General features: G+C 48.4%; 39 protein-coding genes (1 of these 39 running past the window's edge). 11 read left to right on the plus strand and 28 right to left on the minus strand.

What is annotated here, in order from left to right:
* Window positions 1-198 precede the first annotated feature (198 nt).
* From AC4IFB_RS08910 to smc, 4 genes are all read right to left on the minus strand, one after another.
* A complete protein-coding gene (locus AC4IFB_RS08910; RefSeq protein WP_490776081.1) occupies window positions 199-492 on the minus strand; it encodes a segregation and condensation protein A in 294 nt (97 codons plus the stop codon).
* A 65-nt stretch (window positions 493-557) separates the two neighbouring features.
* The gene (gene ligA / locus AC4IFB_RS08915) at window positions 558-2,588 is read right to left on the minus strand and encodes an NAD-dependent DNA ligase LigA (RefSeq protein ID WP_490779976.1); all 2,031 of its coding nucleotides are present in this window, start codon (window positions 2,586-2,588) and stop codon (window positions 558-560) included.
* Window positions 2,585-3,436: a cell division protein ZipA gene (locus AC4IFB_RS08920; RefSeq protein ID WP_490779977.1), complete on the minus strand. Its 852-nt coding sequence runs from the start codon at window positions 3,434-3,436 to the stop codon at window positions 2,585-2,587. The genes ligA and AC4IFB_RS08920 overlap by 4 nt, the downstream gene beginning before the upstream one ends.
* Window positions 3,437-3,440: 4 nt before the next feature.
* Window positions 3,441-6,944, minus strand: coding sequence for a chromosome segregation protein SMC (gene smc / locus AC4IFB_RS08925; protein ID WP_490779978.1), 3,504 nt, complete (start codon window positions 6,942-6,944; stop codon window positions 3,441-3,443).
* Window positions 6,945-7,721: 777 nt separating this feature from the next.
* Here smc and AC4IFB_RS08930 point away from each other — a divergent pair.
* The 4 genes from AC4IFB_RS08930 (at window position 7,722) to AC4IFB_RS08945 (ending at window position 11,710) form a co-directional block, all read left to right on the plus strand.
* Entirely contained in the window at window positions 7,722-8,741 is a 1,020-nt protein-coding gene (locus AC4IFB_RS08930; protein ID WP_490776077.1) for a hypothetical protein, read from the plus strand.
* A gap of 44 nt (window positions 8,742-8,785) precedes the next feature.
* Window positions 8,786-9,667: a hypothetical protein gene (locus AC4IFB_RS08935; protein WP_490779979.1), complete on the plus strand. Its 882-nt coding sequence runs from the start codon at window positions 8,786-8,788 to the stop codon at window positions 9,665-9,667.
* Window positions 9,668-10,008: 341 nt separating this feature from the next.
* Window positions 10,009-10,398: a preQ(1) synthase gene (queF, locus tag AC4IFB_RS08940; RefSeq protein WP_490776075.1), complete on the plus strand. Its 390-nt coding sequence runs from the start codon at window positions 10,009-10,011 to the stop codon at window positions 10,396-10,398.
* Window positions 10,399-10,429: 31 nt separating this feature from the next.
* Complete coding sequence (locus AC4IFB_RS08945; protein WP_490779980.1) at window positions 10,430-11,710, plus strand: FGGY-family carbohydrate kinase; 1,281 nt, start codon at window positions 10,430-10,432, stop codon at window positions 11,708-11,710.
* A gap of 219 nt (window positions 11,711-11,929) precedes the next feature.
* Here the strand turns inward: AC4IFB_RS08945 and AC4IFB_RS08950 are convergent, their stop codons facing one another.
* From AC4IFB_RS08950 to hypF, 7 genes are all read right to left on the minus strand, one after another.
* The gene (locus tag AC4IFB_RS08950) at window positions 11,930-13,717 is read right to left on the minus strand and encodes a hypothetical protein (protein WP_490779981.1); all 1,788 of its coding nucleotides are present in this window, start codon (window positions 13,715-13,717) and stop codon (window positions 11,930-11,932) included.
* A gap of 13 nt (window positions 13,718-13,730) precedes the next feature.
* Window positions 13,731-14,423, minus strand: a complete 693-nt coding sequence (locus AC4IFB_RS08955) for a DNA-primase RepB domain-containing protein (protein ID WP_490779982.1) — start codon at window positions 14,421-14,423, stop codon at window positions 13,731-13,733.
* A gap of 48 nt (window positions 14,424-14,471) precedes the next feature.
* Window positions 14,472-16,937, minus strand: coding sequence for an immunoglobulin-like domain-containing protein (locus AC4IFB_RS08960; protein ID WP_490779983.1), 2,466 nt, complete (start codon window positions 16,935-16,937; stop codon window positions 14,472-14,474).
* Window positions 16,938-16,968: 31 nt separating this feature from the next.
* The gene (locus AC4IFB_RS08965; RefSeq protein WP_490779984.1) at window positions 16,969-18,552 is read right to left on the minus strand and encodes a hypothetical protein; all 1,584 of its coding nucleotides are present in this window, start codon (window positions 18,550-18,552) and stop codon (window positions 16,969-16,971) included.
* Window positions 18,553-18,952: 400 nt separating this feature from the next.
* Window positions 18,953-19,744 (minus strand): AmmeMemoRadiSam system protein B, encoded by a 792-nt coding sequence (gene amrB, locus AC4IFB_RS08970; protein ID WP_490779985.1) that lies wholly within the window; start codon window positions 19,742-19,744, stop codon window positions 18,953-18,955.
* Between the two features lie 141 nt (window positions 19,745-19,885).
* A complete protein-coding gene (gene amrS, locus AC4IFB_RS08975; protein WP_490776070.1) occupies window positions 19,886-20,968 on the minus strand; it encodes an AmmeMemoRadiSam system radical SAM enzyme in 1,083 nt (360 codons plus the stop codon).
* 167 nt (window positions 20,969-21,135) lie between these two features.
* Window positions 21,136-23,487: a carbamoyltransferase HypF gene (gene hypF / locus AC4IFB_RS08980; protein ID WP_490779986.1), complete on the minus strand. Its 2,352-nt coding sequence runs from the start codon at window positions 23,485-23,487 to the stop codon at window positions 21,136-21,138.
* A gap of 205 nt (window positions 23,488-23,692) precedes the next feature.
* Between hypF and AC4IFB_RS08985 the strand changes: the two genes are divergently transcribed.
* The gene (locus AC4IFB_RS08985; RefSeq protein WP_490780065.1) at window positions 23,693-25,861 is read left to right on the plus strand and encodes a tRNA(Met) cytidine acetyltransferase TmcA; all 2,169 of its coding nucleotides are present in this window, start codon (window positions 23,693-23,695) and stop codon (window positions 25,859-25,861) included.
* A 52-nt stretch (window positions 25,862-25,913) separates the two neighbouring features.
* Here AC4IFB_RS08985 and AC4IFB_RS08990 read toward each other — a convergent pair whose 3' ends face one another.
* Window positions 25,914-27,374, minus strand: coding sequence for a B12-binding domain-containing radical SAM protein (locus AC4IFB_RS08990; protein WP_490776068.1), 1,461 nt, complete (start codon window positions 27,372-27,374; stop codon window positions 25,914-25,916).
* Between the two features lie 205 nt (window positions 27,375-27,579).
* Between AC4IFB_RS08990 and AC4IFB_RS08995 the strand changes: the two genes are divergently transcribed.
* Window positions 27,580-27,708, plus strand: a complete 129-nt coding sequence (locus AC4IFB_RS08995; protein ID WP_490779987.1) for a hypothetical protein — start codon at window positions 27,580-27,582, stop codon at window positions 27,706-27,708.
* A gap of 100 nt (window positions 27,709-27,808) precedes the next feature.
* Here the strand turns inward: AC4IFB_RS08995 and AC4IFB_RS09000 are convergent, their stop codons facing one another.
* Window positions 27,809-27,925, minus strand: a complete 117-nt coding sequence (locus tag AC4IFB_RS09000; RefSeq protein ID WP_490776066.1) for a hypothetical protein — start codon at window positions 27,923-27,925, stop codon at window positions 27,809-27,811.
* Between the two features lie 54 nt (window positions 27,926-27,979).
* Here AC4IFB_RS09000 and AC4IFB_RS09005 point away from each other — a divergent pair, with 54 nt between their 5' ends.
* Together AC4IFB_RS09005 and AC4IFB_RS09010 are read left to right on the plus strand one after the other, a co-directional pair.
* Window positions 27,980-28,177 carry a type II toxin-antitoxin system VapB family antitoxin gene (locus AC4IFB_RS09005; protein ID WP_490776065.1) on the plus strand — a complete coding sequence of 66 codons (198 nt, stop codon included), beginning with the start codon at window positions 27,980-27,982 and terminating at the stop codon, window positions 28,175-28,177.
* Complete coding sequence (locus AC4IFB_RS09010; protein WP_490779988.1) at window positions 28,174-28,542, plus strand: type II toxin-antitoxin system VapC family toxin; 369 nt, start codon at window positions 28,174-28,176, stop codon at window positions 28,540-28,542. Before AC4IFB_RS09005 ends, AC4IFB_RS09010 begins: the two co-directional genes overlap by 4 nt.
* Before the next feature lie 182 nt (window positions 28,543-28,724).
* On the opposite strand, the gene sat is transcribed toward AC4IFB_RS09010, so the two are convergent.
* The 5 genes from sat to AC4IFB_RS09035 all read right to left on the minus strand — a co-directional run bounded on the left by sat (window position 28,725) and on the right by AC4IFB_RS09035 (window position 39,899).
* Window positions 28,725-29,912 carry a sulfate adenylyltransferase gene (sat, locus tag AC4IFB_RS09015; protein WP_490776063.1) on the minus strand — a complete coding sequence of 396 codons (1,188 nt, stop codon included), beginning with the start codon at window positions 29,910-29,912 and terminating at the stop codon, window positions 28,725-28,727.
* Window positions 29,913-30,280: 368 nt separating this feature from the next.
* Window positions 30,281-32,149 (minus strand): exodeoxyribonuclease V subunit alpha, encoded by a 1,869-nt coding sequence (gene recD / locus AC4IFB_RS09020; RefSeq protein ID WP_490779989.1) that lies wholly within the window; start codon window positions 32,147-32,149, stop codon window positions 30,281-30,283.
* Window positions 32,146-35,697 carry an exodeoxyribonuclease V subunit beta gene (gene recB / locus AC4IFB_RS09025; protein WP_490779990.1) on the minus strand — a complete coding sequence of 1,184 codons (3,552 nt, stop codon included), beginning with the start codon at window positions 35,695-35,697 and terminating at the stop codon, window positions 32,146-32,148. Before recB ends, recD begins: the two co-directional genes overlap by 4 nt.
* A gap of 1 nt (window position 35,698) precedes the next feature.
* Window positions 35,699-38,869 (minus strand): exodeoxyribonuclease V subunit gamma, encoded by a 3,171-nt coding sequence (gene recC, locus AC4IFB_RS09030; RefSeq protein WP_490779991.1) that lies wholly within the window; start codon window positions 38,867-38,869, stop codon window positions 35,699-35,701.
* 145 nt (window positions 38,870-39,014) lie between these two features.
* Window positions 39,015-39,899 (minus strand): HDOD domain-containing protein, encoded by an 885-nt coding sequence (locus tag AC4IFB_RS09035; protein ID WP_490776059.1) that lies wholly within the window; start codon window positions 39,897-39,899, stop codon window positions 39,015-39,017.
* A gap of 189 nt (window positions 39,900-40,088) precedes the next feature.
* On the opposite strand from AC4IFB_RS09035, the gene AC4IFB_RS09040 reads away from it, so the two are divergent.
* The 3 genes from AC4IFB_RS09040 (at window position 40,089) to AC4IFB_RS09050 (ending at window position 43,287) form a co-directional block, all read left to right on the plus strand.
* Window positions 40,089-40,313, plus strand: a complete 225-nt coding sequence (locus tag AC4IFB_RS09040; RefSeq protein ID WP_490776058.1) for a decarboxylase — start codon at window positions 40,089-40,091, stop codon at window positions 40,311-40,313.
* 257 nt (window positions 40,314-40,570) lie between these two features.
* Window positions 40,571-42,937, plus strand: coding sequence for a DUF1631 domain-containing protein (locus tag AC4IFB_RS09045; protein WP_490779992.1), 2,367 nt, complete (start codon window positions 40,571-40,573; stop codon window positions 42,935-42,937).
* 14 nt (window positions 42,938-42,951) lie between these two features.
* Window positions 42,952-43,287, plus strand: a complete 336-nt coding sequence (locus AC4IFB_RS09050) for a PilZ domain-containing protein (RefSeq protein WP_490776056.1) — start codon at window positions 42,952-42,954, stop codon at window positions 43,285-43,287.
* An 80-nt stretch (window positions 43,288-43,367) separates the two neighbouring features.
* Here the strand turns inward: AC4IFB_RS09050 and AC4IFB_RS09055 are convergent, their stop codons facing one another.
* The 10 genes from AC4IFB_RS09055 to prsR all read right to left on the minus strand — a co-directional run.
* The gene (locus AC4IFB_RS09055; protein ID WP_490776055.1) at window positions 43,368-44,003 is read right to left on the minus strand and encodes a transglycosylase SLT domain-containing protein; all 636 of its coding nucleotides are present in this window, start codon (window positions 44,001-44,003) and stop codon (window positions 43,368-43,370) included.
* Window positions 44,004-44,099: 96 nt separating this feature from the next.
* Window positions 44,100-44,588 (minus strand): YchJ family protein, encoded by a 489-nt coding sequence (locus AC4IFB_RS09060; RefSeq protein ID WP_490776054.1) that lies wholly within the window; start codon window positions 44,586-44,588, stop codon window positions 44,100-44,102.
* 381 nt (window positions 44,589-44,969) lie between these two features.
* On the minus strand, window positions 44,970-48,908 hold the full coding sequence (gene hrpA, locus AC4IFB_RS09065; RefSeq protein WP_490779993.1) for an ATP-dependent RNA helicase HrpA: 3,939 nt from the start codon (window positions 48,906-48,908) through the stop codon (window positions 44,970-44,972).
* Between the two features lie 100 nt (window positions 48,909-49,008).
* On the minus strand, window positions 49,009-50,409 hold the full coding sequence (locus tag AC4IFB_RS09070) for an NAD(P)(+) transhydrogenase (Re/Si-specific) subunit beta (RefSeq protein WP_490776052.1): 1,401 nt from the start codon (window positions 50,407-50,409) through the stop codon (window positions 49,009-49,011).
* Window positions 50,410-50,420: 11 nt separating this feature from the next.
* Window positions 50,421-50,708, minus strand: a complete 288-nt coding sequence (locus tag AC4IFB_RS09075; RefSeq protein ID WP_490776051.1) for a proton-translocating transhydrogenase family protein — start codon at window positions 50,706-50,708, stop codon at window positions 50,421-50,423.
* 62 nt (window positions 50,709-50,770) lie between these two features.
* Complete coding sequence (locus AC4IFB_RS09080) at window positions 50,771-51,865, minus strand: Re/Si-specific NAD(P)(+) transhydrogenase subunit alpha (RefSeq protein WP_490779994.1); 1,095 nt, start codon at window positions 51,863-51,865, stop codon at window positions 50,771-50,773.
* Between the two features lie 520 nt (window positions 51,866-52,385).
* Entirely contained in the window at window positions 52,386-53,363 is a 978-nt protein-coding gene (locus AC4IFB_RS09085; RefSeq protein WP_490779995.1) for an XrtA-associated tyrosine autokinase, read from the minus strand.
* A gap of 54 nt (window positions 53,364-53,417) precedes the next feature.
* Complete coding sequence (locus AC4IFB_RS09090; protein ID WP_490776048.1) at window positions 53,418-54,065, minus strand: XrtA/PEP-CTERM system exopolysaccharide export protein; 648 nt, start codon at window positions 54,063-54,065, stop codon at window positions 53,418-53,420.
* A gap of 183 nt (window positions 54,066-54,248) precedes the next feature.
* Complete coding sequence (gene prsT / locus AC4IFB_RS09095) at window positions 54,249-57,026, minus strand: XrtA/PEP-CTERM system TPR-repeat protein PrsT (protein WP_490779996.1); 2,778 nt, start codon at window positions 57,024-57,026, stop codon at window positions 54,249-54,251.
* A 62-nt stretch (window positions 57,027-57,088) separates the two neighbouring features.
* On the minus strand, window positions 57,089-57,671 hold the 3' end of the coding sequence (gene prsR / locus AC4IFB_RS09100) for a PEP-CTERM-box response regulator transcription factor (RefSeq protein ID WP_490776046.1). The gene runs 779 nt beyond the window's last position; the window shows 583 of its 1,362 coding nt (coding positions 780-1,362); its start codon lies off the right edge, out of view — the gene reads right to left on this strand; the stop codon is at window positions 57,089-57,091.

Genomic DNA, 57,671 nt, shown 5'->3' on the forward strand with positions numbered 1-57,671 from the left:
TAGGTTTTGAGTGCATTACTGTAGCCTGGATGAAGCGCAGCGGAATCCGGGGAAAGGTGCAGGTTATCCTGGGTTTGCTGCAGTCCGGTTTAGTGGTTTGGATGACTCTGTATGGGTTTTGGTGGGGCATGGCCCCACCCTACCAGAGGGTTAGGTTTGCTTAGGGCAAAGCTGAATTCATTTGCGATTGAATCTGCCCTACTCCTCGGATTCTTTTTTTGTTTTACCGATGCTTGAAATAGGCACGACCTTTGTTTGCGGTGGCTCATCCACAAAGTAGGGACGCTCCTGAGCGGTTCTTCCCCCCTCATCTGCCAACTCTTTTTCCCGTGCTGTAATCAAACCAAGACAGTGGCGAATATCCTGGATGGTATTATCAGACAGTGGGTGCCTCAGACTCTTGGACTCTGGGGTGACTTCGCGAACGATGGTGGTGAGCAGCTTACGCATCACCATCATAATCTCCCGCTCATTACTCGATACTTCATTCATTGGCTTTTTCCATTAAGACAGATCAATAACACAAAGCTAACATGAGACAGATGCCAATAAAACGCTTATTGGGAGACGTTATTCAGCAAAACTTTCAGCGCCTCTTCATCGAGGATCTCTACACCCAGTTTTTCTGCTTTCGCCAGCTTTGAACCCGCTGCCTCCCCTGCCACTAGGAAATCAGTCTTACTGGAGACACTACCGGTAACCTTCGCACCCTGGGCAATTAAAATCTCTTTTATCTCATCACGAGGTTGACTCAATGTGCCAGTGAGAACGAAAGTCTTGCCTGCCAGATGGGTCTGTTCAGCTTCAACTCTTACGATCTCTGGCCACTCAATACCCGCTTCCAGCAGCTCATCTATTACTTCACGATTGTGTGGTTGGCGGAAGAAAGAGACGATATGTGCTGCCACGACAGGCCCAACATCCTGTGTCTCTTGTAGTGATGCTTCATCGGCTTGTTCAATTGCAGTCAGGGTTAAAAAGTGTTGAGCCAACGCCTGGGCGGTCGCCTCACCTACTTCACGTATCCCCAACCCGTAGAGAAAACGATTCAGGGTAGTCTGCTTACTCTTTAGCAGCGCATCGAGCAGATTCTGTGCAGACTTCTCTGCCATTCGCTCAAGACCACTAAGCTGTTCCAGAGTGAGGGTATAAAGATCGGCAGGGGTATTCACCAACTTCTGTTCAACCAACTGCTCGACCAGTTTGTCCCCCAATCCTTCGATATCCATCGCCTTGCGTGAAGCAAAATGTTTGATCGCCTCTTTCCTCTGTGCCGGGCAATAGAGGCCACCGGAACAGCGTGCAACCGCCTCCCCTTCCGCAGTAACTATCTCAGAGTCACAAACTGGACAATGGTCTGGCAGCACCACTGGGAGACTCGAATCCGGTCGTTTTTGCAGAATCACACTGACCACTTCAGGGATTACATCGCCAGCACGACGAACCACTACAGTATCGCCAGCTCGAACATCCTTGCGCTTCACCTCATCCATATTATGCAGCGTGGCATTACTCACAGTGACGCCTCCAACAAACACGGGGTGCAGTCTCGCTACAGGCGTGACTGCTCCGGTTCTGCCCACCTGAAATTCGATTGTTTCGACTTTGGTCAACTCTTCCTGAGCCGGAAACTTGTAGGCCACAGCCCAACGTGGCGCTCTGGATACAAATCCAAGCCTCTCCTGAAAATTCAAATCATCCACTTTGAAAACCACGCCGTCGATGTCATAGGGCAGAGCATCCCGCTGTTTTGCCAGACGCTGGAAGTAGTCGATGCACCCTTCAGCCCCTGCGACTACCTCCATTAGGGGTGAAGTTGGAATACCAAACTCTCTGAGCGCGATTATAGTATCGCTGAGATTGATCCCGGATTGGGAGGGGATCACCTCACCAAACCCATAGGCGAGGAAGGCTAATGGCCGCTTAGCAGTGATACGAGGATCGAGCTGACGCAGTGATCCTGCCGCCCCATTGCGTGGATTTACAAGGCTCTTTTCACCCGCTTTTCGGGCGCGTTCATTAAATTTTTCGAATCCGGCTCTGGGCATGAATACTTCGCCCCTGACCTCGAGGATTTCAGGCCACTCATCACCCTGCAGATTCAGAGGAATGGCTTTGATGGTTCGAACATTACTCGTGACATCTTCACCACGGCTGCCATCACCCCGCGTTGCCGCTAATACCAGACGCCCTTTCTCATAACGCAGATTGATCGCCAGACCATCGAGTTTGGGTTCAGCCAGGTAGTGGATCGGTTGCTCAGTATCAATTTTCAAACGGTCTCGAATACGCCGTTCAAAATCCCTCATCTCTGCCTCATCGAAGGCGTTGTCGAGGGATAGCATCGGAACCTGATGAGCAACCTCATTAAAGTGAGACAGGGGTTTGTCACCCACCCGTTGGGTCGGTGAGTCTGGATTGATCAGAGAGGGGTATTGCTGTTCCAGCCCCTGCAACTCCCGCATCAGGCGGTCATATTCGACATCTGGAATCTGAGGCTCATCATAAACATAGTAGCGTCGATTGTGGTAATCGATCTCCCTACGCAACTCATCAACCCTTGCGACGGTCTCAGGGGTTGGTTTCAACCCTTACTCCTGGCCAGCTGTACCTGCCGACGGTGCTCAGTAATCTGCCCCCTCAGATGCTCTATCGTCTGCTTGGTCAGGGCACTATGGGTCTCATCCTGCAGTTCGCCATTGAGCGTTGCTGCAAGCCGTTCTGCGGTGAACAACATATCCGAAAAAACGGCCATGCCATCACCTCCAGGGACAGGTAGCTGGGTAAACAGGGTCAATCCCGGTGTTTCGAATTGCTCCAAATCCTTATCCGGAAAGGTTCCAGGCTCCACCATACTGGCAATGTTGAATTGTGGAATTAGTCTGCTGTCACTGCTGAGTCGTTGATAGATAGGCAATTTACCCAGCACAAGCCCGACATCATTCATCGCTTTCTGAATATTAACACCGTTGAATGGTGCGCTTTTAGCTTTGAGATTGATCTGTAAGATCAGCTTCGGTACATCAACCGGGGACTCCTCTTGAGCACTGAAACCGAATAACTCCTGCTGTTCAGGTGTAGCAGCTGGTTCCCCTGCATTCAACTCCAGGTCAGACTCTGGATCATCTTCAGCATGCATGCCTTTGATCCCATCTATCCCAGGGTAGAGTTGTTCGGTATCTTCATCATCCCATTCAGCCCAGGTATCTTCCTCATCCGTAGAGAGCTTATCCTGGTCATCATGCGTTACAGGATCACTATCGGGCTCGTCCGCTAACAACGACTCGCTGATCTGCGGCTCGTTGAATTCAGGGGCCACTCGACGCCGCGCCTGAGCGATTTCACGTTTGCGTCTGCGGGTTTCGTAGAGATATATCGCACCCAGAAAGACAACCCCGAGTACAAGAAGAACGATGCGCAGTGTTGTGGCATCCATGACGTTACAGTGCGGCCAGTTGAGCCGCCTCCTCCACGTCGACGGTTACCAAGCGCGATACACCTGGTTCATGCATGGTGACACCAGAGAGTTGATGAGCGATTTCCATGGTAATTTTATTGTGGGTAATAAATATAAATTGTACCTGATCTGACATAGATTTCACCATCTCGCAAAAGCGGCCAACGTTGGCATCATCCAAGGGGGCGTCAACCTCATCAAGCATACAAAAGGGTGCCGGATTGAGCTGAAAAATTGCGAACACCATGGCCACTGCAGTCAATGCTTTTTCTCCACCCGACAACAGGTGGATGCTGGCATTGCGCTTGCCGGGTGGACGCGCCATTACGGTCACCCCGGTGTCGAGCAGGTCCTCTCCTGTAAGTTCCAGGTAAGCATGTCCACCACCAAAAAGGCGGGGGAAAAGCTCCTTGATACCAGAGTTCACCTTATCGAAGGTCTCTTTGAAACGAGTGCGGGTCTCCCGGTCAATTTTGCGTATGGCATTCTCCAGGGTCTCAAGAGAGCTGGTGATATCTGTATGCTGCTCTTCGAGATATTTCAGCCGCTCTGATTGCTCCTGATACTCGTCGATAGCGGCCAGATTGATCGGCCCCAAACGCTGGATTCGGCTGGCCAGTGACTCAGCTTTCTGCTGCCATGTCTGTTCATTGGCATCTTCAGGCATGGTTTTAAAGAGATCTTCGGTATCCAGTCCTTCCTCGTTCAGCTGCTCCTTGAGGGTGCTGCAACGTACTGTCACTTCCTGGCTCTGCAGGCGTGCTTGATTGAGTTTTTCCCGACGCTCCTGCACCAGCTGCTCAGCCTGATGCCGTTGTTGCTCACTCTTTCGCAGATGTCCATCGACATCCTCTAAGCCCTGCCTGACCTGGTTCAGCTCCCGCTCGACGCCAGTCCGCTCTTCGAGTTTGATATTGAGATCCTGCAACTGCTGCTGGATTGGAACATCAGCACTGTCCAGACTATGTTTCAACTCATCACGACGCTGGGATAAGTGGCTGAGCTGACTGCGGGCACGTTCCAGGTTCTGTTTCAGAGAGGCGTGTACCGTGCGCATCGACTCAACTTGCAGCTCACGCTGATGGGTTGCTGTCCGTTGCTGATTAAGTTTCTCTCTTGCTTCGGTTACCTGGTTTCGAAGATCATCACGATTTTTTACCAGTGACTCGCGACGACTGCCCAGGGTCTCGATCGACTCCAGGGCCGCATGCAGTCGCTGCCTGGTCTCTTCCATCAGCATTTGGTCAGTTTCGATCTGCTCTGCAATCTCTTTCTGTTCCTGCTGCAGCTGTTCACGACGTTGGCGCAAATGGTCTGCCCGGGTACGCTTGCCACTCAGATTTGAGCGGACTTCAGACAGCGCTCTATTCAGTTGATTGAAGCGTGTTTGCGACTGCTCCCTCTCCTGCTCCAGCTGTTTGAGTCTCTCTCTCCCCTGCTCCAGGTGGTCTGCCAATGTGGACACCTGATGCTGCTGCTGTTGCAGAGTCTCTTTAAGGCTTCTCAGCTCTTCCTCACGACCAAGCACACCGGCGTTCTCATCCGACTCACGGGTGATTCGCAACCAGTTACGACCAACCCAAATCCCATCAGGTGTAATTAAAGATTCACCGGAATTGAGACTGTGACGGCGATGCAGAGCAGTGTCGAGATCATCCACCATGCGAACGCCTGCCAATAACCCATGTAGATCCCAGGGCGCTTCGATCTGGCTTGATAGCGCATCAGGGTGAAGCGGCTCTGAGTCAGTAGTCCGCTCTTCCCACAATGTCACAACACCTTTCTCGAGCTGTGGCAGATGGGTTTGCAGTTGCTCCAGGTTGTCGACACAAACTGCCTGCAGATAAAAACCCAATACAACTTCAACAGCCTGCTGCCATTGTGGTGCGACTTTGATCTGCTGTGCCAGGCGTTGCGCGGTTTTCAGTTGTGCCTGGTCGAGCCACAGGGCCATATCAGTTCCCGATTCACCCAGCGCTGCCTGCTGTAGTGCATCCAAAGAGGCTTGTCGCCCCTTGTTCGATTGCAGCTCGGCTCGGGCCTGATCGAGTTGGTTCATCTCCTGACTATTCAGATCCCGTTGCTGGTTGATCTGCTCAACCATTTCGCTCAACTGATTATGTAATATTTCGACCTCTTCCTTCTGTCCCGACTCTTCAGTTTCAAGCTCAGCGATCTCACCCAGCAGACGGCTGTCATCAAGTCTTGCCAACTCTTCATCAAAACGCTGCAAACGTCGCTCTAAATTGCTACCTTGCTGCTCCAGATGGTTGATGCGCGTACGCTCCACCTGGGCAGATTGAGCCGGTTCAGCTGCCTGTTGATTGAACTGTTCCCACTCAGCCTGCCAACTCTGCATCGCCTGCTCAGCCTTGTTCAAGACTTCTGATAAGCGCAACTCATCTTCGCGGGCCTCCATCAGCAGAGGTTCTTCAGTCTGCAGATTATTGTCCAGCTCAGTCAGTCTCTCTTCATCCTGGGCGCGATGTGCCTCTGACTCCAGAAAAGCCTGTTCAACCTGCTCCAGATCTTGCTGTTGCTGGCGCATCGTATCCCGTGCAAATTGTATTGCCTGCTCCAATCCACTGATATCGGCGCCAAGGCTGTAAAAGCGACCTTGAACCTCGTTGAACAGATCATTGGCTTCGGTGTGCTTCTCACGGTCCGTTTCAATCACAGATTCGAGTTTGCGCTGTTCAGCAAGCGCTGCTTCCAGATGGTTCTGCAGCTCAGCGATCTTACGCTCCCGCTGTTGCAGGTCGTTATCGAGAGTTCGCCAGCGCAGCGCCAATAATTCTGCCTTGGTCTGACGCTCCTCCTTCTTCAGAAGTTGGTACTTCTCAGCGGTAGCCGCCTGACGCTGTAGATGTTGCAGCTGCTTTGCCACTTCATCCCGCAGATCGGTAAGACGTTCGAGATTCTCACGGGTATGGCGGATGCGGTTCTCTGTCTCTCGTCGGCGCTCTTTATATTTGGAGATACCCGCAGCCTCTTCCAGGAAGGTGCGAAGATCCTCAGGTCGAGCCTCAATCAGGCGGGAGATCATGCCCTGCTCGATTATGGAATAGCTACGTGGTCCCAGACCTGTCCCTAAAAACAGATCGGTTATATCGCGACGGCGACAACGCACGTTATTCAGATAGTAGAGGGACTGCCCATCCCGTGAGACCTGGCGTTTGACCGATATTTGGCTGTATTGGGCATACTGACCACCGGCCCGACCCTCGGCATTATCGAACATCAGTTCAATAGTCGCGGCACCAACCGGCTTACGGGCAGTGGAACCGTTAAATATGACATCCGCCATCGATTCGCCACGCAGCATCTTGGCTGAGCTTTCACCCATCACCCAGCGAACCGCATCGATAACATTGGATTTGCCGCAACCATTAGGCCCAACGATGCCAACCAGATTACTGGGTATAGGTACAGTAGTTGGATCGACGAATGATTTAAATCCGGCGAGCTTGATTTTCTCCAAACGCATGGGCGGCTAAAATACACCAAAGAGGGGCATTGTTACAGAGGACAGTGCAAAAATTTGCACTTCACGAGGTAATCAGGCCGGATTCGGCATTGTTATTGATGATACGGGACTCAATGGACCGTCACTAGCTCTCTCTACAGACAATGACTTTATCGTCTCTCAAACAACGAATCTAAATGGGTTGAGGATCTCGGGATACTCACCGGATATTGTCTTATTAGCCAGACAGAACAGATACTCTCGCTGAGAGTCAAACAAGCTCGACTCCAGCTAAACCTCTTACTTCGGCACCAGCCAAACCATCCGTTGCAGTCCCGAACCACACCAACGACATCAATCCACGACTGATACCCAATTAGATTATGTCTAGCTCGCTAGTCGACACAGACAACCTCTAGCTCCGCAACTGTCCTCTTTGCTATAACTCATCAGCATGACATTAAAAGTAAATACTTTAACTCCCAATCCAATCAACTTTTCAACTAGAAAATTAACTTTTCTACTGTATACTTATAAAAAATTTTATGGTTAGTATCTATATGGAGTACGTGAATAGGGAGTCCATCAAAAATGGAATTATTTGGCCACACGCGCCACCTCTAATATTTTCATTTTCTGCAGTCTATTCCTTCATTTGATGGCAAAGCCTAAATTTCCAGCATCTGTTTAGCTTTTCATGCTGAATATGTAAACCAGCATTCAGCAATATTGTCATGACTCTACTTGCATGCATTATTTATTCAACTAGATTTTTTGTTACGAGACAAAGGATTGAAAGTGTATATTTTAAGAAAAACAGCTTTTCTATTTGTAGTTTTATATCTGATTAATGGTTGTGCGACCACGCAGCAGAAGATTATTGAGAATAATTACTCTGATTCAGTATTTGACGCCAATATTTTAGTGATCATTCCTCAGGATCATCTTATTGGAACAGTACACGCAACAAGATCCAGTCAGACGACTATAAACACTCAAATACAGTATGGCGGCGCATTTGGTGGATTGGTTGGTGGTGTTCTAGATGCAATCCACACTTCTGCTAGCATTAAGAAAATGCATAATCTAGTCGCCCCCTTAAATAATAGGGTTGGCGATCTGGACTTTAAAAGCGACTTCATACATAAACTAAAGGATAAATTTATATTCACCACACCAGAACGAATTAAATTGGTAGAAGAGACACCCGAATATGAGGCAGATCTAATTGCATTGGTAAAAAAAACAGAGCAACCAACCATTGTCATCAAGATAAGTTATAGCCTAGACCCCAACTATCGGACCCTCATGATGGATAGCGTCGTTAGTCTTTGGCTGGAAAAATCGGGTACGCCGTCTTACATAACTACAGTTTCATACTACTCACCACCAATCACACAATTCCTTTCCTACTATTCAACAAGCCTGAGCGATGCACTATTGTTGCGCGCAATCGATAATCAAGAGACACATGTCTATGCTAAAAATATAGAGCTTTGGGCAGAAAATCGTGCATCCGTCTTCCGTAAATACTATGCAGAAGGAATTGAGGAAAGCTTAAACATTATAAATGAGGCTCTATTAAATAAGTATGACTCACAGAATCTAGAAAAGAAAAAAGTTTCTAATTTTGTAGATTACCATGGTAAGCCATATATTAGTTTTGGCCGTGCCTTTGACCACGTAACGGTAGGAAGAGTCATAAAAGAGCAGAACAATCGTTTGTGGCTTCTCTCTAGTGACGGATCATTTTCCTCATACTACAACGGACCAGTCAAAAGAACAGCCAAAAATAAATCAACCAGACGTTATCGTTAAATACACAATACTCTCTTTAATAAATATTAAAGGATTTCACGGTCGTGCAAAAAATACATTTAAAATCAATTAGCCTACTACTAGGCATATTAATCTATACATCCAATTACGCCTTTGCATCGGCTAATTTTAATTTTTATCAGGATAAGACACCAACGGACACACCGAAACATGCCATCGTAAACGTAACTGCGCAGGATCGTATAGCAGATCCATATAAAGAAGATTTGTTACTATCAGTTCAAAACGAATTCTTGTTAAGCGGCCTTGATATAGTCATAGGAAAAGAAAACATAGTTGATAATAATACCCTTTCTCTAGATATTAGTTTCTCAATTGAGAACGGTTTAAGATCACATATACTAACTAAGAATAATCACAATTACTTTGTAGAGAACATAAGTCGCGCTAAATTTAAAATAAAAATATCTTCTTTATCTCAGAACAGCCCTTTCATAGACTTGGATATTGCTCTGGATTCCCAAATTATAGGACTGACAGATAATGGTTACGACTCTATTGAAACAATGAATAGCATTTTCACCAGAGCAGCCGGCCTGATGGCAAACCTGGTATTTGCAAATTTTTCAGATAACAGCGATATCACCGGCACCTGGCGAGATACTCTTGGCACAACCGTTATTATTATCAAAAATAAACAGGGTGAAGATGAGTATATTGGTCATGTACACACAAAAAATAAGCACAAGATTATTGGGTTCTCTGTCGGCGAAACCATTTACCAATTCCAAAGTAATGTAACAAACAAACAGAAAATCGAAGGTAAGTACAAAGTAAGCTATTCTGATGGCAAAGAACCCGCATGGTTTCCTGCTGAATTCATAATATATGGAAACATGTTGATTATGAAACCCATCTCACTGAATGCACCTGTAGTAATGTCGTTTTATATCAAACAAAGATAAGTTCACGTAGATTAGTTGACAAATCTCTAATTTCGTCTCAGAAATCCGGCGGAACTGGATTGATCCATCGGTATGGTCGGTTTACACGCCTACAGGAATCTTAATTGAATATACCCTGCTTGATTATGGAATAGCTGCGTGGATCCAGACCTGTCCCAAAAATAGTTCGGTTATATCGCGACAGCGTCAACACACGTTATTAAGATACTAGAAGGACTGTCCATCCCGTGGGACTGTTTTTTATAAGTTATTGTTTTCAATTGAATATAAATGAAATACTTTAGACTGGGCAGCGGCTCACGTATAATCCAACGCGATTTTAATGATGAGAATGTAAAACCATGCCCAGCCAACCAAGCAAAGATCTGGAAACCTTCGACAATCCTCAGCAGGAGAGAGACTATACGATTCGTATCAATATTCCCGAATTTACCTGTCTCTGCCCAAAGACAGGTCAGCCAGATTTTGCTGAAATGACTCTGGAGTATGTACCTGAGAAACTCTGCGTTGAGCTTAAAGCACTGAAGATGTACATTTGGTCCTTCAGGGATCAAGGGGCATTCCACGAAGCAGTGACCAATGAGATTCTCGCTGATCTGGTGAGTGCCACCCAACCCCGCTATATGCGTCTCACAGCAGAGTTCAATGTTCGTGGCGGGATCTATACCACAGTTGTAGCGGACCATAGAGCCGAAGGTTGGCAACCACCTGTAGCGGTTACCCTCCCTTAGACAGGAGGGGTAAAAAGCTGGAGGCATGCCCATGAGCCTTTTTATCGGAATCGATCTGGGCACCTCCGGCTGTCGCGCCATTGCCATCGACGAAAATGGAGTGGTCAAATCGATGGTCAGTTCTCCCTTACCGGAGTCAACATCTCCCGCCGAAGGATATCAGCAACAAAATCCCCTCGAGTGGTGGCAGGCGGTGATCAAATTGCTCCAGGCAATTGGAGAAGAGACTGCTGATCAGAGTGTGGACGGTATTGCGGTGGATGGCACCTCATCAACCCTACTGATCACAGACCGGCAAGGAGAGCCACTTACCCCGGCCTTGATGTACAACGACACGCGCAGTCGTGATGGTTTGGAGCTACTTAAGATCTTGGCGCCTGAAGGCAGTCCGGTTCTAAGTGCCAGTTCAAGTCTGGCAAAACTCCTGCATCTTAATAAAAAGATCGGCAGCCAAAGCTTTTATGCACTACACCAGGCGGATTGGATTCTGGGGCAGTTGTCGGGAGAAATCCCAATCAGCGATGAAAATAATGCCCTGAAGCTGGGGTACGATCCGATTAAACGTCAGTGGCCCGTCTGGATCTCGCAACTCGACATCCCTTTCGAAGCCTTCCCGAAAGTCTATCCCTGTGGAACCAAAGTTGGAAAGTTGAGTAAGCACGTTGCTGATGTGACAGGATTGATGCCCGGTATCCCCATCGTCACAGGCACCACAGACAGCAACGCAGCCTGTTTAGCTTCAGGCGCCACTGCCATAGGTGATGCCGTGACCTCTCTCGGCAGCACCCTGGTATTGAAGATTCTCTCAGATCACCCGGTATTCGATTCCCAGTATGGTATCTATAGCCATCGCCTGGGGGATCGATGGCTAGTCGGTGGTGCATCAAACAGTGGAGGTGCAGTTCTACGGCATCACTTCAATGACCAGGAGATGGCCAGACTCTCACCTGAACTTAAACCCGATCAGTCAACGGGACTGGATTACTACCCACTCAACTCGCCAGGAGAACGATTCCCAGTCAATGACCCCGATCTGCCCCCCAAGCTAGTACCAAAGCCCAACAGTGATCTGCTTTTTTTCCAAGGGTTGCTGGAAGGCATCGCCAATATCGAACAACAGGGTTATCAACGCCTGGCAAGTCTGGGCACGCCTACACCGAAACAGATATTCTCAATTGGTGGTGGCGCTATCAATGAACCCTGGCGAATCATGCGCCAGCAGCGGTTAAAGGTGCCGGTCATTCGGTCTGAACAGCAAGAGGCAGCATATGGTGTAGCATTGCTCGCATTGAAAGGGGTCAACCCTAGTTAAAAACATAGTGCAATGAACTTCTACAAGTCCGTAGCCTGGATGAAGTGCAACGGAATCCGGGAGAACAGTGCACCAATCTTCCCGGATTCCGTTGCACTCCATCCAGGCTACATTGCTGACACTTTTTTGCTAGCCTTGCTTGAATGGTTTCAGATTGAACATAACGGCCCATCTCAATCAACGACATCGTAAAAAAAGACCTGTGATGTTAAGAGCCTGTTAACGCTCTACACTACGAATCAACTCAACCACTTCACCCACCTGATTGGACTGGACATCACTTGCCATGGCTGAAAAACCGATCACGGGAACACCGATCCAACTCTGATTAACATCTGGGCCTAAGCCACCGATGGATTCGGTCAGCAGGCTGATATCGGGGTTGGTTTCGTAGTTATAAATATCGAAGAAGGTGACAGTCAGCCAACCTGCGGGATAACCATCATCCACAATGAACACTGTGCCTTGATTACTGACATTTCCTGCTCCTAGAAAAGGATGACTGTAACGGTGGATGATGCCTTTCACATTGACACTACGCTCAAAGTCGTACCATCCAGCATCAATGGGAACAATACCGTAAGATATACGAAAATCCCACATCGGGCGCGCCCTACTTTTGTAGTCGTAATACTCTATTGTACTGATGATATTAGAGACAAAATTTTCAGACCCATTTATGTCAAATCCAGCAGAGATACAAAGATTTCCCATCCCATCATGCGGATAGTCCTGAACCAACACCCCAAGCAGAGTTACCTCACGACCATCATCCACTCCATCATCCAGGGCACCCACACAAGCAGGTACATACGAGTACAATTGATTGGTCAGTGATCTACCGATATAGATACCGTGTTTCCTCATCGGGAAGGTCAATACTATATCGGTCATTCCATTAACACGCTCATCAACAAAGTATGGTGCTGAAATGGCACTTGCGCTCAGTAACATCGCAATCGGGAGAGGATTTGATCCCATGGGTACTGACCGTGATGGCGAGATATTGTGCAGTGCGCCGGTGTCATATTCGGTCAACGGCAGGGTGTCTCCCTTCATCCCGTCACCCTGTGCATTGGTGATGTACGCCTCCTGGATATTCCCGGAGGCCAACGAAGGCAGACGATAGTGCACGGGATCATCTGTTAGGTAGTGCTGGGCAACCGAGGTATAACGATCGATGTGCACCCCTTCCTCCACAAAGGCGGTACCACTGGCCGCATTGATGATGATGCCATAGGCATTAATAGCACCGTTTGGCGCTACCAGACCTGCGTTGTGGCTGTTGTCATAGGGTGAAGCTGGATCACCGCTATCCTCTGCGATGCCATTCGACCCCATACTCCCCGGTTCAAAACCATTGATCTCACTAGTATTCGACACACCCGCCGCCCAGGCATCGCTAACAACAGAGCAGTCTGCCGGTTGTCCGTCGTTACCATGCAACAACCCATCCGGAATGGAACGATCTCCGGCAGCGGTATCGACAATCCCGTCAGCAATCCCACTAATGTCGATCTCGGCCTCATTGCCACCATCCGAAGCTGGCCCATCACCATCGGCGATATCACCTATCTCAATAATCTCAATATAACCTTGTGAAAGATCCTCATCTGCTAGAGCTGTATAGCTATTTTGCAGGTCTACACCGGCCTGAAATGTAGATTTTGTCGGATAAGTACAGCTCTCATCCTCGGTGATGAGATTGGGAAGCCCGCTGTTCGGGTTCATACGCAAGGTAGCGTTCCAGACATCATAGGGGGAGAGATAGAGGTTGATGTTCAGTAGATCCGCAGAGATAAGGGAGTCGAGTATGCGTACCCGCACCACCTTGAATAAGTTACTGGTGTTGGTCACCGTGAAGTTGGTGATGATGTTATTGTTTACCGTGTAGAATGGTAGCAGTGCTACCTGTCCGGTACGGTCGTGATTAAGGTGGGCTGCAAAAAGAGCGCCGTTTGTAGATACCAGTAGTAAAACAATAAAAAAACTAAATCCTTTCAACACAACCCTAACTCCATTATCTAAAAGTATTGATAGAATAAACGCCTTGTATATCAAGATCTAGTAGCTTTTCAATCTGCTGATTATTAAGCGGCCGGGCTTTAGCAGTCTCAACCACTCTGGGTAATCGGGGCTGACTGATCTGTTTCCTGCGCCAAAAGCCAGGCAGCTGCATCGCTTGATTGAGCGCCTGTACACGACTGTCTCCTTGGTAGCGTTTGGCCAACCTTTGCTGACAAGCCTGAAACTGTTTTAAACCAAGATCCTTTACCAACCAGTAGTTATGAAAGTGATGGGGGGAGGTCTCTACCCGGATATGAGGAGGAATAGTTAAGCTTTGGGGATCACCACCCAGATCATCATCGATAAACAGTGCCCGCACATGAGTAATATCACCAATCTCCCGGCCACGACCATTGGTACGATTGACAGTAACTGTGACTACTGCACCTTTTTTGTTGAGCCGAACAAGTTCATCCCAGCAGTTTGATATTGAACCATGCAGCGCCTTTTCAAGTGGATCATGAGCCCCTGACCGGGTGTATGCCGAATCGGAGAAGGTACGAAAGGAAAAAACTGCCCCCGGCTTATCCAGGTGTTTCAGAAAAGTCTCTGCCTCATCTCTTTGCGGCTCAAGCACTCTGCCCTGCTCTGCGATCCACTGAGCAATATGAGCCACAATTAAATCCCGATAGAAACGCCCACTCATCAGCTCATATACCAATTTTAAATATAGGTGGAGATAAAGCTACGCCAGCTATTCGATTGTTGAAATTATGGTGTTACCCCAGCCGACAACAACAGCTTGCCTATCATTTACAGCAATGCCATCCAGGTAGTTATCAGTAATAGTGCTCTCAACGGTCCAGGCAATGCCATCCTCACTTGAGGCTATTACACCTCTTCCCACACCGAGGTATTTTGATCCCGTCCATAGGGTATGCCGCAGAGGTACGGATATACCATTTCGGGCAACACCTTGTTCGTGTGAATACCAGTTCACCCCATCGTTGCTGATATAAACATTCGTATCGTTATACTCAGGCAGTGCGACAAACTGCTCACCATTAAATGAAATATCAACCAAACTATCCTGAAACGCTCCTTCCCCTATGACCCTCGTTGAGTTCTCTCTCCAGTTCAACCCATCAGGGCTGGAAAATACCGGACTGATACCACTTGGATTTCGACTCCCTACTGTAACGAACTCTGTACCAGTCCAGACAATACCCTTGATATAATTCACATAGAAATCACCACGATCCACTTCTGACCAGTCGACACCGTTCTCGCTGTTAACGATCCTGCCACCAATACCTATGGCAACAAACCGTGAACCAGACCAGGCAATATCATAGAGATCCTCAATGCCGTATTCTATTGGTACTCCCGGTTCAACTACTGTCCAGTTTGACCCATCCGGACTACTGATAATCACCCCCCCTTCACCCACGGCAAAGAAGCCTTCATCAGCCCATATAACTCTATTCAGATCTAAATCTGTAGCTGAGTCTTCATTCATCCAGTCGATTCCATTGCAACTGCTCACTATTCTCCCAGAGTTCCCAACGGCAACATATTTTGTCCCATTCCAGACCACATCATTGGAATCTAATAACAGTGAGTTTGGATCATTGTACTTACGCCAACTGATGCCATCAGTACTTGACGCAACGACTCCTAAATACCCTACAGCAACAATTTCTGATCCGCTCCATATTGATTTGATAATACCTGATGAAGAGTCAGCATGCTGTGGCGCCCAGGAAACACCATCTTCACTGGTGTAAACATCATTCTCACCATAATTTATTGCGACAAGTTGCGTTCCGGTCCAGGTAACAGATGAAAACCAACCAGTAGTCCCTGCATCCTGTTTTGTCCAGCTGAGACCATCAGGACTCGTAAGGATGAGCCCCTCGGTACCAACAACGACCACTTGATTACCTGTCCAAACGATATCGCTAGGTTGAGGTTGAATGCCCATCACCAAAGGTTGTTGTAAATCCATCAACCTATTAACCTCTAACGTTGTGTCGATATGGTTCCATGAGATACCATCCACACTGGTTGAAATAAGCCCTCGGTTATAATCCTTTGTTCCTCCTGCGATATAACGCTCACCAGTCCATTCGATGGCATAATATGATGAGGTTTCCAAAGGTTCTTGATGACTCCACTCAACACCATCACGGCTGCTGTAAATCGATCCGCCTGTGGAGACAGCAATCAATTGATTACCATCCCAAATAACATCGTACAAAACCCGATTACCGAGCTGATTCTGAACACGCCAGATTATGCCGTCTGGGCTGGTAAGCACCAATCCTGTTTTCCAATTATCGCCACCGACCGCCACAAATTGACTCCCGGTCCAGGTAATGGCTTGAATGGTGGTCAAAGTCCCGGAATCCTGTTCATACCAATTCAGGATATCCCTACTGGTAAGGATGGTTCCGTTATTTCCTACTGCAACCAGTAACTCGCCGTTCCAGGTAATATCCTTCAACGAGTTCCCCCTGGGTAGTGGATTACGCCACACCCACTCATTCGGTAGTGCTGCTGGTGCTGGGTCAACAACTTGATCATCAATGACTACTACATTGCGGGTGAGCTGAATGGCTGCATTACCCGAGGCATCGCTGACATCGTAGGTCAGAATATAACTGCCCGGTGTCGACATATCGACTGGCTCACCGCTGATAACGATGTTTTCGCTGATATCACCATCGACATTATCACTTGCTGTCGCGCCGGGTTCGGTAAAAGCGCCACATGCCGATAGATTGATCTCTACAGGATTCTCGCCCAGTAAGACGATTTCAGGAGGAGTTGTGTCGATCACCATAACCCTGCGAATGAGCTGAGTGGCGGCATTACCCGCTGCGTCGTTGACATCATAGGTCAGGAGATAGGTACCAGGAGTAGAAGTATCGACCGCGTCACCGCCAATTACAATGCTGTCACTAATGTCTCCATCGCTATCGTCGCTGGCTGTGGCGCCTGGATCGGTAAAAGAGACACTGGCTGAAACATCGATCTCTATGGGATTTGCACCGAGCAAGGTAATTTCAGGTGGCGTCGTATCCGTTTGATCACTATCTCCGCCACCAGAGCCACAGCCATTTAGAAAAATGAGTAACATGAATAACAGGAGTGATTTTAAGGTCAACACCTTTGCGATATTGGCCGCATTTCCAAATGAACTTACTGCAGGTAACATTTGAACACGTCCATTGTTATTAATGATCCAGCTAACGATCAATTCTACGAATCAACTCGACCACTTCACCCAGTTGGTTGCTATTGAGTTCGCTCACCATGGCAGAAAAACCAATCACTGGAAAACCAGTCCAAGTATTCTCAACAGTAGCGCCCAAACCGCCAGAGACTTCGGTTAGGAGTCTGATGGGAGGATTTCTTTCATAATTATAATAATCTAGGAAGTTAATAGATAACCAGCCAGCCTCAGCACCATACTCCATGAGCCATAAATTATCATACCCACTTCCAAAAGGAGGGCCAAAAAGGCTAGAAGATGATTGATTGACACCTCTAACATTGACACTGCCCCTAAACCGGTATTCCCCAGCTGTAACAGGCTGAATGCCAAAGTCTTGAGAAGTATCCCACATACCAGACTCACCATCTTCATAGTCATAATATAGTATTCTACTCACAGGTTCTGCGCGGTAATCCGTCTCAAACCCAGCATTCGAGCAAAGCCCTCCTGCCCCATCATGTGGGTAGTCATCTACCATCGTATTTAATGAGTCGATCATCACCTCTCCACCATCATCAACTCCATCGTCCAAACTACCCACACAAGCAGTAATATTTGTGTTCAGGTTATTAGTCAACGACCCACCATTGTAGATGCCATGCTTTCGCATCGGGAAGGTTAGTACAATATCCGTCAAACCATTCACGCTCTTATCAACAAAATAGGGTGCAGAGAGCGTACTTACACTCAGAATGGTTGCAATTGGTAACGGATTCGAACCCATTGGTACTGAAGGCATTGGTGAAATATCCTGCAGTGCTCCGGTGTCGTATTCGCTCAGAGGCATGGTATCACTCTGCATCCCATCACCTTGTGCATTGGGAATATGAGCCTCTTGAATATTCCCAGAAGCAAGAGAAGGCAGACGGTAGTGTACTGGATCATCCGGCAGGTAGTGCTGAGCAACTGATGTGTATCGATCGATATGTGTTGCCTGTTCAACAAAAGCGGTGCCACTGGCAACATTAATCATGATGCCAAAAACACTAATACCTCCGCTAGGCGCAACCAGTCCTGCATTGTGGCTATCTTCATAGGGCGCATTAGAACTGCCACTATCCTCTGCTACCCCTTCAGAACTCATGCTGCCCGGCTCAAAACCGTTAACCACAGACGCACTCTCCGCTCCCGCAGCCCAGGCATCACTAACCACAGAACAGTCTGCAGGTTCAGAGCTACTGTGCCACAACCCCTGAGGAATGGAACGATCTCCCGCTAGACTATCGACCACCCCATCAGCAACTCCACTCACATCGATCTCTGCCTCCATACCACTATCCAATGCTGGTCCATCTCCGTCTGCAATATCGCCAATCTCAATAATTTCCACATAGCCAAGTGTGAAATCCTCAATACTGATTGCAGAGTATCTATTTTGCAGATCCTTTCCGGCCTGTAGTTCTGTCTTGAGGGGATAAGTGCAACTCTCATCCTCGGTAATAAGATTCGGCAGCCCATTACTCGGGTTCATGCGCAAGGTTGCATTCCAGACGTCATGCGGAGAGAGATAGAGATTGATATCCAGTATGTCTGCAGAAATTTTAGAATCAAGCAACCTTACCCGCACCACCTTGTATCTATCGCTGGTGTTAGTCACAGTAAAGTTGGTAATGAAATCATTGTTTACCGTATATAAGGGCAAAATTGCCACTTGTCCGGTATTGTTATGATTTAGGTGAGCTGCAAAGAGTAGACTGCCTGAACTGATGAGAAGCAAAAACACAATGAACCTAAATCTACTCAACATCAATTCCACTCCTTTGTATAGAAATATTGTTCCTGAAGATAATTCTACCAGATAGCAGATATTTACCTGGTGGATTTTTATAACATTGCGGATGATACTATCTATATGGGCCACCAGAGTAAAGTACGCCGCTCCCACACATCATTACAATAACGAACGGTTATCAGGCCAGGAATCACAAATGCTTTTGAATAGATGGAGATGATCACTATGATCTGTTGAAAGCATAGGCGCCATAGCCGACTACACGGTTTTTATCCCCAGCGGTATCACCTGAGTTACGCAGATCTATAATCTCTCCCTGCAGGCCTAATTTTTTCGCTTGCAACAATAGACCTTGTATCGGAATTCTGCCACAGGCATCTTCATACCTGATTGAGTCAGGGTCGAGAGAGAGAATCGACTCACTGGTCTGCTGATCCATACGTTGCGCCGTGACATAGTCATGATAATGACTGAGGTCAGAACTGATCACAATCAGTGTCTCATCACCTCCCCAAAGCTTGCCAAGAACCTCTGATACAACCTCTCCAGAAACATCACCAACCACAATTGGAATCAAGCTGAATGACTCCAATACCTGTTGCAGGAAAGGGAGTTGTACCTCTAGTGAGTGCTCATTGATATGGGCCTGATCAAGATAGGCAACCTGAGGCATATCGACCAGCTGGGCAATGGCTTCTCTATCCAGGGCTATATCACCCAGAGGAGTTCGAAAGTAATCCGCCCCACTGACTGCCAATCCAAGAAAGGGAACACGATGGGAAGGCCCTAACAGTACTACCCGTTGAATCTTTTCAGTTACTGACTTAAGGCGAGCATAGACTGTCGCAGCCACGGCACCTGAATAGATATAACCAGCGTGAGGCGCTATCAGAGCTTTGGGTGGGACGCCATGGGGTACCACATGATCGAGATAGTCAGAGACCATTTTTCGCAGTCCCTGAGGATCTCCAGGATAGAAGATATCAGAAACTGCAGGTTGTCTGATTGATGTCATAAAGCACCTCTACATCTAAGACGCTGGCTATGCTGAATTCAAAAATTGTGCACATAAGCCCTATACTGACTCTATGTTGAAAAACTTCGCAACAACTAGCTGTCATATAGCTTGATCCAAATCATCTCATGTCACATTTGATCAAGAATCGACCAGTGATACCTTGATCAGCTGCCGACGACTTCCCCAATTACCTGGTTGAGATTCAAAGAGCCCTGGTAATCGGACTCCACAGTTTTTACAGCTCCCATCTTCAGTAAGCGCCCAGTCCCCCAATTCATACCAATCCCGCTGGATCAACCGTGCACCGCAGTGATAGCACCAGGTGCTCGACTCATTCGGGTCATGTACATTACCGACGTAGACATAGTGTACGCCATTCTCAATGGCAATCTTTCGTGCACGACTCAGGGTTGCATGGGGTGTAGAAGGATGATCACGCATTTTCCAATCAGGATGGAAAGCTGTGAAGTGTATCGGCACATCAGCACCCAGCTTTTCCACCACCCATTGACTCATCGCTTCGATCTCCTGATCTGAATCGTTCTCTCCGGGTATCAGCAGGGTCGTAATCTCAAACCAGACTGAGGTTTCTGACTTGAGATACTCGAGGGTCTCCAGCACTGGCTGCAGATGCGCACCGGTTAATTTATAGTAGAAAGCTTCATTGAATGACTTAAGATCGATGTTTGCCGCATCCATATACCGATAGAACTCAGCCCTGGGTTCGGCGCAGACATAACCTGCAGTTACCGCAACTGACTTGATGCCGAGCTCCGCACAGGCCTGGGCTACATCGATCGCATACTCATGAAAGATCACAGGATCATTGTAAGTATAGGCGACACTTCGACAGCCACTTCTGCGGGCACTTTGTGCTATTGCTTCCGGGGATGCCGTGTTTGCCAGAGTCTGCATCTCTCTCGACTTGCTGATATCCCAGTTCTGACAGAATTTACAGGCTAGATTACACCCAGCAGTGCCAAATGAGAGTATTGGCGTACCAGGGAGAAAGTGATTCAGCGGCTTCTTCTCTATCGGATCGATACAGAACCCACTCGAACGACCATAGGTGTTCAATACTATGGCGCCTTGATGGTTTTCCCGCACGTAGCAGAATCCCTGTTTACCCGCTTTGATCTTGCAGAACCTGGGGCAGAGATCGCACTGTACCCGATCTTCTGAGACGCTATGCCAATAGTTTGTTGGAAAATGGTTATTCATCAGACACACCCAACATGATGGGTTCTCTACTATAAATGTAGCCTGTTCAATCTGAATCTGTAGGTTCGCTTCACCGGGCAACTGAATATTGCATTCTCTGTTTCATCTTCTGAGTCATGTTCTATACGCAGACGGAACAAACGCTGATGCGATATGCACCAATGCTCCTATTGATTCAGCTTTAACACATTCGCTGCTCCAATTGCTGCCTGTCCCAGGGCCAATCCCCCATCATTTGAGGGCAGCTGATGGTGGGAGAGCACCCCGAAACCCTGCTTGATCAAATGGTCTGTAACCAACTCGAACAGGGTCTTATTCTGAAAAACCCCACCAGAGAGGGCAATTGTGTTGACCCCCGCTTGTCTTGCCAAGACTGAGGCCATATCAGCAACACTCAGAGCCAGCCCAAAGTGAAAACGCCAGGCGATAATCTCTCGGGAAATCCCACTCCTCAGATCTTCCAGCAAACTTGACCATAGGGATCCACTATCCAACCGAAGCAGATTGGAATCAGAAACAATCTGCAGTCGGTAGTTCCCATTCCCGGAGTTGCGTCCCTGCTGAGCCAATGACTCCAGCTCAATGGCCGCCTGCCCCTCATAACTGATCTGCTCACGACAGATATTCAATAGCGCTGCCACCCCATCGAACAGGCGTCCACAGGAGCTGCTCAGTGGCGAGTTGACACCACCTCTGATCATCTGCGAAAGCACCTCCACAGGCTGATTACTCAACCAGCTCACCGGCTCCAGATCACACCATTGGTTGATTACATTCTCCCACCCCAGATAGTGATTGAGTTGGCTGAATGTATTACGCCAGGGCTGTCTGATCGCCTGGGTTCCTCCTGGTAGTGCAACGCTACTGAGGTGGCCGAGTCGCTGATAACCGGTGTAGTCAGCGAGTAAAAACTCTCCGCCCCAGATAGTGCCATCTTCACCATAACCTGATCCATCCAGGGCGATGCCAAGCACTTGTCCACCACTCAGTGGCCAGCGATTGTCTGCCAGTACACTGGCGATATGAGCATGATGATGCTGTACCAGCAGTAACTCTAAATTGCTCTCTTCTGCCAATGCCCTGGCGTGTTGTGTCGATCGGTAGTTGGGATGCAGATCTGCTACCAGATGGGTTGGATGGTGATCATAAAGGCTGGTGTACAACTCCAGGTTTTTCAAATAGTCCTGATATGAGATCAGGTTTTCCAGATCACCAATATGCTGGGATAGTATCCCTTGTCCCTGACGAAGCAGACAGAAGGTATTCTTTAACTCACCCCCCAAGGCCAACAGTTCAGGAACCTGCTCAAATCCTTCAGGCAGTGGCAGAGGTTCCGGAGCATAGCCTCGTGCCCGTCTCAACAGCCTCGGCTCACTATCAATCAATCGAACCACTGAGTCATCAACCCGGTTAATGATCTCCCGATCATGTAACAGAAACAGATCGGCCAAAGGTTGCAGACGTTCTGTTGCCTCCCGGTTGTCGATACATTGTGGCTCCTCGACAATGTTTCCACTGGTCATTACCAATGGTCTATTCCAACTGGCTAAAAGCAGATGGTGGAGTGGTGTATAGGGCAGCATGAAGCCCAGGGTGGATTGCCCCGGTGCGAGATTGTCAGGCAGCAGAGCTTCATCATCACGGCTCAGCAGTACAATCGGAGCGGCACTCTCAGCCAATAATCTAGCTTCTGTCTCACTGAGAGAGCAGTAGTTTCGAATCACCGAGCAGTCTCTTGCCATCAGGGCAAAAGGTTTTTGGTATCGTCTCTTCCTTTGACGTAAGGTCGCCACCGCCATCTCATTGGTTGCATCACAGGCCAGATGAAACCCCCCTACCCCTTTGATCGCAACTATCGCGCCTTGATCTAACTGCCGGCTGGCTTCATGAATCGCATCTTCATCTCTGTTGTCAGATTCGATTTGATTCCCCTGAGCATCACACAACCAAACCCTGGGACCGCAACTTGGACAGGCATTGGGCTGAGCATGGAAACGTCGGTCAGCCGGGTTTTCATACTCACGGCGACAATCTTCACAAAGCGTGAAATGTCGCATGCTGGTATTGGCGCGGTCATAGGGTATGCCTTCGACTATGGTTAGCCTGGGGCCACAATGGGTGCAGTTGGTAAAGGGGTAGCGATAGCGTCGGTTATGGGGATCTTGAAAATCCTCAAGACAGGCATCACAGGTTGCTGCGTCTGCTACCACCCCAGCCTGTATCTCCCCTCCCTGACTGGTGGCGATAACGAATTCAGACGCTTCCGGTAATTCAGAGACTGACTCACGCTCAAGCAGATCAATCCTTGCAAGCGGAGGCGGCTGTTCAAGCAATCGACGGCAAAAACGGTCGATCTGCGACAATTCACCACAGAGATGGATCTGTACGCCTTTTGCATCATTCCAGACTCTGCCTCGCAAACCGCACTCACGAGCCAAGTGCCAGACCGTGGGACGAAAACCAACCCCCTGAACCAGTCCCTGTACACGGATTCGCTCAGCTGTCTCATGCTGTGCCACTGACTTAAAATGACCTGATATGGCGCGGCCAACTATCTTTTTGAAGCGTCATTGTCCTATCATCCTCATGACCTTGCTATTACAGAAACCAAAAATTCATGGCATGCTTGATCACAATATATAATCTTTTGAAACGAATCCACAGACTATAACTGAAACAACAGCCCCTTAAGCCACTATCAATACCTACACATCAATCAGACAACTGGCCAATGATTGCCAAAAACTGGCTCAACAGAGACGACATCGTTTTCTACTGCGTATCTCTGGTGAACAGGCGTGGTGTGTCGAGCAGGCCTGCCAGATAGTCGATTCTGTAGACGATGCGAACAGCCTATGGATTGGTGAACATGCACCGAAAGAGATCCGGCAATCTAGTAACCAGCGGGCTTTAGAGCATTTAGGCGGCGAATGCCCCCTGCTTGTCTATAACGCCTATTCCGGGTTCGACCCGGATGCCTTTGGCGCCCTGAGTGGCACACTGAGAGGTGGCGGCTTGTTACTACTGTTAACACCCCCACTTACGACCTGGGCAGAATATGATGACCCAGAATCTGAAAGAATTGCTGTCGCCAGTTATCCCCTGACAAAACCAAGTCGGCTGCTGAGCAGGATTTCAGAGATACTGCAGTCAGACCAGACTACTGCTTGCAGCACCCCAGATCAGATTGGATTCTGGGCACCACCATCAGCCTCAGCTGAGTCGGTGAATCTACCTGATGACCAATCCTGCCTGACCCAGGATCAGGCGGATGCTGTAGAAGCCGTAATACATGTTGTCAAAGGGCATGGGAAAAGGCCTCTGGTGCTCACCTCTGACAGAGGTCGCGGTAAGTCATCTGCTTTAGGAATTGCAGCCGCACGGCTTATCCTTGGAGGATATCGACGTATCCTGGTAACCGCATCAAGGCAGAGCTCGGTAGTCAGCCTGTTCGAGATGGCTGCGAGGGAGTTGAATTGCACTCAAACCAGTGTAGAAACAGTTAACCATGAGAATGGTGTTATTCAATATATTGCCCCGGATCTGTTGATCTCTGACCATCCTGCAGCTGACCTTGTGCTGGTTGATGAAGCTGCTGCAATCCCAACGCCGTTACTGAAAGAGATGCTGCACCACTATCCTCGTATAGTCTTCGCCACAACCATACATGGCTATGAGGGAACCGGACTGGGCTTTAGCCATCGTTTCAAAAAGCACCTTCAAAAAGAGAGACCTCAGTGGCGTGAAAAAATCCTGGAATGCCCCATTCGCTGGGCTCCCAACGACCCACTTGAAAGATTGATTTTCAGGTTACTTGCATTGGATGCTGAGCCTGCTCAGGATAGCCTGATCTGCGATCTGAATTTGGAAAAGCTCTCTCTGGCTTTTCCAGACCAACAACAACTGCTGGCACAGGAGAGCACGCTTAACCAACTATTCGGACTGTTGGTGCTAGCCCACTACCGGACTACCCCACGGGATCTCTGGCATCTGCTGGATGGCCCAAATCTGCAAACAGTGATGCTTTTGCATCAGCAGCAGGTAGTGGCTGTAGCCCTGCTCGCTACTGAAGGTGAATTCGCCCCTGATCTGGCCGAAGAGATCTGGTTGGGTCGGCGACGACCACGGGGGCATCTTGTGGCTCAATCCCTATCTGCCCATCTCGGACTGAGAACTGCATCCACCCTGAAGGGATTACGTATTATGAGGATTGCCGTTCACCCTGCACTGCAGAATAGAGGGCTGGGAAAGCGTCTCCTGACCGCCATTAAAACCCATGCTGCAAGCCAGGGGTGCGACTACCTGGGAGTCAGTTTCGGTGCTACTACAAGATTAATCAGATTCTGGCAAGGCAACGATATGCAGGCCGTTCGACTGGGACTGCACTCCGGTGCCAGCAGCAGTCAACAGTCGGTGATGTTCATACAATCGCTCAGTTCCCAAGGCGAAGCGATGCTTGTTCAGGCGAGAAAACAGTATGCCAAACAGCTCCCCGCCCTGTTGACTGATTCACTCGCTCAACTCTCAACTGAACTGATCCTGCCCCTGCTTAGAGATATCGAAACTCCGCCATTGACAGACCTGACAGATCAAGACTGGATCGATATAACTGCCTATGCCTTTGCAAACAGAGGCTACGAATACACCTTCAGTACAATCCAGACATTAACTCTCCACGCACTGTCCCTAAGTCTGTTGGATGAATCAGAGAGCAGGCTATTAATCAGACGCGTGTTGCAAAAACAGTCCTGGGGAAGTTGTGCCTCTGCACTTGGATTAACCGGCCGCAAAGCGGTTGAAAGCCGCTTACGCCAAATCATGCAGAGTATTGTTTTGAGTGCTGGCAATGAAACAGCTCACAAGCTTATACAAACCATACGCAGTGACAGCTGACAGGTGTCGCTGTAATTTCTATCTCTATCCTGGCCTATGCAGAGTGAGAAAATCAGGCATCGCTTTCAAGTGCGTTCTTGCGGAAAAGATTACTGATCTTGAACTTCAGAAAATGCGATCCGAATTTCAATAATCGAATCATATGCTGTGGGTAGAGCACTGATAACCAGGTGTAGTGCCAACTGATTGCTGGACGACGATAGAACGATACCAGCATCTGCCGATAGTGCTGATCCAATTCTTCGATAGTGATCCCTTCAGGTGACCAAAGAAAATTCATCCCATTCATCTTTTCCCAGTGATCTTCGCGAATATTTGATCCATACAGATCATAGTAGATAGGCGAACCAGGATAAGGGGTAAACTTGGTCAGATTCATAATCGTCATGGGGATGTTGCGTACAAATTGTTTGGTCTCCTCGATCGACTCAATTGTCTCCCCAGGATAGCCGAGCATGAAAAGACCCTTAGTGCGAATACCCGCCGCTGCAGTCATTTTGACGGCACGCTCCGAATCCTTGACCTTTGCAGACTTCACCATCTTTTCGAGCATCTCCTGTGAGCCACTCTCCAGTCCAAAACTGATCTCCCAGCAGCCTGCTTTTTTCATCAGGGCAAGTACCTCCTCGTGCACCGTATCGACACGGGAAGTACAGGACCAGGTCATGTTCAGATTCTCTTCAATCAAGATTTTGCAGAATTCAGACGCCCGCTTTTTACTTGCGAGAAAAAGGTCATCAACGAACATCACATGCCGTATGCCATAGTGCTGCTTGAGATGCTTCATCATCTCAACCACTTTACCCGGTGAGTAGTATCGAACACGGTCCCCAAAGGTTGAGGTATCACAGAATTTGCAATGGAAGGGGCAACCTCTCGAGGCCGCTATAGTTGCCACAGGTCCACGTGGATAGTCATAGATGGCGGGTTTATAGGCTTGAGGAAAATCGGGCAACAGATCCCATGCGGGCATTGGCAGATAGTCCAGATCGCGATTGATAGCTCGCCCCTGGGTCTGTTTAATAAAGGGGCCATCACGGTAGATCAGCTCAGGCACCTCAGCCAGGTCACCCTCACCCTCAATGGCCTTTAGTAGATCCATCAGGGTCTTCTCTCCCTCTCCCAGTACTGCATAGTCAAACTGGGAAAAACGCTCCATGGTCTCACGCCCCATGGAGGAGACATGGGGGCCGCCAATTATAATAGTGGTCTCAGGCAGTCTCTTTTTAATCGCCCCCGCTATCGCAGCAGTATTCCAGACACCAACAGTAAACAGGGTAATGCCAACATATGACGGACTTGTCTCAACGACTCTCTCTACAACCCCCTCAATTGAGAGATTCATAATATTGCTCTCAATAATCTCCGCTATATAGCCGTGCTCCCTGACCTCCGCAGCAAGGTACATCAACCCAAGGGAGGGTGAGTTGTTGGTAATCTCCTTGACGAACTCATACCCCTTGGCAATGGAGTCGTAGGGCGGATTTATGAAGGTTATTTTTCGGTTTGACATGAGTTAGAGAGAGGTTGAGATCAGTTGGCCAGCCAGGCAATTAAATACAGTTTACATCTTAGTGTAACCTAATCAATTGAATTACTGTCAGGATTAACAATAAGATAAAAGCGTGAATCACCACAGATTCCTGAAGCGTCAAACTTGACTCAACTGAAATCATAAACTATATTAGTATATAATTATATTCTAAATGGTGTTTGTTATGAATGAGATGCTACAAATCAGCTGTGACGAGTTGCGCGCAATGGCAGAGTCCTATCCTGATGAGATTGAGATCATCGTTGAGATGATGATCGAAGCGGATGCTGATCTCTGCCAGGATCCAACCTGAAGCCACCTGAAAACAGGCAAAAAAAAGCCCGCTTTTAAGCGGGCTTTTTTAATGTCTTAACAATCAGTTAATTCACTGATTGATAGTAATCTATGAGGATTTAAGCAACCTCTGGACGGGAAATCTCTTTAGGAGGAGCAATACCCTGGCCCAACATTTCACGCACCTTGGTGCCTGAAAGCAAGAAGTTACTGGACCCACTCATCGAGCACGACATAACGCATCATATGATGTACTATTTAGTGCATCACTAACCATCATCGGGTGCACCATGCGTACAACACTAAATATCGACGACCAGTTGCTTTCAGAGGCCCAGCGCATCTGTGGAGTGACCGAAAAAACAGCACTGGTCCGCGAGGGACTACGCGCACTGATTGAACGCGAAAGCGCTCGCCGGCTGGCGCGGCTGGGTGGCAGTGAACCACAGCTGGAGCTCCCCCCCCGCCGACGTCCGGATGGCCAATGATTCTGGTCGATACCTCCGTTTGGATCGACCACCTTCGATCCGGAGACGACGCTCTGATGACCCTGCTAAATAGTGCCCAAGTCTTGATGCACCCCTTCGTCCTGGGTGAGTTGGCCTGCGGCAATCTGCGCCAGCGGGTAGAGGTATTGTCGTTACTGCAAAACCTGCCTCAGGCCACTGTGGCTCAAGATGGCGAAGTGCTGTTTTTTATCGAGCAGCACGAATTAATGGGGCGTGGAATTGGCTATGTGGATGCCCACCTGATGGCAGCAGTGGTGCTGGATCGGGGAGCGCGTTTGTGGACCCGCGACAAGCGCTTACATATTTTGGCCGATAAGCTGGGAATGGCGTATGCGGCTGCTTGAAGATGTCCAATAAAGAACAGCATTCCGCTGGTGGTGATTGATCACAAGAGCCCTTCCACTAATTTAGCTTTAGACAATAAGGATCTAATAGCTGATCTATAAACAGAAGGCGATAAGGACAATCATTATGGATAAAAAAAAGCCCGCTTTTAAGCGGGCTTTTTTATTGCCTTAACAATCAGTTAATTCACTGATTGATAGTAATCCATGAGGATTTGAGCAACCTCTGGACGGGAAAACTCTTTAGGAGGAGCAATACCCTGGCCCAACATTTCACGCACCTTGGTGCCTGAAAGCAAGACGAAGTCCTCTTTGGTGTGATCAGGTGCTTCACACATCATCACAACCTTATTGAGTTTCTTTGAGTAGGCGGTGTGGTCAGCATTGAAGATTTCGATCTCCATGGCACCAGCAGGAACCTCTTCCTCAAAAATAGTCTGAGCGTCAAAGGCACCGTAGTAGTCACCCACACCAGCATGATCACGACCGATAATGAAGTGGGTTGCGCCCATGTTCTGGCGGAAATAGGCATGCAGTACCGCCTCTCTTGGGCCAGCATAGAGCATGTCAAATCCATAACCGGTCACCATTGCGCTGTTAGGTGGGAAATAGAGTTCCACCATCTTGCGAATCGCCGCATCACGCACAGGCGCAGGAATATCACCCTTCTTCAGCTTGCCCAGGAGCATGTGGATTACTAAGCCATCACAGCCGAGTCGATCCATAGCGATATGGCACAGCTCTTCATGAGCCAGATGCATCGGGTTACGGGTCTGGAAAGCAACAACCTTACTCCAGCCACGTTCCTGAATCTCATTACGAATCTCAACTGCAGTACGGAAAGTATCCGGAAAATCAGCCTGAAAATATGAGAAATTCAAAACTTGAATGGGGCCAGAGAGTGCAATGCGCCCCTGGTTGTTGAATGCAGAGACGCCAGGATGGTCTGAATCGGTTGTACGATAGACCTTCTCAGTCATCACTGCCATCTGTTCGTCACTGACGGTCTCAATCGATTCGATATCCATTACTGCCAGTACAGGGTTGCCTTCCATATTGGGATCCCTGAGCGCAATACGCTTGGCATCACCTATCGCATCTGTACTCTCCACCAGGCAGAGTACAGGTACGGGAAAGAAGCTGCCATCAGTAAGGGTCATCTTCTCAGAAGCACCCATCGCATCCGCAACTGACATATAGCCCTTCAGCGGATTGAAATAGCCTGCACCCATCATTACCGCATTACCTGCAGCCTGGGAGCTGATCACTACTGAGGGTAGGGATTCGGCCTCATGAGAGAGCTTATGGTGTGAATCGGGGTCATAGACAAACAAAGGTTGTAGTTCTGAGGAACCAACAGGGTTGATCATGACGTTTCTTCTCCTTCGTTTTGATCGCTAAATCTGTTTGTCCGATTTGAGCTTAAATTGAGAACATCAAACCGGATCTGCCCATTTTTGATATGTGGGTTGCATCTTTACGTTTCCCTGCCACATATAAGACAGTTTCTTAAAAATGCAATATAAACCACTGTTTTTTATTAAATAATACGAGCGTTACTTGCTCATACCTCTACTCAAACAGCCCATACCCTACCACAACAAGGAGTTATACAACCCAAGTAATTTTTTATGTGCTCAGCAAAATATCTGCTCTCAAATGGGCAAGCTGCCACTTGGCACTGTTTCGATTTTTCTTCTGCTCACGCATAGCCCTCTCTATCTCTAGGAATCCAGGCTCAATCCTGATGGGCCCGTCTCAGAAGATCGGCCAATCCACTATGGCGTTGCAAACCTCTCTTTATAGCCACTCTGAAGATGGCTTCTGTAGCAACCAGGCTGAATTGTTGTTTTGATCGTGTTACGGCGGTATAGATCAGCTCGCGGCATAGAACAGGGGTGTCACGTTTTGGAAGATGGAGCAGTACCCGTTGAAACTCAGATCCCTGACTTTTGTGTACAGTGAGCGCATAGACAGTCTCGCAATAGGGCAGACGGGATGGTGAAACCCAACGTATGGCACCATCCGAGCCGGCAAAAGCAACGGCTAACTCTTCGGGCTGATCGGGATGAGGCAGCACTATCCCTGTTTCACCATTATAGAGATTCAGCTGATAGTCATTTCGTGTCAGCATCACTGGGCGTCCGATATACCAGAGCTTGTTCTCCTGGATATAGCCCATCTCTTTCAATCGATCGGTTATCCCTTGATTGAGCTGTATTACACCGGAAGGCCCCTCTCTCAAAGCAGAGAGAATGCGAAATGAGTGCAGAATATTGAAAAGTCGATCGACAGTGGCGCCCAACTTAAGTTGATCAAACAGGCCAGCAAAATGAGCAGCCCCCAGCGCAATGGTCTGCTGCTCATCCTCCAACCAACCTGTCTCATGGTCAGCATCTTCTCTGTGAAGGAGTTTGATCGCAGCCTCAACATCCCCCTGGTTGATCGCATTTGCGAGTCTGCCGATGGAACTCTCCTCAGAAAAACGGTAACTATGGCGCAATAGCGCCACGCTGTTACTCAACCCATTCCCAGACATGGATGGACTATCAACAGGTTGACCAGTGAGCTGTGAAAGGCTGTGGGCAAATACCTGATCCGGCCCTTCACAATCAGAACAGATATCACCAAGTACCGAACCCGCCTCTACTGAAGAGAGCTGATTGCGATCACCCAACAGAATCAGTCTGGCGCTCATGGGGAGGGCATCCAGTAGCTTCGCCATCAATGCCACATCAACCATTGAAGCTTCATCCAGGATCAGCACATCCAGTAGTAGCGGATGGTCATGATGGTGCCTGAAACCAGTACCCTGGTGTGATATCCCAAGCATTCGGTGCAGAGTCGAGGCCTCTTCGGGGATTGCATCAAGCTGCTCCTGGGGCAAGGGCAATTTTGCCTTCGACTCTCTGATGGACTGCTGCAGCCGGGCTGCTGCCATGCCAGTGGGTGCTGCCAGTCCGATACGCAGATTTTGACCACCAGGCTGTTGGCGTAACAACGCCACAATACGTACAACGGTTGAGGTCTTACCTGTCCCCGGTCCACCAGAGATAACGGTGAGATTTGACAATATAGCAGTGGCAGCTGCGCACTTTTGCCAATCTGTGGTCTGCCCTTGTGGGGTATGAAACAGAATATCGAGATCCTCACTCAATTTTTTTTCATCAATTGAGGCTGGTCTCTGCTGTTCACGGGATAGAAGCACGCCAGCCAGACGCTGTTCATAATCCCAGTAGCGATGGAGATAGAGCCTGTTGTTCTCATCCAATACAAGTGGCTGCCAGAGAACGGGCTCCCCTACTACACCACTGCTCAATAGTTCCGAGCGCCACTCTTCCATTGTCGGGAACTTCACTACCAGCCCATCGGCCGGAGTGATTTCCGATTCAGCAAGTTCATCCAAATCAAGACAGACATGCCCTTCATGTGTCGCGCGGCAGCTCAATGCGACAGCCAATGCCAGATTCAGACTGGGACTTTCCGCTTCTGAAAGCAGAAAAAGCGCCATGTAATAGTCCAGGTCACCAATCACTTTATGTTGGCGCAACGCCTTCAAAAAGTCTCCCAGCTCCTGCTGTTTTTGGAATTCAGGCCATAGATTCAAAGCTGGCCTCCAATCAGATTATCCAATGCCTCGATGAACTCGGCGGGTGGTCGTTCCTGCAATATTCCCAACTGCTGATCACCATCCGGGTGCATTCCTCGAAGAAACAGATAGAAGACACCACCAAAATGGCGGTCATAGCTATAGTCTGGAATACGCAGCCGCAAATAACGATGCAGAGCCAAGGTATAGAGCACATATTGCAGCGAGTAGTGATGTCCCACCATGGCCTGGGCCAGTGCCTGTTTGTGATAGGCTGGGTAGTCTGCTCCCAGCCAGTTCGACTTATAGTCTGCCAGGTAGTAGCGTCCCTGAACCTCAAATACCAAATCGATATATCCCTTGATGAAGCCATCAACTGAGGCACTGTTTACTACTCCCAAGCCTTCAAGTAGACCTGGGGTATCACTAAAACTGCATTTATCGGCCAGAGCATATATCTGATTGGTGTTAAATGCCTTAATCGGAAAATGAAATGACATTTCATTCAGGCGCTGCTTGTTAGAAACATCCCCTAATCTGATACCCTCCCCGGATAGTGGCGTCTGCAGCAGAGCCAACATCCACTCTACGACTACAGCGCTCCAGCAGGAGTCAATACCAAACAGCTGAAGCTTCTCCCCTACCAACCCCTCCACTGCGTGAAGGTCAGGTTGATTAAAATCGAGCTCTTCAAGAATCGCATGCAGACAACTACCTGGCCCAGAACCTCTGGGAAATCCATGCACATCCATTTTCTCTTCAAATTCCGCAGCAGAAGAACCGGCAGAGACCAAACCATCATGATCCGGTAGATCCTCTGGCAATCCTGCAACCAATGAAGAGAAACTTGATACTTGCAAGTGCTTGGGGATTCGAATCGATAGTTGTCTTGCCGGATTAAGCTCCGGTGGCAGTGCCAAAGGCATTTGCCCCTCGACCTCGAATTCAGGCATCGGGATGATCTCAATCGTACCTTGTGCTGATTCAGATAACATCGCCAGCCGCTGCTCATCCTGTTTCTGTTCTAATGCCTTTGCTGCTGCCTGCCAATCACTCAATTCATCACTCGGCTGGTGTAACCCACCACTATGCAACAACCAACACAATGCAGATTGACGACTCGATTTATTCAATCCCCAGGGTAGATAACAGCGATAGCGCGAACGGGTCAGTGCCACGTAGGCCAAACGAAGGTTTTCTGCCTGAACCTCATATTGGCGATAGTTAAAGTTTTTAGATAAACGTTCAGATCCAAGCTCAAGGGTTGGTGCATCGTTAGCTGCTGGATCATGAAAAAGAAAGGGTTTATTAGAACTCTTTTCGACAGACTCATCCCACATATAGGGACAGAATACGATACCGTACTCCAATCCCTTGCTGTGGTGCATTGTGTCAATTCTGACCAGATCCCCATCACTCTCAAGGCGCAATAAACGCTCCTCATCCTGTGAACTGGATTGGCGTTGATAGCGATACCAGGTAACCAATCCCTCCATCCCTGGTCGCTGAGCACTATCCTGTTGTTGTATCAGTTCCACCAAGTGGTAGAGGTTGGTAAGCCGCCGCTCCCCATCCTGATAGTCGAGGAAGCGGTTTTCGACTTCGAATTCGCTCATCAGTCCTCGGAACATGACGATAAATCCACTGCTGCGCCATAGCTGATGGTATTCAAAAAAGCGTTTGGAGATCTGGCTTTGCGCCTTTTCGTCAAAATTCAAGTTATCTATCTCTGCCCCGCGCCATCCAAACAGGAGAGTCGGCAGAGCGGCACGCATTGCACGCTCACGATGGGGTTCCAATAGTGCAATCAAAACCCGCTCCAATGCCTCAGCTTCCACACTCAAGTAGACACTCTGTTGGCTGCTGCGGACACTCGGTATCCCCTTTGTGCCCAGAGCCGTTGCAATTTGAGCAGCCTGCTTGTGGGTGCGGACAAGGATCGCAATATCGCTGCCAATCACTTCCCGTTGCCCGATCTTGATTCGCCTTGATGAGGCGGATGTGAGTAGACTGGCAACCTCCGCAGCGGTGGTATCAGCCACCCTCTGGCGTAGATCCTCGATTGATTGTGCTGGCTCATCAGGCAGGCGCCAGATCTGCAAAGCCGCCGCTTTTTTATTCCGCTCCGTCAGTTGATCCATCTGCCGATCCGCTGACCGGGTTGTGTGGAAGGTGATTCTTGAATCGAAGAAAGGGTGTGGGGAGAAACTGAACAAACTGTTGATGGCAGATACCATCTCAGGTGTAGAGCGCCAATTGGTATCCAGACTATGCAGCTTGGCGACACCATTTTCTCTGGCATGCAGATAGGTAAAGATATCGGCACCACGAAAACTGTAGATTGCCTGTTTCGGGTCGCCGACCATAAACACTGGCTGATCTGTGGCGTGATAGATACGATCCAATATCTCGTATTGTATCGGATCTGTATCTTGAAACTCATCCACCAGTGCAGCGCGATAACGCTTACGTAACTTCCCCCCCAATTCTCCTGAGTGATCTTTTTGCAATGCTATTTGAAGTTGCAGCAGCAGATCATCATAGGACCACTCTGCGGATTCTGCCTGGCGTTTCGGCAACTCCGCCATCATGTACTCATACATGGCACCTTGCCATGCCACCAGAGCCTGTTTAAAAGCAGCTATGCAGGCATCAGCAATTGGCAGATAGTTTTCCAGCGCTTGGAAAAAAGGGTGTTGAGGGGGAGACTTGCCCGCCTTAACTGCTGCCTGTATGACTTGTGGCGTGAATCGCTCCACTTTTTCGAACGGTGCTACATAGATATTCCCATTCAGCCACAGATCCATACTATTGCACCAACCGGTCACCCATTTGGACTGATAGACCCTGCCATTTAAAACCTGATTGTCACTCAGCAGTTTCTGAATATTATCCCGCTCTGAACTCCAGCCAGAACGAAGCTCAGATAATTTTTCCTGCGCCTGGCTCTCAATCGCCTCAATTCCATCAGGCCAGCTTGCAGATCTGACTTCAAGATAGGGTTTACCCAGTGACGGTTTAAGTCGATTCAGCAGCTCATCCGGAGTTGCAACCACAGCCTGCAATGCCTCTAAAAAGGGTTGTGATAGGCGGGATACCTCACGACGCCAGAAATCATCTGCAATCTGCTGAAGCCTGATCGCCTGATCAGGTACAAGTTCAGTATGAAAGGACTGTCCACTTTCAAAGGCAAACTCAGTCAAAACTCGCTGACAAAAACCATGAATTGTAAATATTGCTGCTCGATCGAAACTGGCGAGTGCTAAATCCAACTGACGTATGACTCTGGCTTTATCAGCAAGCTTTTGATCCAGAGCAAACAGCAGAGGATCAGATGATTCCCCCCCCTGAAACAACTGCCTTGCTTCAATAAGCCGCTGGCGGATTCGGGTTTTCAACTCTGCTGTTGCCGCTTGGGTATAGGTCATCACCAAAATCGATTCAGGGCCCATCTCCCGCTCCAGCAAGAGTCTGAGATAGAGACTTGAAAGTGTATGGGTCTTGCCAGTACCAGCGCTGGCTTCGACAAGATTGACGCCCTCCAGAGCGACCTCATCAATCTTCATACTAATCCCACTCCAGGTGAGTCAGCAGTGGTTGAAGCAGTGTCTGGCTGGTCTCTGCAAACGCATCTTGATTCAGAGTGTAGCCTTGGTATAGCAGATGATTGTAGGGTTTAAATGCATCTCCCGGATTGTGTGAATTACCGAACCATTTTTTTTCCGCTTCCTGCAGCGCCTTTTCTCTATCTGCCTCTGGATTTTTCTCCATAAAGCGCCATGAAGTTCCGGGATAGAAAGGCAGTGGCGCATTCATTCCTTTCTGGTAGGCATGAATCAGTTGCGTCAAAAATTGCTCTGTCTGCTCCACTGGCTTAAAGCGACCTACCCTTTTCGCATCCAACAAATGAGTTTCAAGAGTGACACCTTGTGGCTGCAGATGATTCAAAACCAAGTGGCGAATCCACTGTTTCAAAATTTGATTGGGATAAAGATTAGATGTGCTGTAGGCCAACATGCCTAAGCAGTTGACCTGTCGCAGATGACCTCTGAGCCTCACTTTATCAATAGCAATATCAACTTCAAGGGGTTCAGGCAACCACTCTCCCTGGTATGAGCGTACCTGCCCGGCCGTTGTCTGAGCCTGTTGCAGCATTTGCCCGAAGATTAGTTTGCCTGCATTACCGTGGGGTAGTAGACCTTGTGCATCGAACCGTTCAAACAAACCCTCTGCAAGATACTCCTGCAGCAGTAAATCAACGAGTTGATGTTCCAAGTCACTCCTGTCAAAGGATTCTATAGTGAACAGTTCACGCTCTTCAGGCAGCCGCTCTATCTGATCCAGCTTCAGGCCTAAACGCTCCTGCGCAAAAACCCGTTGCGGGTTTTCAAAAAACTGAATCATCAAATCGAGTTCCACAACTCCCTCGTCGACTTGCGCCACAAGGGGCTGCTCAATCAAGGGACGATCCATTGCCTTGCCGCGACCTACGCGCATGGCCGCTTCTCGCATCTCCTCTGAGAAGCTAAACAGTGTGCTCTGCTGACGAAAATAGTCCGCTGAAAAGGGTTGCAGAGGATGTTTATGGATGATCTCTGCCAAACCCGCCTCACCCACCATCTGTGTGAGACAGTCACGCAACTCCTCAACCACCACCGAGGCGGGCATCGGGCTGTTATCCCGCTGGCTATGGCCCTGATAACTGATCACAAGGCGGTCTCGGGCAGAGAGCAGTGTCTCCAGAAAGAGATAGCGATCATCCACACGGCGGGATCTATCCCCTGAACGAAACTCCTGCTTCATCAGGTCGAATCCCAATTCATTTTTTTGCCTGGGAAATACGCCATCATTCATGCCGAGTAGATAGATAACCCGAAAAGGTAGACTGCGCATCGGTGCCAAGGCGCAAACGTTGACACCTCCGCCCAGGAACCCCCTGTCGAGAGACTGCTTAAAGATCTCTCCAAGCCTGTGCCGAACCACAGCCAGAGAGACAGGCGCTGAAAAGTTTACAGCCACAGCCTCTTGGGTCATCTGATCAATGGCTTCTCTTACTGCTATCAGTTGCTGTTCAGTCGTTTCATCCAACTGAAAGAACTGCTCTATCACATCGTCTAATCGGGCGTGCCACTGTTGAGGCGATGCCGACTCTCCAAGCATATGATCCAGGCCGAACACCCCATCACTGAAAGCAAGCAGACCACCTAGCCACTGAGTGGATGAGCCTTCCACAGCATCCAGCGCAAAAATGCCATGCCAAAGTTGTTCTCCATCTGCGGGGAATGCATAACCCAACATAAGCTGACGTAATCCTGCACGCCAGGTATTTCGTTCCTCTTCAGGTAGACCGAAATCGAGTTTGTTTGCACCATCCCTCCCCCAGCGAATGGCGGCTTGATCGATCCATTGAGTAATCTGTTCGAACCCCTCCTCATCCAGCTCAAACCTGCTGCGTATGGCGGGCTGTTCCAACAGACTCAACAAATCGTTCACACCATAGCGGGAACCCGGCAATGCTAAAATTTTCAGCAGCGCCTCGGCAATCGGATTGGTCTGCTGCATACTGATATCACTGATCCGATAGGGTATTACCGGTCGACTTCCTGGTGTTGAAAACACCGCTTCCAATAAGGATGCATAGCGATCAATTTCCGGTGTCATAACCAATATTTCATCTGGTCGAAGAGCTGGCAACTCATCCAGTGCTGCCAACAATTGATCATAGAGCACCTCGACTTCACGCATCTGGCTATGACAAAGATGCATAGCAATGGAGTGATCGGGCAGAGATCCAGGTTGTGGTGGTTCAAGGGCCAGGATCTGGTTTTGCATTTGATGTAGTAGGGTCTGGTCAGACTGGATTTTGAACAGCTCCGTACTACCAGGATCCATTTCATTGATGGCTGCGAAAAAATCCCTACCCTGACGCCCCAAAGTGGCAAGTAGTGGATGCCCAACATCCAGATAGAGTTCCTCTCCAGTGCCTGTCAGGTTGAGACGAGCCTCCTCTTCAGGTGTGACAATTTCAGCCCAATGCGCCTCACTCGGATTCAACAGAAACAGATGCACATCCATCCATTCAGACAATTGCTGCAAAATCCCCAAATATCCGGGAGAGAGTGTAGGCACACCAAAAATTGAAACTCGAGGATAGTCTTCCTGTGGAAGCTCCCCACTCGCAACGGAGTGGAAAAGTGACTGCTGCAGAGTGACCCAATGCAGGTCGTCCTCAGACACCAGTTGCTGCCACAGATCCGCTTGCCACTGATCGCCTGAAATAACCGAGTCACCCTCTTGCCATGACTGAATCCAGTCTGGTCGATAGAGAAGATATTGGTCAAATAGAGTAGCCAGATATTGCGCCAACTGAAACTGGCGTAGCTCTCCACCTTGGGAGAGATATTGTCTGACCTCAGCATATGCGGGTCGCTGACACTGAGTCGACAACAGCCCATGTATCCGCCATGTCAGACTTTTTGGCTGATAGCCATCCTGATGGGGAACCTTGGGCAGCAATTTTTCGAACAGCTGCCAAAGAAAACTGGCGGGAAGGGGAAAATCCAGGTTTGCACAGATGCCCAATCGACTGGCAATCTGCAGTGATAACCAGCGCCCCATACCTGGATGTTGCACCACGATCTGCTCTTTCTGCAGTGGTGCGGCGACAGGTTCGGAAAGCAACTGTGCAAGTTGCTGTGCCAAAACCTCAAGCTGATTGGATTGATAGAGCCTCAACATGAGGCCGTATTCTACCCTGCTTTAGACTCAATACCTGAGTCTTATAAAAAAAAATGAAATAAACTACAGATCCCCAGTTTTAGCTCTCCAGATCATTGGATCTGTTTGACCTGGAATAGGCGCTACGATCGTGTGGTGCTTCAGACTAATTTTGAGTGTGCTGATTCTGGCTTGTACGACTTCTTACTTTGGGTGCCAACACAACATCCATGATCTCTAATACCTTATCTGGAACTGCTTCCAGGTATCGATCCATATCCTGCTTTTGTAATCCAGTAGTTTGCAAGGCACCTTCATCGATCTGTTCGAAAACCTCTTCCAAGCTATAACCATTGATTTCAGCATCAGCTACTGCAGCAGCAATATGCAGCAGAGCTGTTTCAAGCTGATGCTGCTCAGCTGTGGATGGCCGGTGGTGACGTGCCACAACATCGACAATACTCTCTGGCAACTTCCACTTTCTTAACAGCGCTTCTCCAACATCCATGTGTGTAAACCCCAACACATCATGTTCGGTCTCAGCCAGTAAGCCATATTCACCGCCAGTTATCAGAAGGATATCCCTGGCCTCCTGGGGTAACTTGAGAAAAATAGCCAAACGACCTATATCGTGTAGCACCCCCATAACAAACAACCGTTCGCTGTGGAGCACATGACAATGACTGGCAAGCTCTCCAGCAATCACCCCCGTGGTAATGGAGTATCGCCAATATTCAGCCATATCGACCAAATCGCCAGGGATACCGGTAAAGACTTTAGCTGCTGTGGTGGCCATAACCAGATTGCGTAGCTCTTCTGTACCGATAATGGTGATTGCTCTTGAAATAGTATCCACAGGTACCTGCAAACTAAAAAAAGCACTGTTTACTACTCTTAGCAGGCGGGCAGAGAGGTCAGAATCCTGGGAAATAATATCCCCAAGCGTCAATGCAGAATAGTTAGGCGCGTCAATCAAACGATTCACTTTCACACAAACATCTGGCAGTGAGACCAGTTGATCAAGCTCTATAACAAGTTGTTGCGGTGTCATGACATGCGCCTCGCGAGGGTAATTCACCAACCAAACAAAAAAACACTTAATGCATTGATTTTAATTACATTATTGGATATTCGACTCAACCACAGTGGTTTATAAACCTATCCTCTTTCAATAGTTATCGACATAATAGGGCAAAGCTTGACCAAAACAGTATGTGAAATCGCAGGAGTAAGCAGCACAATGCCCTATTTCATTTTTAAAATCAGCCCAGACCAAACCCTTGAATATCTGGATGAAATAGAAAAATATCGATCAGCTCGCGAGAAGGTTAGAAGCCTGAGAGCAACCCACCAGGACGATGACGGAACCACATACAGAATGGTCTTTGCAAAAACCATTGGACAGGGTGAAATTCTGCTCACGCCATCCAACAACAATGAAGAACAGATCATCGGTGATGACTAGGGCCTGTTAACACTAATCGAATAGGCCCTAGTGTAGTGTCCTAAAATGTTTAACGATTTTAGCCTAACGAGAAGCTATGAAACGGCAACCACGGGCCGATAACACATTTATTCAAAAAGATATTGTTCATCTGATCTGTTCTTCATGCTAATCTTTATTGGATAGGTCATTTGCCTGGCCTCGGTAGCCGATAAAAGTCAGAAGCACTGCCAATAACTGGCGATGTAGCCCATGATCCATTGAAGGACCCGTCAATAGTGTCTACAAAAGACAGAAAAAATAGATATCAGAGTCAGTTTCAGCCGGTGTTGAATCGCTGTAAGGATACTGTCATTGTATTCATCAATGCACTAATGACAGAGCTGTTCAACAATACTGACAAAGCGCTCACTAGCTTTGCCCAAAAGGCTGAAACCAACGAGGTTCAGAACCGTTTTTTTGAAGCTATGGCGATGATCAGAAATCGTCATGGATTAGTGGAACATGAATTTCGGGAATTGGTAAATGAGGGTTTTGATAAGTTCTGGAAAGACCAACCCGAGATAGACGGCTTCTCCAGCCTGGATGAGGATACGGAACTGGAACTGGTCGACCAGGAGTCGATGGACGTCAATACGGCCCTGGAGAATATGATCAGCCGTACTATAGGCCACCACCGGGCTCAGCTTTATGCCCTGGGTCAAAGACTCAGCGTGGTCAGCGGCGGCCGCAGTGTCAAACACAAGCAGATTCCTTCTGGACCTCACCACCTCGCACATGCCTTTAACGATGCTATTGACGCCCTGGGCCTGGAAGCACGTATCAAAGTCATCATACTTGCCCTGTTTGATAAGTATGTACTGAAGCAGCTGGGCTCAATCTACGACGATTTCAACAACAGCCTCAAAGAAGCAGGCGTTCTGCCCCACCTGCGCCCCTCCATTCAGAAGTCTCCTGACAGCAATGAGCCAGGATCTGCAGATGGGGAAGAGCATGACGAAAACATGCCGGAGCAGACCCAGGAGGAGCTGGGAGAGGAACTGTTCGGCTCGATACTGGATATGATGGCCAATCGCAGGCGCGTATCCCCTGAAAAGGCTAAGGCCAAAGCCGCTGCCGCTCAAGCAGCAGGCAGACAGCCTGGTGCCTCTCCTCCAGCGACTCAAGAGAACCTGGTCAGTGCACTCGACAATATTCAGCCAGAAAAACGGTTTGAATATGTACCGGATATCAATGCACCCGGTAGTGCTATTGCAAATATAGAGATCGATGAGCAATTCCTCATCCGAGTCAAACACACACTGGCTGAGGAGCGGCATAAGCTCTACACAGAAGTTGGTGCTGACCGCCTGGAATCAGCAGACGAAGACACCATCGATCTGGTCGGCATGTTGTTCGAATACATGTTGAATGATCCCGTATTGCCCGCTGTGGCAAAGGCGCTGATCAGTCATTTGCACACACCCTACCTCAAAGTCGCGATTATCGACCGTAAGTTACTCACCGACAGTGATCATGAAGCCAGACAACTTCTTGATTCCCTCGTTGAAGCAGGTAGCCATTGGATAGACGAACGCAATCTGAAACGGGGTATTTATCCCGATATGCAGAATGTGGTCGACCGTGTATTGAAAGAGTTTTCTGACAACGTCAGCTTGTTTGGCACCCTGCTGGAAAATTTCAAGAAACGCATGGATGAGTTCCGTCGTAAATCGGACATTCTTGAAAAACGCGCTCAGGATTCCATCAAAGGCCGGGAAAAACTGAATATTGCCCGCCAACGCTCTTCTCAAGAGATGAAAGCTCGTTCGTTCAGTGAGCACCTTCCCAAGCCTGCAAAAGAGTTTCTCGAACAGACCTGGGTCGACAAGCTCATTTTTGTTTTACTGCGTCACCCAGACGGTGAGATGAGTGAAGACTGGAAAGAGGCCCTGCAGATTGCTGACGAAATCGCCTGGGCATTCGAGCCAAAAACAGAAAAAGAACGGCAGGAACTGGAGCAAACCCTGCCTGATTTACGTAGATCTATTGAGCAAGGCCTGGCCTCATTGGGCGGTTTTCACCAGGAAAAGAGCCAAACACTGTTTGGTCTGCTCAGTAGTGCCGAGACAGCCACTATCGCTTCAGAACAAGCCACTATTACGACACCGGAAAGACCCCCTCAAAAAGAGGCTGAGGTTGTTGATGAAGCCAAAGAGCCGCTGACCAAGCCCCAGTTGAAGGCAGTGCCAAGTAAGGCTCCGGATAGTGCTAATGATTCGGTTTCTGATGATGAGTCCATACCTGAAGATGAAGAAGCGATGATGGAAAAATTGCGCAAAATTCGCTTCGGGACCTGGTTTGAAATTCGTGATGCTCAAAGCGGTGAGACTAAAAAGGTTAAACTTTCCTGGCTCAGCCCCCTTACCGCCTCATGTATGTTTGTCGATCGTGCTGGTGTTCAAACCGCCATCAAACCACTTAGAACACTGGCTCAAGAGATTTTAAAAGGAGAATCAACCATCCTGGAAGACAGTGGAGACCCATTCGTCGAAAGGACACTGCATGCTATTCGTCGCATGCTGCAGCGCTCACTGAAAACCACCGAAGATATTGCCAGTGAGTTGATCGAGGATGAGGAGAATGACGGCAAAGAAGCCCGATAATTTTAGGAGACATCATGCAAGATAAACGTCAAACTCCGCGAAAGGTGGCTGACCAGATTTTAGAATTACACGACAAGGTCTCAGGTAGCAGTCTGGGAAGACTTGTCAATATAAGTGCTGAAGGACTGATGTTACTCAGCCAGGAACCGATGATAACCGGATCTGTGTTTCAGCTGAGCTTGATTGACCCACAATCCAAAGACAAGCCAACAGATTTCAGTGCTGAGGTTGTGTGGTGCACAGAAGCATCGCAACCGGACAGCTATTGGAGTGGCTTCAGAATCCTTGAGATCGCAAATGACGATATTCTTCATATCGATAAGCTGATACTCACTTGGTATACGGATTAACCAGCCTTTGATAACAAATAGAGATTGGTGGTGATTGTTAAGGAGAGTCAGAGCGAGACAGAAACTTAAATCTCATCGGTTCAGTTCAACATTGCCAGGCGATTTCGTTCAAACTCATTCAACACTTTTTTCACATAGTTTTGTGTTTCAGGATAAGGGGGGATTTTCTTCCCATACTTGATGACTGCGTTTTCACCCGCATTATAGGCAGCAAGCGCCAGCTTGATGTCAAACTCAAACATTTTCAGCAGATCCTTTAGATACTCTGCGCCACCCCGCAAATTTTGCTCAGGGTCATAAGAGTTCGCCACACCATATCTTTTTGCCGTGGCAGGCATCAATTGCATCAGCCCTTGTGCACCTTTTCTTGAGACTGCCTTAGGATCATATGCAGATTCCACTCGCACAACGGCATGCAGCAAGCCCGGGTGTAGATGCAGCCGTTTCGCTATATCATCTATGAAGGGTGTGACTTTAGCTTTGTTTTCACGCAATTTTGCCAGACTGTAACGACTGTTCCGGCTTTTTTTCTTGCCACTGCGCCATACCAGCCGATAATTGCCTTTCATCGGTTTGTCAGTGAAGTGAGTGCTGCCGTTCGGCCCCTTGTATTTGTAAATCTCAGCCTCTACCGAGAGTGGCATGAGGAATACCAGCCCCGCCAGGAACAGTATTCCCACAGCTCCCCTTGCAGTTTTGAAATTTATTTCAGACACAGCCCATCTCTTAGATCAACTATTAAGAGTGGTGTCGGCTTGCAGGCTTTAAACTTGAAATTCAAGATTCTCCAGATCCTCTTACATCAGCACTATTCAAGCACCACAGCACTTTTTGAATTTTTTACCACTACCACAGGGACATGGCTCGTTTCTTCCGACTTTAGGCTGTTTTCGAACCTCTGTCTTTGGCGATACCAACTCGCCGTCAACAAAATACCATTTACCGTCCACTCTGGTGAAATGGCTAATTTCGTGGTGGGGTCGAATCGTTCCCCGCTCCTTGTAGGTTGCTATAAACTCGACGCTCCCCTCTTCGTCATCAGCAGTGCCTTTATCTGTCTCAACCACCTCTAACTTCAACCACTCTGAATTTTCAGCCCAGCGGCGGGTAGCATTTATATCATGATCATGACGATGATCGGGATGAAGAGAGTGATGCAGAAATTCAGGGTTATTGATTACAAATGCACAGTAGCGTGCACGCATCAGTGTTTCTGCGGTAGCTGCTTGCGTATTGCCTTTCAGAATTGGTTCACAGCAGGTCTCAAACTCATTGCCTGACCCGCAATAACATTCTGCCATCTTTCTCTCCCAACTTGTTCAGAGGTTCCATAGGGGTAAGTTGGGGGAAACAATACCATGAGGTCAGCACAGCACCAAGATACGGCACCATCTGATTGAATAATTTTGCTGGAGATCACGCGCCTTGGTAAGCAAGGCCAGGCATTTGATAAAAATGGGCATTGTTAGCCCAACCTATTGTTTTTATTAGTAACAGTAAAAAAAGGCGGGTGCTGAACCCACCTTTATGCCTCTTTCATCGAGGCGATACTGTCAGGCGGAACGAGCCCATCTTGAAATCCCCTGTTCTCACTTTACCGGTTTAGAGAACTTCTAGGTTTCGCTCCTACGGGATTAATTATACTTGATGAATATGAAGATTTTATGACGCTTACTGACTATTCAAAGACCCAGCTCCCGTGCCCGTCTCTCCAGACGCTTTATCGAAATGGGGTATTTTGTACCCAATTCCTGAGCAAAAAGTGAAATTCTCAGCTCCTCCAACCCCCAACGTATCTCTTCGATTCTTTCATCGGCTCGCCCCTCTTTTCTGCACAATTCATCCCACTGCTGCCACTTCAGCTGTAGACCAGCCATCTCCTGCATCCTCTGTTGATCCCTGACAGCAGAATGAGCCAACTTTTCAGCTCGTTTTAGCACCCCATTCAGGTATCGGGGATACTCCTGAAGCTGCGTTTCAGGGACTGATTGCAAGAACCCCTTATAGAGCAGTCGATCCAGATGGCTCTGCATATCCAGGACCGACTTCATCCAATTTATCTGGCTGATGGAATTCACCGCTTTATGTGCCTGATTATAGGCTTCCAATATATTCAGCAGTTGCTTGCACATCTCATTGGAGATGGTCATCAATGCCCCTTTGCATGAGGTGCAGCGGGATTCAAAACTGGCCGCGTCCCTAATTTCGGACTGACCATCCAGAAAGGTCTTGTCGAAGACCTTATTGACCAGTTCATTCTCAATATTTTTAGCCTGTAAGTTACCGATACCTTCAGGCGCAGCGGGAACCTTGGCGTACATCAGTCGTATGCGATCCAAATTCAACAGATTCTTACGTAGATAGCGCGTCTCCTTAGGCAGCTTGAGCATCAGCAGACGTCTCACACCGGCTTTATGTGCCGCCTGTGCATTGAACTCAGAATCGAGTAGTTGAATGGCGACACTATCACCTTCGTCTATCAGAGATGGATAGCCTTGCAGTCGAATCCCCCCCTGCTCCACCGCCAACTGCTTGGGTAGTGGTTCAAAATCCCAGGATTTCAATCCATTGCGTTCCAGTTCCGGTGAACTGAGCTGGCGGTGCTCAGCCCTTTTCTGGGTCGCATGTTGTCTCTTCAAGCTGGATAGATTGCGGCTTGACTCCAACTGTTTACCTGATTGATCGACAACCTTCAGGCGCATTTGCAGATGCAGCGGTAGATCGTTCTGATTCCAGGCATCCTCTGGAATATGTACACCACTTAGCTGCTTCAGCCTCTCCCCCAAAACCTGTACTAGTGGACGATCGCTGGGCTTAACGCCTGACAGGCAAGCATCAGCAAAGTCGGGTACCGGTACAAAAGAGCGGCGTATTGACTTAGGCAGCCCTCTGATCAGCATAATGACACGCTCTCGCAACATGCCGGGGACAAGCCATTGCAGGCGGGCATCGCTGACCTGGTTGAGCACATCCTGAGGTACGACCAGGGTCACACCATCGGCATTGGTACCTGGTTCAAATTGATACTCCAATGGTAGCCGCATACCATTTAAATCGAGCTTCTCAGGGAACAGATCACTCGAAACCCGTTGCGACTCATCACGCATCAGATCTGCTTCTCTAAGATAGAGCAACTTCGGTTTGTCCTTTGACTGTTTACGCAACCATTTCTCGAAGGCAGGCGTGGTGGATATACCCTCAGCGATCCGTTCCTCATAAAAGCTGTAGATACGCTCCTCATCCACCAAAATATCCCGTCGCCTCGATTTCGCCTCGAGTTCATGTATTTCAGCAATCAACTCCTGATTGTGTCTCCAGAAAGGGGCTCGGGTATGGAAATCCCCATCTACCAGAGCAGAACGGATAAAGACTTCCCTGGCGACGACCGGGTCAATGGGACTGAAATTTATCTTTCGTCTGGGGGTCAGTGTAATGCCGAAAAGGGTTACCTTCTCATAACCGGCAACTTGTCCCCGCTTCTTCTCCCAATGGGGCTCTGAATAGCTTCGTTTCAGCAGATGACCTGCAGATTTTTCTATCCATTCAGGCTGAACCTGCGCAATGGTTCTGGCATAGAGTTTTGTTGTTTCCACTAACTCTGCCGCGATAATCCATTTTGGCTGCTTCTTGAAGAGACCTGAGCCTGGGTAGATAAAAAAACGGCTGTTTCGAGCCCCCATGTAGTCATGAGACTTACTTTTAAATCCAATATGGCTCAGCAGACCACTGAGCAACGCCATATGAATCTCTTCATAGCCCGCCTCTGCAGTCGCCTCTCGATAACCCATCTCATGCATCTGGCCACGTAACTGGGCATGGATATCATGCCACTCCTGTAGACGATTCCAGGAGAGAAAGTGCTGTTTGCACCAGCTATGAAACTTCCTTTTGGAGAGGTGTTTGCGTTGCTCTTCAACCTCTTTCCAGAGGGACAGATAGCCCATAAAATCAGACTGCTCATGGCGATGCTTTGCATGAGCTTCATCTGCCTGCTGCTGCTTCTCAAGCGGACGCTCCCTGGGATCCTGAACGCTCAATGCCGCTGCAATCACCAATACTTCTGACAGGCAGTGATGATGAGCCGCTTCAAGCAACATCCTGCCAATGCGTGGATCAACCGGCAGACGTGAAAGATGTCGTCCCAATCGGGTAACCCGGCGATCACCATCTACAGCACCGATCTCCTCCAATACCCGATAGCCATCTTTGATCAAGCGGTCGTCTGGAGGATCGATAAAGGGAAAATCACTGATATCCCCCAGTCCAAGCAGTTTCATCTGCAGGATGACTGAGGCTAGATTGGTTCGCTGGATTTCTGCTTCTGTAAACAGTGGGCGTTGAGTGAAATCCTCCTCGGTATAGAGTCGGATGCAGATACCGGCAGCGACACGTCCACAGCGTCCTTTCCGTTGATCAGCTGAGGCCTGAGAGACTCGCTCTATGGGTAGTCGCTGCACCTTGCTGCGATGGCTGTAGCGGCTGATACGGGCAAAGCCGGTATCAATCACATAACGGATACCGGGAACTGTCAGTGATGTCTCTGCCACATTGGTGGCCAGGACGATCCTGCGACTGGAATGAGGCTTAAAAACCCTCCCCTGCTCCTGAGCGCTCAATCTTGCATAAAGTGGCACCAGTTCAGTTGCTTTCAATTTATGTTTGCGCAGGTTTTCTGCAGTCTCGCGTATCTCCCGCTCACCACTCAGGAAAACCAGTATGTCTCCATGGGAGACAAGGGAGAGCTCATCCACGGCATCGACAATCGCCTGCTGCATCGGATCATCGCGTTCATTTTCCGGCTCATCCTCTTGTGTACGATAACGCACCTCTACTGGATAGGTGCGCCCCGACACCTCGATGATAGGTGCCTGATCGAAGTGATCGGCAAAACGCTGAGGATCAATCGTTGCTGAGGTAACGATCAGTTTCAGGTCAGGTCTCTTAGGCAGTAGCTGCTTCAGATAGCCCAGCATAAAATCGATATTCAGGCTTCGCTCATGGGCTTCATCAATGATCAGAGTATCATATTGGTTAAGATAGGGATCTTGCTGTATTTCTGCCAGCAGGATGCCGTCAGTCATCAACTTGATATGCGTCAGTGGGCCTACATGGTCGCTGAAGCGGATTTTATATCCTGCATGCTCTCCCGTTTTAGAGTCCAGTTCTGCGGCGACCCTGGCTGCCAGAGCACGTGCTGCCATACGTCGTGGTTGGGTATGACCGATAAATCCGGACACGCCTCTTCCAAGACTCAGGCAGATTTTTGGTAGCTGCGTCGATTTGCCTGATCCAGTCTCACCACAAAGAATTACCACCTGATTTTCTGAAATCAATCTCTTGATCTCATCCAAGCGCTGACTGACCGGCAGCTCAGAAGGAAACGAGGGTCGTGGGATAAGTGCCTGACGCTTTTCAAGTCTCTGCTGGGAGGCCTTGATCTGCTGTGTGAGATCGAGCATCGCCTTAGAGTAGTTGGCATCCTTTTCAGCGCGCTTTTTCAAACCCCGCAGGCGTCGCCTGAATCGATGACGATCTGCCATCATACAGTGCTCCAGCTCCTTGAAATCGGGGAGAGAATCCAGCTTCAGGATCGACTCTTTATCTGATGTTTCTCGCTGCACGCTTAACCTGGATCCATCATCCTGTTTCCGAAGATTGACCTTCCAAAACGAAAAAAACGGGCCGAAGCCCGTTGTTTCGCGCCCTTGGCCCAATAATAACTCAGTGGCCACCACCTTTGAGTGCCGAAACCATACCCTCTATTGTATCCTTGGCGTCACCAAAAATCAGCGAGGTATTATCCTGATAGAAGAGTAGATTATCCACACCTGAATAACCGGGACTCATTGAGCGTTTGAGGAAGTAGACCTGACGAGACTTGGATGCATCCAGAATCGGCATACCGTAAATCGGACTGGATGAGTCGGACTTGGCTGCCGGATTTACCACATCGTTGGCACCAACCACCAGGGTCACATCCGAAGTGGGAAATTCGGGATTAACCTCATCCATCTCCAAAACATGGTCATAAGGGATATCAGCCTCAGCCAAGAGTACATTCATGTGTCCAGGCATACGGCCGGCCACTGGGTGAATTGCGAATTTAACATCTACATCACGCTTTTCAAGCAACTCCATCATCTCTTTCAAGGCATGTTGCGCTTGGGCTACAGCCATACCGTAACCGGGGACAATAATCACTTTACCAGCATCCTCCATCCAATAGATGGCATCATCCACAGAAGCAGACTTGACCCCTTTTTGCGCCGCTTGCCCAACGGCACTGGTCTCACCCCCGCCATCGCTGCCGAAGCCACCAAACACTACATTGATGATTGAACGGTTCATGGCCCTGCACATGATGAAAGAGAGAATAGCACCAGAGAAGCCCACCAAAGCACCGACTATGATCAGCAGCAGATTACCCAGGGTGAAACCGGTCGCAGCCGCCGCCCATCCTGAGTAGCTGTTCAGCATGGAGATTATAACCGGCATATCCGCGCCACCTATCGGGATAATCAAAGTAAATCCGAGCACAAATGCCAACAGGGTCATCAACACAAGGGAGGTCATACTTTCGGTCATGCCAAAATGGACGCCGAGTAAGACAGTGGCAACAGCAAGTGCTGCGTTCAGCATATGCTGTCCCTTGAACTTGACTGGAGCACCACTCACTAACCCTTGTAACTTTGCAAAAGCCACTACTGACCCTGAGAAGGTAATGGCACCAATGATAATGCCAGCAGATAACTCACCCATCATCACCGGATTGAGGGTACCTGCCAGGTCATGGTTAAGGTAGGTGCCGATGGCTACCAATACTGCAGCCATACCGACAAAACTGTGTAGTGCAGCAACGAGTTGAGGCATTGCGGTCATCTCAACCCGCGAAGCGAGTACGGTACCTATCAACGCTCCTGCAACCACACCTGCAACAATAAAACCGTATGACTGAACCTCACTGCCAAGCAGCGTGGCAACTATGGCAATGGCCATACCTGCCATACCGAGATAGTTGCCGCGTCTCGCCGAGGCAGGATGTGTGAGGCCTTTCAAAGCCAGGATAAAGAGTATCGCTGAGATGAGGTACGCGATCGATTGGGTATTTGCTGAAATCTCCATTGTTCAGGTTCTCACTTATCTTTTTTCTTGAACATGGCAAGCATGCGATTTGTTACTAAGAATCCGCCGAAGACATTTATCGAGGCCAACAACACTGCGATAAAGCCGAAGATTTCAGCCGCAGTGCCAACCGACTCGAGACCGGTGACGAGTAATGCACCAACGATGATAATTCCAGAAATCGCATTGGTCAGTGCCACCAATGGCGTATGGAGTGAAGGCGTTACCCCCCAAATCACATAATACCCAATGAAGCAGGATAGAACGAAAACATACAGTGCAACTAGTGTGTCAGGCATAGGATCACTCTTTATCGTTTATTTATTTGAAGTGTGCGTTTTGAACAACCTGTGACACGTCATCATTCAGGTTTAAGACGCATTGCCGATGTGATCTCGTCCTCTTCAAGGTTTTTCAAGACCAGACCATCATCGGTTTTTTCCACCATGATATCCAAAAGGTTCATAATATTGCCTCCATAGAAGGCACTGGAATCCGAGGGCACCATCGAGGGATAGTTGGTATGACCTACCAGGGTTACGCCATGTTTTACGACGACTTTATCAGCCTCGGTCAGTGGACAGTTACCCCCGTTTGCCGCTGCTAAATCTACGACTACTGAACCCTCACGCATATTCTTGATCACCTCCTCGGTAATCAATGTCGGTGCTGGTCGACATGGGATTAATGCAGTAGTGATAATGACATGGGCTTTGCTCAGCTCGTCGGCCAATGCCTGCTGCTGCTTTGCCTTGGCTTCGTCAGATAGCTCTTTCGCGTAGCCACCCTCACCCGATCCGCTCTCACCAACATCCAGCTCGATAGCCTTGGCCCCGAGTGACTCGATCTGCTCCTTTGTTTCTGGTCGAATATCGTAGGCCAGAACATCAGCTCCCAGGCGTCTGCCTGTGGCAATTGCCTGTAATCCGGCAACACCAGCACCAAGCACAACCAACCTTGCTGGTTTGGCAGAACCTGCAGAGGTCATCATCAATGGTAGAAATCGACCATAATGAGCCGCTGCCTCAATGACCGCGCGATAACCGGAAATATTACTCTGGGATGAAAGCGCATCCATAGCCTGAGCCCTTGAGATGCGCGGTACCCGTTCCATGGCAAGAAACACAACATCTTTGTCGAGGACCTGCTTGAGAGTCTCATCCTGTTCACAGGATTCGATGTGAGATATCAGGATTGCACCTTTTGGGAGTTCAGCCACTTCAGCAGCAGAGGGCTTGCGCACTCTTATCAGGATATCTGCCTTAAGTGCTTCGGATGCAGAAACAATCTGGGCGCCAGATTGCTGATATTGTTGATCGGAAAAGTGGGCATTCTCACCAGCACCGGATGTAACATCTATTTGAAAGCCCTTAGCGATCAATTTTTTTGCCACATCGGGGGAGAGCGCAACCCGGTTCTCACCCACCACGGATTCTTTTAACAGGCCTATTTTCATCTTTTTTTACTCAGCCAAATTTATGTCAATTGAATTCATCAGATTCAGATTGCGAAGCATTATCCAGCCAAAACAGGCTATTCACAAGAGCATATGATTGCTGCCAGTTAACACACCACTGGGTGTAGAAGATAGCATAGCCTGGAAACATTAAGATTAATTAATCTATTTATTACAATAGGTTAAGCAACAATAATCAATTCAGACCTGTGCCGTACAACAACCAAATGGGTGTAAAAAAGCAACTATATGGATAGAGATAAATTTCTTGTTTTTGGGATTATTTTCACAAACTAAGAGTTTAAATAATCAAACGATTCGTTAAAAAAAACTGCCAGCCTTGGATAAAACAGCAAAACTTTATCGATAAGAACAAGAATCGAGAGTTTGTTTCTGCAATCTTTAGAGGGTAAAAACCCTTAAATCAACTTTTCATGGAAAGCGTTATCAGACACTGAAAATGGAAACTGTAAGATCCTCGAAAGAAAGAGTAATTCCTGAAGCTTCACAAATTGCCTGATTAATAGTATGTGCCGTAATAATTTTCGCCTTTACCCTCTCGGCTTTTGTTCAACACCAGTCCTATGGCCTTCTCTTCATCGAGCCGTGACAGTGAATCTTTGATCGCTTCCACTGGCGTTTGTCCCGCTTCCACAACCAACAGAATCTGACCCATATGTTGATTTATAACAGCTGCTTCACTGGTTGCCAGAATCGGAGGGGAATCAAAGATAATAATCCTGTCTTTATATCGACTGGACAACTCATCCAGCAGTCGCTCCATCTCAGTACTGGCAAGGAGTTCTGTCGATTTTTCCGAACGAGTACCTGCTGCAATCAACTTTAATCTCGGTATTTGGGTCTGAATGATGACATCACCCACATGACACTGCTTATCACTCAGCAGATCGATCAGACCCTTTTCATTTTCGATGCCGAGTAGCCGACTCATTGAGTACTTCAGTACATCCCCATCAATCAACAGTACGGTGGAATCTAATTCTGTTGCAATACTCAGGGCAAGATTGAAGGCGGTAAAGGTTTTACCTTCCGAAGGCAAAGAGCTTGAAATTGAGACCAGATTGCTGTGGGCTAAAGGGGCAGCTCCCTTACCCAAAGCATTTCTGATTATCGGTCGTTTGATGATCCGATACTCCTCTGACAACTGCTTGTTGCCGGCATGAGGCACTATGTGACCAATTTTTGAGAGGGCTTCATAGTCGAGGCGTACCCGCTTCGATTCCTGCTCAGGATCTGACTTTTCTCTCTCTTTAGGTCTCTTTTTCTCTTCTGGTAATTGTGTTTCAGAGACTGTCTTGGTTGCCACCACTTCGGTTGCAGCCATCTCAGAAGTTACAACCGCTTCGGGCGCTGCCATCTCAGCAGTAACCTTCCCCTCTTCTACAGACTGTTGGGACTCTGCATCAGGCGAAGCTGCTTTTTTACTCTCTGTCTTCGATTTAGCGAGACGCTCAATCGCTTTTTCTATGCTGCTCATTTAAACCATTTCCAATTTCGATGGCACTGTCTGAATATAGTCGGAACCGGTTGATCAGAACCAGGTTTCCGGAATGATCAGCACGTCTCCAGGTATCATTTTCACGTTAGCAGAAATATCACCGTCACGAATCAGGTCATCCAATCTGACACGATACTGAGAGGTTTTTCCATTGATCTTACGAACAATTGTGGCGCTGTTGCCGGATGCAAATTCAGTCAACCCACCGACCTCGATAATTACATCCAACAGGGTCATTCCTTCACGAAATGGGATGGACTGGGGTTGAGAAGCCTGTCCAACAACACGAACCTGCTCTGTGTAGCGTCCAACAAACTGTCTAACACTAACTGTAACTTTAGGGTTTTTTACAAACTTTGATAGTCGGCTTTCGAGATTTCTTGCCAGCTGGGTAGGTGTTTTACCACTCGCCTGCAGATCCTCCACCAAAGGTGTCGTGATGAGACCGTCAGGACGAACAACCACATCTGTGGTCAGTTCCTGGTCTCCCCAGACAAAAACATTCAATGTGTCCCCTGGACCGATCAAATATAGCGGTGAAGAGGGTGAATTGCCATCCTGACCCCCAGTTCCTCCGGAGTTGGCTGCATTCATTTCTGGCGTGCCGGAACAGGCAGTCACCAGAAGTAAACAGAATGGAATTATAAATTTTTTAATTTTCATATAACGTATTGATAACATAACACTTTCCTGTCATATAATGATATCAAGAACAGATCCTGATGTAGTGTCTCACACTAATGCGCGATTACTGAGGCCCACACAGACCCCTGGATGCCCCGATGGAAATGCCTTTGGGATGCACAGGCACAACGCAGGATTGGGGCTGTCAGGCCTACCTCCAGGCGAGACACTAAACTAGTTCTAACCATTTGCGGATGATAACTCACTTAACAGCTGTTTGGCTTCATTGGATTCTTGAAATTGCTGATTATTTTCAAAAACAGACTCAAGAATCTCGCGAGCTTCCCCCTTTTGCCCCACTTCCGCCAGCATCACTGCATAGTGGTAAAGTATGGATGGATCGGAAGTTCTGTTCAAAATTGGCCTTATCAAATTAAGGGCCGCCTTAGTATCCCCAGTCTGGTGCTTAAGCCAGGCGTAGGTATCAGTAACTGCCAGGGATGAATCACCAACACGTTCAAACGCCCTGCGCGCTAAATTCAGTGCCCTTTCAGGTTTAGAGTCAAATATCAGCAGCGCTGCATTGTTCAGCGCCACAATATTCTCGGGTTCTACCGATAATAGCTCATCGTAGAGTTTTACAGCATTCTCAACCTTTCCATTGGACTGGTAGATCATTGCCAGCGCCAATTTCGCTTGATTATCTCCACCTGGTTTTGTCTCGATTCTGCGTGTCAGTAGTGCAGTTGCCGAGTTGATATCACCATTCATGGCGTAGAGATCGGCCAGTTTTCTATAGAGAACAAAGGGCGCCTCTGGAGATAGATGTTTTTTCAGCTGGGATATAGCAGTCTGGGGTCTGCCTCTGGCCTGGGCCACTCCGGAGAGCAGTATGATTCCCGTGTATTTAGTCTCTGGCTTGTTACTCAGTGCCTTGGCTACAGATTCTGCTTTATCGAAGCGCTTGTCTCCGAGGGCAATCTTGAAATGCAGCAATTGACCCTTCTGCGACAAGGGCCTGGCCTTGTCGAGGGTTGACTGTGCAGACTTATAGTCTCCACGTTTACTCTGCAGATCTGCCAACTGCAGATAAGCATCCCGATTGTCAGGATTGATTGTGATCATTCTTTCAATCAGTGATTCTGCCTGCTCGTGGTTACCCATCTGTTGATCCATTTCAGCTATCAACGAGAGTATGGCCGGATTCTCACTCTGTCGCAGGGCCGGATCATCCAGATACTTAGCGGCCTTTTCTGCCTGTTTTGTTCGCAAATAGTAGCGAGCGATGATAATCCGAGGCAGCGTACTATTTCTTGATGATTGAGCCGCTCTGTCGAGCCATTTCAAGGCTTCGTTCTGTTGTCCGGAGCGTTCACTTATCTGCGCTAACAGTAGCATTGCATGTGTGTTGTAAGGATCCGTCGCCAACACAAGATTGAGATGCTCACTGCCTTCACTCAATCGGCCATCCTCAAGATCCATTCTGCCAAGGGCAACAAGCGCCGGTGTGTAGGCAGCATCTGACTCCTCTGCCTTATTCAGATTACTCCGCGCTTCACGTCGATTGCCTGACAGTAGCTCGATCACTGCCCGCAGATAGAAATCCGTGGCGGTCAGCGCCATGCCGCCAGCGAAGACCTGGTCTGACTGCTTTCTGGCAGATTCAATATCCTGTTTCTTCAGATATGAGAGGATCAGCAGGTTACTGCTGTTACCCTGCTGTGAACTCTCCAGCTGCTCTAACTCTGCAATGGCGTCATCTACCGCACCTTGGCTCAGGTAGAGCTTTGCCAGCTCTTCACGAATACGCGTATTCTCCGGATGGGATTTAACCGCTTCTTTCAGATACTCAACCCCCTGCAGATAATCACCAGACTGACTCGCTGCAGAGCCAATCATGGAGAGCAGTTCATAATCTCTTTGCTGTTCACCAGAAGATTTGAGAATCTTAAGCGCTTCCTTTGGCTTGTTCAGTCTGAGTTTGATCTCCCCCAGCAACTTTCTCGCCTGCAGGTGTGTTGGCACCTGGTTTACATAGCGCGATAACAGCACATTCGCCTGCTCCAGGTTGTTTTCCGAAAAATGGGTTGCCCCCAGCAGTAGTACGGTCGGCAGATGACTGGGTAAGGCAGTATGAACCTCTGTCAGTTCAGTTTTAGCAGCATCATATTTTTTGTCGATATAGTTGTGTAGTCCTGATAAATAACCGACGATCGGATTGCTCTTATAGCCTCTCTTCAGCTCTTCCAGATAGAGCTTGCTCTCATCGAATTTAGATTTCTGAACCAGTAATTGAATCAACGAAACCTTTGTCAGAAACTGCTCCTGCTTTGAGTCTTCCGGTTGAGCCAGTGCGATTGCCCGTTTCAAAGACTCTATCGCCTGATCGAACTCCTGCAGCTTCGACTGTATCCCCCCCAAGGCTCGCCACACTTGATGATTTTCAGCATCCAGAGCAATGGCCTTGTTGAGAAATTCAATTGCCTGTTCGTCATTATTCCGCATGCTCGCTGCTTTAGCCCGAACGACAAGGGCATCAACATTGTTTTGTTCAATTTGCAATAATTCCTGAGCCAACTCATCTGCCTTTTCTGGCTGACGAACATGGATATATGAATTTGCGACTTTGCTGTTTTGGGTTTTCTTATCCAGATCGGAAAAATAACCTTTCTCAAATCTTTCAACTATATTCTGATGTTTTGCCTGCAGCTCCCAGGCAGTGATGATGATCTGTTTGGCCTCAACACTTACTTCCTGAGAAACAGTGATACTATTGATCTCCTTTTCTGCAGAGCTACCATCACCCAGTGCTAAATAACTTTTTGCCAGCAGAATTCTCGCAGCCTGGTAGTCAGAATTTGCTTGCAATAAATTTTTGAGTTCGATAATTGCTTTTGAATATTCTTTATTCGAATAACTTGCCGATGCATCCTGAAATCGGCTCTCTTCACTGACACCACCGGAACAGCCTGACAACAGCAAAATAACTGTAATCAATATCGAGAGAAGACTTTTCATCGATCCATTCCCATACCTAACCATGTATTTCATTAAATCTAATTGCATCCTAAACATTTTCTCTATTTCAAACTGTATTTATTAACTAAATCGTAGAGAGTCGGTCTACTGACGCCCAATAGATCAGCTGCCTTGGAGACATTTCCACCAACATAACTCATAGCCCGTATTATGGCTCTTGCTTCAGCGCGCTCTCTGACCGCCCTCAGATTGATCGGCATGGCATCCCCACCATCACTATTCAACTGAAGCTCATCCGGCGTTATCAACTGGTCATCAGCCATCACCACCGCGCGTTTTATCCGGTTTTCCAGCTCTCGCACATTCCCTGGCCAGTTGTATTCTTCGATTGCGCGCAAAGACTCTGTTGTAAACCCATTCACTTTGGAAGCATTTTGTTTGGCGTACTTGGACATGAATGACCAGGCCAACAGTACAGCATCCCCGGCTCTATCTCTTAACGGTGGGATATTGATGATTATCTCGCTGATTCTGTAATAGAGATCCTCTCGGAACTCACCACGCTCTATCTTCTCCTCCAGATCCTGGTTAGTGGCACAAACCACTCTAATATCAACGGGTATCTCTTCTCGTCCACCAATCCTCTCGATCACTCTTTCCTGCAGAAAACGCAACATTTTAGCC

Source organism: Candidatus Thiodiazotropha sp. AKIB8 (assembly GCF_058244675.1).

Bases quoted from the DNA above. Each gene is read 5' to 3' on its own strand.
- AC4IFB_RS08910 (WP_490776081.1), bottom strand. From the start codon at position 492: ATGAATGAAGTATCGAGTAATGAGCGGGAGATTATGATGGTGATGCGT.
- AC4IFB_RS08920 (WP_490779977.1), bottom strand. From the start codon at position 3,436: ATGGATGCCACAACACTGCGCATCGTTCTTCTTGTACTCGGGGTTGTC.
- smc (WP_490779978.1), bottom strand. From the start codon at position 6,944: ATGCGTTTGGAGAAAATCAAGCTCGCCGGATTTAAATCATTCGTCGAT.
- queF (WP_490776075.1), top strand. From the start codon at position 10,009: ATGCCCAGCCAACCAAGCAAAGATCTGGAAACCTTCGACAATCCTCAG.
- AC4IFB_RS08945 (WP_490779980.1), top strand. From the start codon at position 10,430: ATGAGCCTTTTTATCGGAATCGATCTGGGCACCTCCGGCTGTCGCGCC.
- AC4IFB_RS08955 (WP_490779982.1), bottom strand. From the start codon at position 14,423: ATGAGTGGGCGTTTCTATCGGGATTTAATTGTGGCTCATATTGCTCAG.
- AC4IFB_RS08960 (WP_490779983.1), bottom strand. From the start codon at position 16,937: ATGTTACCTGCAGTAAGTTCATTTGGAAATGCGGCCAATATCGCAAAG.
- amrB (WP_490779985.1), bottom strand. From the start codon at position 19,744: ATGACATCAATCAGACAACCTGCAGTTTCTGATATCTTCTATCCTGGA.
- amrS (WP_490776070.1), bottom strand. From the start codon at position 20,968: ATGAATAACCATTTTCCAACAAACTATTGGCATAGCGTCTCAGAAGAT.
- AC4IFB_RS08990 (WP_490776068.1), bottom strand. From the start codon at position 27,374: ATGTCAAACCGAAAAATAACCTTCATAAATCCGCCCTACGACTCCATT.
- AC4IFB_RS08995 (WP_490779987.1), top strand. From the start codon at position 27,580: ATGAATGAGATGCTACAAATCAGCTGTGACGAGTTGCGCGCAATGGCA.
- AC4IFB_RS09000 (WP_490776066.1), bottom strand. From the start codon at position 27,925: ATGTCGTGCTCGATGAGTGGGTCCAGTAACTTCTTGCTTTCAGGCACC.
- AC4IFB_RS09005 (WP_490776065.1), top strand. From the start codon at position 27,980: ATGCGTACAACACTAAATATCGACGACCAGTTGCTTTCAGAGGCCCAG.
- AC4IFB_RS09010 (WP_490779988.1), top strand. From the start codon at position 28,174: ATGATTCTGGTCGATACCTCCGTTTGGATCGACCACCTTCGATCCGGA.
- sat (WP_490776063.1), bottom strand. From the start codon at position 29,912: ATGATCAACCCTGTTGGTTCCTCAGAACTACAACCTTTGTTTGTCTAT.
- recB (WP_490779990.1), bottom strand. From the start codon at position 35,697: ATGAAGATTGATGAGGTCGCTCTGGAGGGCGTCAATCTTGTCGAAGCC.
- recC (WP_490779991.1), bottom strand. From the start codon at position 38,869: ATGTTGAGGCTCTATCAATCCAATCAGCTTGAGGTTTTGGCACAGCAA.
- AC4IFB_RS09035 (WP_490776059.1), bottom strand. From the start codon at position 39,899: ATGACACCGCAACAACTTGTTATAGAGCTTGATCAACTGGTCTCACTG.
- AC4IFB_RS09040 (WP_490776058.1), top strand. From the start codon at position 40,089: ATGCCCTATTTCATTTTTAAAATCAGCCCAGACCAAACCCTTGAATAT.
- AC4IFB_RS09050 (WP_490776056.1), top strand. From the start codon at position 42,952: ATGCAAGATAAACGTCAAACTCCGCGAAAGGTGGCTGACCAGATTTTA.
- AC4IFB_RS09060 (WP_490776054.1), bottom strand. From the start codon at position 44,588: ATGGCAGAATGTTATTGCGGGTCAGGCAATGAGTTTGAGACCTGCTGT.
- AC4IFB_RS09070 (WP_490776052.1), bottom strand. From the start codon at position 50,409: ATGGAGATTTCAGCAAATACCCAATCGATCGCGTACCTCATCTCAGCG.
- AC4IFB_RS09075 (WP_490776051.1), bottom strand. From the start codon at position 50,708: ATGCCTGACACACTAGTTGCACTGTATGTTTTCGTTCTATCCTGCTTC.
- AC4IFB_RS09080 (WP_490779994.1), bottom strand. From the start codon at position 51,865: ATGAAAATAGGCCTGTTAAAAGAATCCGTGGTGGGTGAGAACCGGGTT.
- AC4IFB_RS09085 (WP_490779995.1), bottom strand. From the start codon at position 53,363: ATGAGCAGCATAGAAAAAGCGATTGAGCGTCTCGCTAAATCGAAGACA.
- AC4IFB_RS09090 (WP_490776048.1), bottom strand. From the start codon at position 54,065: ATGTTATCAATACGTTATATGAAAATTAAAAAATTTATAATTCCATTC.
- prsT (WP_490779996.1), bottom strand. From the start codon at position 57,026: ATGAAAAGTCTTCTCTCGATATTGATTACAGTTATTTTGCTGTTGTCA.